The organism is Polaromonas sp. Polasp52 (assembly GCF_059491565.1).
On the sequence record NZ_CP168513.1, the window covers coordinates 668,707 to 723,016 of the forward strand.

58 protein-coding genes (2 of these 58 running past the window's edge) are annotated in these 54,310 nt (G+C 63.9%); 25 read left to right on the forward strand and 33 right to left on the reverse strand.

What is annotated here, in order from left to right:
• A protein-coding gene (locus ACEN9P_RS03270; RefSeq protein WP_477661924.1) for a heavy metal translocating P-type ATPase crosses the window boundary here: on the forward strand, positions 1-994 show its final stretch. Its footprint begins 1,325 nt before the window's first position; 994 of the gene's 2,319 nt are visible here — the last part of the coding sequence; its start codon lies off the left edge, out of view; it ends in the stop codon at positions 992-994.
• Positions 995-1,085: 91 nt separating this feature from the next.
• Entirely contained in the window at positions 1,086-1,487 is a 402-nt protein-coding gene (locus ACEN9P_RS03275) for an SRPBCC family protein (RefSeq protein WP_495621067.1), read from the forward strand.
• 12 nt (positions 1,488-1,499) lie between these two features.
• Here the strand turns inward: ACEN9P_RS03275 and ACEN9P_RS03280 are convergent, their stop codons facing one another.
• Complete coding sequence (locus ACEN9P_RS03280) at positions 1,500-2,126, reverse strand: LysE family translocator (RefSeq protein WP_495621068.1); 627 nt, start codon at positions 2,124-2,126, stop codon at positions 1,500-1,502.
• 84 nt (positions 2,127-2,210) lie between these two features.
• Here ACEN9P_RS03280 and ACEN9P_RS03285 point away from each other — a divergent pair, with 84 nt between their 5' ends.
• The gene (locus ACEN9P_RS03285) at positions 2,211-2,891 is read left to right on the forward strand and encodes a DNA-3-methyladenine glycosylase I (protein WP_495621069.1); all 681 of its coding nucleotides are present in this window, start codon (positions 2,211-2,213) and stop codon (positions 2,889-2,891) included.
• Positions 2,892-3,003: 112 nt separating this feature from the next.
• On the opposite strand, the gene ACEN9P_RS03290 is transcribed toward ACEN9P_RS03285, so the two are convergent.
• From ACEN9P_RS03290 to ACEN9P_RS03305, 4 genes are all read right to left on the reverse strand, one after another.
• On the reverse strand, positions 3,004-3,978 hold the full coding sequence (locus ACEN9P_RS03290; protein ID WP_495621070.1) for a magnesium and cobalt transport protein CorA: 975 nt from the start codon (positions 3,976-3,978) through the stop codon (positions 3,004-3,006).
• Positions 3,979-4,071: 93 nt separating this feature from the next.
• The gene (locus ACEN9P_RS03295) at positions 4,072-4,545 is read right to left on the reverse strand and encodes a MaoC family dehydratase (RefSeq protein WP_495621071.1); all 474 of its coding nucleotides are present in this window, start codon (positions 4,543-4,545) and stop codon (positions 4,072-4,074) included.
• Positions 4,546-4,571: 26 nt separating this feature from the next.
• Positions 4,572-5,852: an MFS transporter gene (locus ACEN9P_RS03300; RefSeq protein WP_495622130.1), complete on the reverse strand. Its 1,281-nt coding sequence runs from the start codon at positions 5,850-5,852 to the stop codon at positions 4,572-4,574.
• Positions 5,845-6,324 (reverse strand): MarR family winged helix-turn-helix transcriptional regulator, encoded by a 480-nt coding sequence (locus ACEN9P_RS03305; protein ID WP_495621072.1) that lies wholly within the window; start codon positions 6,322-6,324, stop codon positions 5,845-5,847. Before ACEN9P_RS03305 ends, ACEN9P_RS03300 begins: the two co-directional genes overlap by 8 nt.
• Before the next feature lie 48 nt (positions 6,325-6,372).
• Between ACEN9P_RS03305 and ACEN9P_RS03310 the strand changes: the two genes are divergently transcribed.
• Complete coding sequence (locus ACEN9P_RS03310; RefSeq protein WP_495621073.1) at positions 6,373-6,918, forward strand: PaaI family thioesterase; 546 nt, start codon at positions 6,373-6,375, stop codon at positions 6,916-6,918.
• A 67-nt stretch (positions 6,919-6,985) separates the two neighbouring features.
• On the opposite strand, the gene ACEN9P_RS03315 is transcribed toward ACEN9P_RS03310, so the two are convergent.
• The gene (locus tag ACEN9P_RS03315; protein WP_495622131.1) at positions 6,986-8,119 is read right to left on the reverse strand and encodes an MFS transporter; all 1,134 of its coding nucleotides are present in this window, start codon (positions 8,117-8,119) and stop codon (positions 6,986-6,988) included.
• 66 nt (positions 8,120-8,185) lie between these two features.
• Here ACEN9P_RS03315 and gcvA point away from each other — a divergent pair, with 66 nt between their 5' ends.
• Both gcvA and ACEN9P_RS03325 read left to right on the forward strand, forming a co-directional pair.
• Positions 8,186-9,073 carry a transcriptional regulator GcvA gene (gcvA, locus tag ACEN9P_RS03320; RefSeq protein ID WP_495622132.1) on the forward strand — a complete coding sequence of 296 codons (888 nt, stop codon included), beginning with the start codon at positions 8,186-8,188 and terminating at the stop codon, positions 9,071-9,073.
• Between the two features lie 209 nt (positions 9,074-9,282).
• The gene (locus ACEN9P_RS03325) at positions 9,283-9,801 is read left to right on the forward strand and encodes a GNAT family N-acetyltransferase (protein ID WP_495621074.1); all 519 of its coding nucleotides are present in this window, start codon (positions 9,283-9,285) and stop codon (positions 9,799-9,801) included.
• 59 nt (positions 9,802-9,860) lie between these two features.
• Here ACEN9P_RS03325 and ACEN9P_RS03330 read toward each other — a convergent pair whose 3' ends face one another.
• Positions 9,861-10,736 carry an MBL fold metallo-hydrolase gene (locus ACEN9P_RS03330; protein ID WP_495621075.1) on the reverse strand — a complete coding sequence of 292 codons (876 nt, stop codon included), beginning with the start codon at positions 10,734-10,736 and terminating at the stop codon, positions 9,861-9,863.
• An 81-nt stretch (positions 10,737-10,817) separates the two neighbouring features.
• Here ACEN9P_RS03330 and ACEN9P_RS03335 point away from each other — a divergent pair, with 81 nt between their 5' ends.
• The 7 genes from ACEN9P_RS03335 to gloA all read left to right on the forward strand — a co-directional run bounded on the left by ACEN9P_RS03335 (position 10,818) and on the right by gloA (position 15,258).
• Complete coding sequence (locus ACEN9P_RS03335) at positions 10,818-11,147, forward strand: ArsR/SmtB family transcription factor (RefSeq protein WP_495621076.1); 330 nt, start codon at positions 10,818-10,820, stop codon at positions 11,145-11,147.
• Complete coding sequence (locus ACEN9P_RS03340) at positions 11,144-11,578, forward strand: YeeE/YedE family protein (protein WP_477661858.1); 435 nt, start codon at positions 11,144-11,146, stop codon at positions 11,576-11,578. Before ACEN9P_RS03335 ends, ACEN9P_RS03340 begins: the two co-directional genes overlap by 4 nt.
• A 10-nt stretch (positions 11,579-11,588) precedes the next feature.
• Complete coding sequence (locus ACEN9P_RS03345; RefSeq protein WP_495621077.1) at positions 11,589-12,005, forward strand: DUF6691 family protein; 417 nt, start codon at positions 11,589-11,591, stop codon at positions 12,003-12,005.
• Between the two features lie 199 nt (positions 12,006-12,204).
• Positions 12,205-12,504 carry a hypothetical protein gene (locus ACEN9P_RS03350; RefSeq protein WP_477661860.1) on the forward strand — a complete coding sequence of 100 codons (300 nt, stop codon included), beginning with the start codon at positions 12,205-12,207 and terminating at the stop codon, positions 12,502-12,504.
• A 23-nt stretch (positions 12,505-12,527) separates the two neighbouring features.
• Entirely contained in the window at positions 12,528-12,872 is a 345-nt protein-coding gene (locus ACEN9P_RS03355; protein ID WP_477661861.1) for an N-acetyltransferase, read from the forward strand.
• Between the two features lie 111 nt (positions 12,873-12,983).
• A complete protein-coding gene (locus tag ACEN9P_RS03360; RefSeq protein WP_495621078.1) occupies positions 12,984-14,702 on the forward strand; it encodes a hybrid sensor histidine kinase/response regulator in 1,719 nt (572 codons plus the stop codon).
• Positions 14,703-14,847: 145 nt separating this feature from the next.
• Positions 14,848-15,258 carry a lactoylglutathione lyase gene (gene gloA, locus ACEN9P_RS03365; RefSeq protein WP_495621079.1) on the forward strand — a complete coding sequence of 137 codons (411 nt, stop codon included), beginning with the start codon at positions 14,848-14,850 and terminating at the stop codon, positions 15,256-15,258.
• 3 nt (positions 15,259-15,261) lie between these two features.
• Here gloA and eda read toward each other — a convergent pair whose 3' ends face one another.
• From eda to ACEN9P_RS03380, 3 genes are all read right to left on the reverse strand, one after another.
• Positions 15,262-15,870, reverse strand: a complete 609-nt coding sequence (eda, locus tag ACEN9P_RS03370; RefSeq protein ID WP_074577766.1) for a bifunctional 4-hydroxy-2-oxoglutarate aldolase/2-dehydro-3-deoxy-phosphogluconate aldolase — start codon at positions 15,868-15,870, stop codon at positions 15,262-15,264.
• A gap of 38 nt (positions 15,871-15,908) precedes the next feature.
• Positions 15,909-17,726: a phosphogluconate dehydratase gene (gene edd / locus ACEN9P_RS03375; RefSeq protein ID WP_495621080.1), complete on the reverse strand. Its 1,818-nt coding sequence runs from the start codon at positions 17,724-17,726 to the stop codon at positions 15,909-15,911.
• Positions 17,727-17,934: 208 nt separating this feature from the next.
• Entirely contained in the window at positions 17,935-18,513 is a 579-nt protein-coding gene (locus ACEN9P_RS03380; RefSeq protein ID WP_495621081.1) for an OmpA family protein, read from the reverse strand.
• A 76-nt stretch (positions 18,514-18,589) separates the two neighbouring features.
• On the opposite strand from ACEN9P_RS03380, the gene ACEN9P_RS03385 reads away from it, so the two are divergent.
• Complete coding sequence (locus ACEN9P_RS03385; protein WP_477661865.1) at positions 18,590-19,171, forward strand: gamma-glutamylcyclotransferase; 582 nt, start codon at positions 18,590-18,592, stop codon at positions 19,169-19,171.
• 95 nt (positions 19,172-19,266) lie between these two features.
• A complete protein-coding gene (locus ACEN9P_RS03390) occupies positions 19,267-19,782 on the forward strand; it encodes a superoxide dismutase family protein (protein WP_477661866.1) in 516 nt (171 codons plus the stop codon).
• Here ACEN9P_RS03390 and ACEN9P_RS03395 read toward each other — a convergent pair.
• The 4 genes from ACEN9P_RS03395 to ACEN9P_RS03410 form a co-directional block, all read right to left on the reverse strand.
• A complete protein-coding gene (locus ACEN9P_RS03395) occupies positions 19,779-20,330 on the reverse strand; it encodes a nucleotidyltransferase family protein (RefSeq protein ID WP_495621082.1) in 552 nt (183 codons plus the stop codon). The genes ACEN9P_RS03390 and ACEN9P_RS03395 overlap by 4 nt on opposite strands.
• A complete protein-coding gene (locus ACEN9P_RS03400) occupies positions 20,330-22,624 on the reverse strand; it encodes a xanthine dehydrogenase family protein molybdopterin-binding subunit (RefSeq protein ID WP_495621083.1) in 2,295 nt (764 codons plus the stop codon). Before ACEN9P_RS03400 ends, ACEN9P_RS03395 begins: the two co-directional genes overlap by 1 nt.
• A gap of 11 nt (positions 22,625-22,635) precedes the next feature.
• Positions 22,636-23,094, reverse strand: coding sequence for a (2Fe-2S)-binding protein (locus tag ACEN9P_RS03405; protein WP_495621084.1), 459 nt, complete (start codon positions 23,092-23,094; stop codon positions 22,636-22,638).
• A 180-nt stretch (positions 23,095-23,274) separates the two neighbouring features.
• A complete protein-coding gene (locus ACEN9P_RS03410) occupies positions 23,275-23,847 on the reverse strand; it encodes a TetR/AcrR family transcriptional regulator (RefSeq protein ID WP_413325987.1) in 573 nt (190 codons plus the stop codon).
• Between the two features lie 116 nt (positions 23,848-23,963).
• On the opposite strand from ACEN9P_RS03410, the gene pdxH reads away from it, so the two are divergent.
• On the forward strand, positions 23,964-24,614 hold the full coding sequence (gene pdxH / locus ACEN9P_RS03415; RefSeq protein ID WP_495621085.1) for a pyridoxamine 5'-phosphate oxidase: 651 nt from the start codon (positions 23,964-23,966) through the stop codon (positions 24,612-24,614).
• A gap of 33 nt (positions 24,615-24,647) precedes the next feature.
• On the opposite strand, the gene ACEN9P_RS03420 is transcribed toward pdxH, so the two are convergent.
• The 8 genes from ACEN9P_RS03420 to ACEN9P_RS03455 all read right to left on the reverse strand — a co-directional run bounded on the left by ACEN9P_RS03420 (position 24,648) and on the right by ACEN9P_RS03455 (position 32,499).
• Positions 24,648-24,998 carry a YcxB family protein gene (locus ACEN9P_RS03420; RefSeq protein WP_495621086.1) on the reverse strand — a complete coding sequence of 117 codons (351 nt, stop codon included), beginning with the start codon at positions 24,996-24,998 and terminating at the stop codon, positions 24,648-24,650.
• A 287-nt stretch (positions 24,999-25,285) separates the two neighbouring features.
• Entirely contained in the window at positions 25,286-25,819 is a 534-nt protein-coding gene (locus ACEN9P_RS03425) for a hypothetical protein (RefSeq protein ID WP_495621087.1), read from the reverse strand.
• A gap of 83 nt (positions 25,820-25,902) precedes the next feature.
• Complete coding sequence (locus tag ACEN9P_RS03430) at positions 25,903-27,351, reverse strand: hypothetical protein (protein WP_495621088.1); 1,449 nt, start codon at positions 27,349-27,351, stop codon at positions 25,903-25,905.
• 552 nt (positions 27,352-27,903) lie between these two features.
• The gene (gene folK, locus ACEN9P_RS03435) at positions 27,904-28,404 is read right to left on the reverse strand and encodes a 2-amino-4-hydroxy-6-hydroxymethyldihydropteridine diphosphokinase (RefSeq protein WP_495621089.1); all 501 of its coding nucleotides are present in this window, start codon (positions 28,402-28,404) and stop codon (positions 27,904-27,906) included.
• Between the two features lie 3 nt (positions 28,405-28,407).
• The gene (gene pcnB, locus ACEN9P_RS03440) at positions 28,408-30,039 is read right to left on the reverse strand and encodes a polynucleotide adenylyltransferase PcnB (RefSeq protein ID WP_477661872.1); all 1,632 of its coding nucleotides are present in this window, start codon (positions 30,037-30,039) and stop codon (positions 28,408-28,410) included.
• Between the two features lie 6 nt (positions 30,040-30,045).
• On the reverse strand, positions 30,046-30,723 hold the full coding sequence (locus ACEN9P_RS03445; protein WP_495621090.1) for a histidinol-phosphatase: 678 nt from the start codon (positions 30,721-30,723) through the stop codon (positions 30,046-30,048).
• Positions 30,720-31,406, reverse strand: a complete 687-nt coding sequence (hda, locus tag ACEN9P_RS03450; protein ID WP_477661874.1) for a DnaA regulatory inactivator Hda — start codon at positions 31,404-31,406, stop codon at positions 30,720-30,722. Before hda ends, ACEN9P_RS03445 begins: the two co-directional genes overlap by 4 nt.
• Before the next feature lie 13 nt (positions 31,407-31,419).
• Positions 31,420-32,499 (reverse strand): AI-2E family transporter, encoded by a 1,080-nt coding sequence (locus ACEN9P_RS03455; RefSeq protein ID WP_495621091.1) that lies wholly within the window; start codon positions 32,497-32,499, stop codon positions 31,420-31,422.
• Between the two features lie 189 nt (positions 32,500-32,688).
• Between ACEN9P_RS03455 and purM the strand changes: the two genes are divergently transcribed.
• Positions 32,689-33,729 (forward strand): phosphoribosylformylglycinamidine cyclo-ligase, encoded by a 1,041-nt coding sequence (gene purM / locus ACEN9P_RS03460; RefSeq protein ID WP_495621092.1) that lies wholly within the window; start codon positions 32,689-32,691, stop codon positions 33,727-33,729.
• Positions 33,730-33,738: 9 nt separating this feature from the next.
• Here purM and ACEN9P_RS03465 read toward each other — a convergent pair whose 3' ends face one another.
• Positions 33,739-34,608 (reverse strand): EamA family transporter, encoded by an 870-nt coding sequence (locus tag ACEN9P_RS03465; protein ID WP_495621093.1) that lies wholly within the window; start codon positions 34,606-34,608, stop codon positions 33,739-33,741.
• Positions 34,605-35,063, reverse strand: a complete 459-nt coding sequence (locus ACEN9P_RS03470; protein WP_477661878.1) for a hypothetical protein — start codon at positions 35,061-35,063, stop codon at positions 34,605-34,607. Before ACEN9P_RS03470 ends, ACEN9P_RS03465 begins: the two co-directional genes overlap by 4 nt.
• A 178-nt stretch (positions 35,064-35,241) precedes the next feature.
• Here ACEN9P_RS03470 and ACEN9P_RS03475 point away from each other — a divergent pair, with 178 nt between their 5' ends.
• Positions 35,242-36,168 (forward strand): LysR family transcriptional regulator, encoded by a 927-nt coding sequence (locus ACEN9P_RS03475; protein WP_495621094.1) that lies wholly within the window; start codon positions 35,242-35,244, stop codon positions 36,166-36,168.
• Positions 36,169-36,255: 87 nt separating this feature from the next.
• Complete coding sequence (locus tag ACEN9P_RS03480; protein ID WP_495621095.1) at positions 36,256-37,236, forward strand: ParA family protein; 981 nt, start codon at positions 36,256-36,258, stop codon at positions 37,234-37,236.
• Positions 37,237-37,257: 21 nt separating this feature from the next.
• Here the strand turns inward: ACEN9P_RS03480 and metE are convergent, their stop codons facing one another.
• Positions 37,258-39,594, reverse strand: coding sequence for a 5-methyltetrahydropteroyltriglutamate--homocysteine S-methyltransferase (metE, locus tag ACEN9P_RS03485; RefSeq protein WP_495621096.1), 2,337 nt, complete (start codon positions 39,592-39,594; stop codon positions 37,258-37,260).
• Positions 39,595-39,712: 118 nt separating this feature from the next.
• Between metE and ACEN9P_RS03490 the strand changes: the two genes are divergently transcribed.
• On the forward strand, positions 39,713-40,636 hold the full coding sequence (locus tag ACEN9P_RS03490; RefSeq protein ID WP_477701085.1) for a LysR family transcriptional regulator: 924 nt from the start codon (positions 39,713-39,715) through the stop codon (positions 40,634-40,636).
• Between the two features lie 8 nt (positions 40,637-40,644).
• Here ACEN9P_RS03490 and ACEN9P_RS03495 read toward each other — a convergent pair whose 3' ends face one another.
• On the reverse strand, positions 40,645-41,499 hold the full coding sequence (locus ACEN9P_RS03495) for a SirB1 family protein (RefSeq protein WP_477661883.1): 855 nt from the start codon (positions 41,497-41,499) through the stop codon (positions 40,645-40,647).
• 75 nt (positions 41,500-41,574) lie between these two features.
• Entirely contained in the window at positions 41,575-43,134 is a 1,560-nt protein-coding gene (gene murJ / locus ACEN9P_RS03500; protein ID WP_495621097.1) for a murein biosynthesis integral membrane protein MurJ, read from the reverse strand.
• 242 nt (positions 43,135-43,376) lie between these two features.
• Here murJ and rpsT point away from each other — a divergent pair, with 242 nt between their 5' ends.
• Positions 43,377-43,688, forward strand: coding sequence for a 30S ribosomal protein S20 (gene rpsT / locus ACEN9P_RS03505; RefSeq protein WP_007864125.1), 312 nt, complete (start codon positions 43,377-43,379; stop codon positions 43,686-43,688).
• 130 nt (positions 43,689-43,818) lie between these two features.
• On the opposite strand, the gene ACEN9P_RS03510 is transcribed toward rpsT, so the two are convergent.
• Positions 43,819-44,139, reverse strand: a complete 321-nt coding sequence (locus tag ACEN9P_RS03510; RefSeq protein ID WP_477661885.1) for a DUF3579 domain-containing protein — start codon at positions 44,137-44,139, stop codon at positions 43,819-43,821.
• A 284-nt stretch (positions 44,140-44,423) separates the two neighbouring features.
• Between ACEN9P_RS03510 and ACEN9P_RS03515 the strand changes: the two genes are divergently transcribed.
• Together ACEN9P_RS03515 and argF are read left to right on the forward strand one after the other, a co-directional pair.
• Positions 44,424-45,641 carry an aspartate aminotransferase family protein gene (locus ACEN9P_RS03515; protein ID WP_495621098.1) on the forward strand — a complete coding sequence of 406 codons (1,218 nt, stop codon included), beginning with the start codon at positions 44,424-44,426 and terminating at the stop codon, positions 45,639-45,641.
• An 8-nt stretch (positions 45,642-45,649) separates the two neighbouring features.
• A complete protein-coding gene (argF, locus tag ACEN9P_RS03520; RefSeq protein WP_495622133.1) occupies positions 45,650-46,582 on the forward strand; it encodes an ornithine carbamoyltransferase in 933 nt (310 codons plus the stop codon).
• Positions 46,583-46,976: 394 nt separating this feature from the next.
• On the opposite strand, the gene glk is transcribed toward argF, so the two are convergent.
• The 3 genes from glk to ACEN9P_RS03535 form a co-directional block, all read right to left on the reverse strand.
• Positions 46,977-47,972: a glucokinase gene (gene glk / locus ACEN9P_RS03525; protein ID WP_495621099.1), complete on the reverse strand. Its 996-nt coding sequence runs from the start codon at positions 47,970-47,972 to the stop codon at positions 46,977-46,979.
• Between the two features lie 92 nt (positions 47,973-48,064).
• Entirely contained in the window at positions 48,065-49,036 is a 972-nt protein-coding gene (locus ACEN9P_RS03530) for a Bug family tripartite tricarboxylate transporter substrate binding protein (protein WP_477661889.1), read from the reverse strand.
• 12 nt (positions 49,037-49,048) lie between these two features.
• Positions 49,049-50,032: a porin gene (locus ACEN9P_RS03535; RefSeq protein ID WP_495621100.1), complete on the reverse strand. Its 984-nt coding sequence runs from the start codon at positions 50,030-50,032 to the stop codon at positions 49,049-49,051.
• A gap of 319 nt (positions 50,033-50,351) precedes the next feature.
• On the opposite strand from ACEN9P_RS03535, the gene ACEN9P_RS03540 reads away from it, so the two are divergent.
• Positions 50,352-51,716, forward strand: a complete 1,365-nt coding sequence (locus ACEN9P_RS03540; protein ID WP_495621101.1) for a class-II fumarase/aspartase family protein — start codon at positions 50,352-50,354, stop codon at positions 51,714-51,716.
• Here the strand turns inward: ACEN9P_RS03540 and ACEN9P_RS03545 are convergent.
• Together ACEN9P_RS03545 and ACEN9P_RS03550 are read right to left on the reverse strand one after the other, a co-directional pair.
• Positions 51,641-52,777, reverse strand: a complete 1,137-nt coding sequence (locus tag ACEN9P_RS03545; protein WP_495621102.1) for a GntR family transcriptional regulator — start codon at positions 52,775-52,777, stop codon at positions 51,641-51,643. The two genes, ACEN9P_RS03540 and ACEN9P_RS03545, sit on opposite strands and share 76 nt — an antisense overlap.
• Before the next feature lie 79 nt (positions 52,778-52,856).
• Entirely contained in the window at positions 52,857-53,621 is a 765-nt protein-coding gene (locus ACEN9P_RS03550; protein ID WP_477661893.1) for an SDR family oxidoreductase, read from the reverse strand.
• Positions 53,622-53,839: 218 nt separating this feature from the next.
• On the opposite strand from ACEN9P_RS03550, the gene kynB reads away from it, so the two are divergent.
• Positions 53,840-54,310, forward strand: partial view of an arylformamidase gene (gene kynB, locus ACEN9P_RS03555; protein WP_495621103.1) — the 5' portion only. It continues 177 nt past the right edge of the window; the window shows 471 of its 648 coding nt (coding positions 1-471); its start codon is at positions 53,840-53,842; the stop codon falls past the right edge of the window.

Consider the following 54,310-nt stretch of genomic DNA (forward strand, 5'->3'; position numbering starts at 1 on the left):
TTTTCGCGACGCGGCGGCAATTGAACACCTGCGCACCGTCGACGTGCTGATCGTCGACAAGACCGGCACGCTGACGGCCGGCAAGCCGGCGTTCGACCGCGCGGTTCCCGCCGCCGGGTTCAGCGCCGACGAAGTGTTGCGGCTGGCCGCCAGCCTGGACCAGGGCAGCGAACACCCGCTGGCCGACGCCGTTGTGGCGGCGGCGCGCGAACGCGGTCTGCCCCTGGACCCGGCCGAGAACTTCGAGTCGGCCAGCGGCATAGGCGTCAGCGGGCGTGTGGCCGGCCGGCTGCTCGCGCTCGGCAATACCGCGTTGATGGCACAGGCCGGTGTGGCGGTGGATGCGCTGCTGCCCCAAGCGGAAGCCTTGCGTGCCGAGGGCGCCAGCGTGATGCACCTCGCGGTCGACGGCCGGCTTGCCGGCCTGCTCGCCGTGGCCGACCCGGTCAAAGCCAGTACGCCCGAAGCCCTGGCGGCGCTCAAAGCCGCCGGCCTGCGCGTGATCATGGCTACCGGCGACGGCCTGACCACCGCCAAGGCCATCGCCGGCCGGCTGGGCATTGACGAGGTGCATGGCGGCGTGCAGCCGGCCGACAAGCTGGCGCTGGTCAAGCGCCTGCAAGATGAAGGCCATACCGTCGCCATGGCCGGCGACGGCATCAACGACGCCCCGGCTCTGGCGCAGGCCAATGTGGGCATCGCCATGGGCACGGGCACCGACGTGGCCATGAACAGCGCCCAGATCACGCTGGTCAAGGGTGATTTGCGCGGCATCGCGCAGGCCCGGAGAATCTCGGAAGCGACGATCGCCAATATGAAGCAGAACCTCGGCTTTGCCTTTGTCTACAACGCGCTCGGTGTACCGCTGGCCGCGGGCCTGCTCTTTCCCCTCACCGGCTGGCTGCTGTCGCCCATGATCGCGGCTCTGGCGATGAGCCTGAGTTCGGTGTCGGTGATCAGCAATGCGTTGAGGCTGCGTGGAAAACGTTTGTAAACGCCGCCTAATCAGGGCTGTCTCCGTCCGGTTTGATGGCTATGCTGCGATGACAAGGCGCCCGCCCGGCGCCAGCCAGACTGGAGACACCATGGCCACGATCTACAAGGAATTCATCGTCGACGCCGGCATAGACAGTGTCTGGGATGCGCTGCGCGACTTCAACGCGGTGCACCGGCGCCTGGCGCCGGGCTTTGTGGTCGATTGCCAGCCCGGCGAAGGCAGCCGCACCGTGACCTTTGCCAATGGCATGGTCGCGCGTGAAGTACTGGTAGGCCTCCATGAGGCGGCGCATCGCCTCAGCTACACGGTGGTCGGCGGCAAGGCCAGCCACCACCATGCATCGGCGCAACTGTTTGCCGAGGGTGAAAACCGGACCCGTTTCGTCTGGATCACCGACGTGCTGCCGGATGCGCTGGGGAGCTACATCGACATGATGATGACCCAGGGCGGGGCGGTGATGCAGCGCACGCTCGGCACGCCGGCCACCTGAAGCCGGGCGAGCTCAGGCCGGCCGCTTGGCCAGCAAAGCCCAGACGCCGGCCGCGGACAGCAGCGAACCACCCGCGAAATTAAACCGCCGCTGCGCGCGCGGCGAAGCCAGCAGCGTGCGCGCCGAGGCGGCAAACACCGCATACAGCGTGGCATTGAGGCCGGCCATCACCACGAAGGTGGTGGCCAGTATCCAGAGCTGGCGCGCCACGTCGGCGCCCGGGTTGATGAACTGGGGCAAAAAGGCCACAAAAAACACAATGCCCTTGGGATTGAGCGCTGTGACCAGGTAGGTGTTGCCGAACAGCTTCCACAAGGAGCCCGGCGCCTCGGGTGCTGTCGCCTGCATGGGCGAGATGCCGGCACGCAACAGCTTGATGCCCAGGTACAGCAGGTAGAGGCCGCCCGCCAATTTGACCACGGTGAACCAGAAAGCCGAGGCCGCGAGCAAGGCGCCCAGGCCGAACAGCGAGACCACCAGTGCCGTGGAATCACCGAGCGCCACGGCGGCGACCAGTGGAATATTGGCCCGCCTGCCGTGCGCCATGGAGTAGCTGATGACGGTGAGAATGGTGGGGCCCGGGATGATGAGCAGGACGGCGGTTGCAGCGACGAATGCGAGCCAGAGCTGGAGGGACATGATGGGTGTTTCCGAAGTGGCGGGTCAATGAAGGGATTGGGTTTCATGATAGCGCCGCCCGCCCGCATCTGCCTAAAATCGCCCATGCCTTTAGCCACCCCACCCAAGCCCCCCGCGGTTGCCGCATCGCCCGCCGCGGGCCTTTTCACCGACGATAGCCGCACCACGCGTTGCGCCTGGTGCCAGGCAACGCCCCTCTACCGCAACTACCACGACAGCGAATGGGGTTTCCCGGTGGACGACGAACGCCGGCTGTTTGAAAAAATCTGCCTCGAGGGCTTCCAGGCCGGCCTGAGCTGGCTGACAATTTTGAACAAGCGCGAAGCCTTTCGCAGCGCATTCGCCAACTTCGACGCCGAGCAGGTGGCGCGCTTCGGCGCGCGCGATATCAAGCGCCTGCTCAACGACGCGGGCATAGTCCGCCATGCGGGCAAGATCGCCTCGACCATCAACAATGCGCAGCGTGTGATCGAGCTGCGAAAAGAGTTCGGTTCACTGGGCGCTTTTGTCTGGCGGCTGGAGCCCGAGGCCAAGAGCCGGCCCGCGCGCATCACGCATGAGGCCGTCAAGGCCATGCCGACCTCGCCGGCCTCCACCGCACTGTCCAAGGACCTCAAAAAACGCGGCTGGACTTTTGTGGGGCCGACCACCATGTATGCCTTTATGCAGGCCATGGGACTGGTCAACGATCACCTTGAGGGTTGCGCCAGCCGCAAGGCCGCGCTGGCGGCGCGCAAGGTTTTTACCCCGCCGCGCGTGTTGTAACTTAGAGCCGCTCACAAATCCAGCGAAGCGGTCCTGGCTAGGCGCGTCGCCGCAGACAGTGCACCAGCACGGCAAGGCGACGCAACAACGCCAGGAGGATTTTTGAGTGGCTCTACAGCCAGCGTGCGCGCTTGAAGCGCCAGTAGAGCAACGAGCAGGCCACCACAATCATGCTGATGGCCATGGGGTAGCCGTAGCGCCACTTGAGCTCGGGCATGGCTTCAAAGTTCATGCCCCAGATGCCGGCAAAGGCGGTGCAGACCGCAAAAATACTGGCCCAGGCCGCGAGCTTCTTGGTCACTTCGCTTTCCTCGATGGTGACCATCGCCAGATTGACCTGGATGGCGGTGCCTATCGTGTCGCGCATGTTTTCGATCAGCGCATTGATGCGCGACAAATGGTCGACCACATCGCGGAAATAATCCTGCACGCCGCTGCAGATCTGCGGCACCCGGCCGCCGTGGAGCTTGCTGGCGCCTTCGAGCAACGGCGCGACCGCATGCTTGAGGATCATCACGCTGCCTTTGAGTTCGTAGAGCCGCTCGATGTTCTTGCGCGCGGCGCCGGGCGTGAAGATTTCCTTCTCGATCAGCTCCAGCTCGGTCTCGAGGTCGTCGAGGATGGGAAAGTAGCGGTCAACCACCGCATCCATCAGGGCATACAGCACAAAACCCGAACCGTGGCGCAGCAGCTCGGGCTCGCGCTCGCAGCGTTCGCGCACGCCCAGGAAACCCTTGTTGCTGCGGTTGCGCACGGAGAGCACATAATTTTTTCCGGTGAACACGTCGACCTCGCCGACGTGAAGCTCGCCCGGCTTGTCGGTGGAGCGCTCCACCAGGTGCAGCACCGAAAACAGCGAGGCGCCGTACTCCTCTATCTTGGGTCTCTGGTGGCCGTGCCGGGCGTCCTCGACCGCCAGTTCATGCAGGCTGAACTCGTGCTGCATTTCCTCGAGCTCTTCCGGCGTCGCGTCCTGCAGCGCCACCCAGACAAAGGCATCGGGCCGGCAGATGTAGTCGCTGATCTCGCTGACCGGGATGTCGGCGAGCTTGGTGCCGTTCTGGTAGACCACACAATTGATAAGCATCTGATGTTTCCCGCAAGTTGGCTGCCTGCGTGGATTCTGGCACAGCGGCTCTGAAGCGCAACTGCGCCCTCGCCGCGGTATCCCCTTGCCCCGTCAGGCAGGCCGGCGCGGAACCACCAGGTTGTAGACGGATTGCTGCAGCACCTCGCCGTGCTGGTTGATCGTCTGGCTGCGCACCACGACCCGGCCACGGTCCGGCCGTGAGGCAGAGGGCGTCACGCTCACCACTTCGGTCTCGACATGCAGCACATTGCCGGGACGCGTAGGCTTGGGCCAGCTGATTTCGCCGCCCGCGCCAATGATGCCGCCGGCCAGCGGCAAACCACCGCCGACCAGAAGGCGCATCGTGACGGCCGCCGTGTGCCAGCCGCTGGCCGCCAGGCCGCCAAACAGCGTGGCCCTGGCGGCTTCATCACTGAGGTGAAACGGCTGGGGATCAAACTGCGCGGCGAACGAGGTGATCTGCGCCTCATCGAGAGCATGCTCGCCACTGACGAAACGGTCACCAGCCTTCAGGTCGTCGAGATAACGGAGTTCCGGAACGCCTGCTTCAGAAATATTGCCCATGCATTTCTCTCGTTTTGGGGAGGTACTCAGACCGCGGCCTTGGCCGCTATCTGCCGCGGCAGCAAGGCCTCGCGTATCGGCAGGTTCACCAGCGCGGCGCCCGCGGCCAGCACGATGTCCATGTACCAGACCCAATCGTAGCTGCCCGTGGCCTGGAACACATAACCTCCCAGGTAAGCCCCCAGGAAGCCGCCCACCTGGTGCGACAGCATGACCACGCCGAACAGCATGGCCATATTGGCCGTGCCGAACATCTTGGCGACCAGGCCCACCGTGGGCGGCACCGTCGAGAGAAAGGTCACGCCCATGACGGCGGCGAAGACCAGCATCACGGCCGGCGTCTTGGGCGCGAGCAGGAAGATGAGCACTGCCAGGCCACGCGTTGCGTACAGCAGGGCCAGCAAGGACTTCATGCGCCACTTCCCCACGGCCCAGCCCATGGCCAGGCTGCCGACGATGTTGAAGAGACCGATCATCGCCAGCGACCAGCCGCCGATTTCAGGCGGCAACCCGCAGGCTGCGACCACCCCTGGCAAATGCGTGGCAAGAAACGCCACATGAAAGCCGCACACCAGGAAACCCGCAGCCAGGTAACGATAACTGGGCGTGGCGATGGCCTGGCTGATGGCCTGGCGTGCGCTCAGCGCTTTTGTGCCCGACGCTGCCGCAGCTTGCGCCGCCAGTGCATTTGAGTTGCCCTTGAGTACCAGCACCGCCGGCACCGCCAGCAGCACCAACGCGCCCAGCCATTGCATGGCACTCGCCCAGCCGACAGCGGCGGTAAGGCCAATGGCAATCGGCGCCATCGCGAACTGGCCGAAAGAGCCTCCCGCATTGACGATACCGGTCGCCAGGCCGCGCTTTTCCGGCGGCACCAGGCGCGTGCTGGCGGCCATCAGCACCGAGGGCCCGGCCATGCCCGCACCGCCCGCGGCGAGCACGCCGATGGCAAAGATCAAGCCCGCTGTACTGGTCATGAGTGGCGTGATGATGGTGCCAATCGCCACCAGTACCACACCCAGAAAGATCACACGGCCCGTGCCGATGCGGTCGGCCACCGCGCCGGCAAAGGGCTGCGTCAACCCCCACCAGAGCTGGCCGAAGGCGAAGGCCAGGCTGATGCTGCCTATGCCCAGCGCGGTCGAGGTGTTGAGGGCCGAGAGGAACAAGCCCATGGTCTGGCGCACGCCCATGGTGAGGGCGAAGGTGCCGCCGGCGGCCAGCAGCACCAGCCACATCGCGATGCGGCGCGCGGCAGGTGGCAGAGCCGGTGTCGCGGCGGGATTGGAAGGCTCGGGATTACTCATCATCAGCTCCAGATTCGATGGGGGACAAAAGCTCTAAAGATTCATTGATCAGGTTGTGCAGGGCCAGCACGCGCCCGGTGCCCAGCAGCGCATTGAGCTGCTCCTGCGCGGCCCTCCAGTGCGTGCGGGCCTCCTCGCGCTTGGCGCGGCCCGCGTCGGTCAACACCACGGTGCGGCTGCGTGCATCGGTGCCTGCGGTGAGCTCAATCCAGCCCGCGTCGATCAAGGGCTTGAGATTGCGTGTAAGGGTCGATGCGCTGACCTTCATGCCGCGCGCCAGCTCACCGGGCCGCATGGGACCGAGTTTGAGCACATAGGTCAGCAGGGAATACTGTGTGGTCTTCAACCCCACCTTGGCCATTTCGAGGTCGTAGTGATGCGCCACGCGACGCATCAGCTGGCGCAGTTTTAAATTGGTGCAGCCCTGCACCTTGAGCTCGGCCTGGGTTGACAGGCGGGTTTTCTCGTTCATAATTTGATTGTAGCTACAACTATTGCATATGCAACACTTATGGACACCATGACCCCACAAGACACATTGACTCAATGGATGGAACAAAGCGCCGCGGTGCGCGCCCGCATGGAAGGCGGCGGCGGCAGGCCGGGCCTGGCACGGCCCGAAGAGGTGGCCGGCAAAACCGGCATGGAAGTCATGAGCGCCATGCTGGCCGGCAAGCTGCCCTACCCCCACATCGCCGACACGCTGGATTTCGCGCTCATCGAGGTCGAACCCGGCAAGGCCGTGTTCCAGGGTACGCCGCAGCTCAAGCACTACAACCCGCTGGGCACGGTGCACGGCGGCTGGTACGCCACGATGCTGGATTCCGCCGTGGGCTGCGCCGTGCACACCATGATGCCCGCGGGCCGGGCCTACACCACGGCCGAACTGAGCATCAACATCGTGCGCGCCGCCTCGCACAAGACCGGGCCGCTGCGCGCCATAGGCACGGTGATCCACTGCGGCCGCCAGCTGGCCACCGCCGAGGGCCGCATCGTGGGCCCGGACGGCAAGCTGTATGCGCATGCGACCACGACCTGCCTGGTGTTTGAGGTGACTCAGAAATAGCACCAGCGAAGTGCGCGCCGGGCCAGGCCGGGCGGATTGAAAACAGGGCGCGATATCCGACGTGCCTTCAGTCACGGCCCGGTCTCAGGCAGGCAATGGCCGCGCATGACAGAAGAAGTGCGCAGACACCGTAAATCCATTCAGCCGGCGCGACCGGTAACAACAGGCCGGCAAGCACGGGGCCAATGCCCGCGCCCATGTCGCGCCAGACCGAGCGTGTGGCGAGGGCTTGTATGCGTCCGGGTCCCGGTGTACGAAGAGCCACAAGCGCCGGCAATAGCGGCAACAGCAAGGCACGCAAAATCACGATAACCAGTGCACACGTCCACAGCCAGCCGAAGCCAAAACCCACAAAGGCCGCGGAGGTCAGCACGGAAAGCGCCACCAGCAGAACCTCGATGCCGTATTTCTCGGCCATGCGGCCGCCGGCAGAACCCAGGAGAATTTCCGCCAGGTAGCGCACCGACAGCAGCAGGCCTGCCACGATGACCGGATTGCCCGGCAAGAGGTCACGGCCCAGATAAGACAAACCGATGATGAACAGGCCGTCCAGCACCAGGCCTTCAATGAACGACCAGGTATCGAGGCTGCCCGGGAACCTGGCCCTTTTTGTTGCCGGCGGCTCGCCATGGGGGATGGTCGGGAGCTGCCGCGTGACCAGCAGCCCGGCCACCGCGACAGCCGCGAACACAAAAAATATGACTCTTGGGCCAAACCAGAGCGCACACGCACCGCCCAAAGGCAATGCAAGCATGGGCCCCAAGGCCGTAAACGCACGGGATCGCCCCGCCCGGCGCGCGGCACCCGCCGGTTCGGCGGTGGCCAAGGCCTGTGTGGCCAGGTTCAGCGCGGCAAAAGCCAGGCCCCACAGAAGCCGCAAGAGCAGCAAAGCGACAAATCCCGTGAATGTGGCGTAACCCAGCGCGCATACCGCGGCCGCCATCACCGCCAGGGAGCAGGTGAGCCTCTCGCCCTTACGGGCATAAAACTTCGCCACCATCCCGTAACCGGCAATGCGCACGAGGCGGTTCGCGGCCAGGAGAATGCCCGCTTCGGGCAAGGTGACGCCAAACGCGGGCGCGAACATCGGCAAGAGCAGGTAGAGCACCGTGTCTCCCGGAAGTGACAGCCCGAGCGCCATGGCGGCATGGCGTGAGTTGCGGTCCGGGTCAGAGGCAATGGGCTGTTTCATGGACCGCATGGTGCGCGACGCCACCGCTCCCGACAAACGATATTCGTGCGCAATACGTGTGAGAAAATGACACGCATGTCGCCCCGCTTACCTCCGTTGAATGCGGTCCGTGCTTTCGCGGCGGCGGCGCGGCATCTGAGCTTCACCCGTGCGGCCCTTGAATTGCACGTCACGCACGGCGCCATCAGTCGCCAGATCAAGACGCTGGAAGCTTTTCTGGGCGTGGACCTGTTCGAACGAAAAACCCGGCAAGTCCACCTCACGGCGGCCGGCCATCAGTTCCATGCGCAGGCCGGACCCGCGCTCGATCAAATTGGCGAAGCGGCCCAATCGCTCAGGGCGCGGGCACCATCGCGCGCAGTGAGGGTCAACGTCAGGCCTACTTTCGCCGTGCGCTGGCTGATTCCGAGGCTGCCGGGGTTCGTGGCAAAGCACCCGGACATCGAACTGCAGATGATGACCAGCACGCTGGCGCCGGATCAGGCGCCTGAGGCATTCGATCTTGCCATCCGGCGGAGCACCAAGGGATGGCCGCAGGCGATGCCGATTCGCCCATTCCTGGAGGACGAGGTCCTTGTCGTTGGATCTCCCGCATTGTTCGCCCATCGTCCCGTCACCGATCCGCAATCTTTGGCGTCCCATGTCTTGCTGCTGTCGAAATCGCGCGGCAACGATTGGAGCAACTGGAAAAAGCACGTGAATGCGCCTGGGCTGGAACCCGCCAGCTGCCTGCAGTTCGAGCACCTGCATTTTGTCCTTCAGGCAGCCGTCGACGGGCTGGGTTTCGCGCTGGCGCCGACCACCTTGATCGCCCATGACATCGCTTCGGGACGGTTGACCTGCCCTTTGCCCGAGTTGCGGATGGCGCTGAGCCGCCACTACTTTGGCCTCGCACCGGGTGCAACACCCGAGACGGAATGCTTTGTGCAATGGCTCATGGAAGAGATGAAAACCGCACGATAGGCCCAGCAAGCCCGCCGCTTGTTCCCTGCGTCTTTGACCTCAGGCTGCGAGCCACGACGTTCCAATGGCGCAGATCCGCGGGCTGCTGGAGATCGAACTGAGGCAAATGCCGGGGGAAACGGAGGTCCCAGCCTGCTCCAACCCAAGAACAACATCATTCTTCAGGTATGCCGCTTCCCAATTCACAACCCGGATCCCAACAACACCCCATGAATACACCTGCATTGAGCGCCGCCATTTACATTCGCCACCCCGCCCTTGCCGATGAGCGCGCATTTCTTTCCACGGTACGCGCCAGCCGCAGGCTTCATCATCCATGGACGGCTCCGCCCGACACACCGATCCTGTTTCGCGCCTACATCGAACGCATGGGCTTGCCGGCCAACTGCGCTTTCCTCATCTGCCGCCGCGACACCCACGCTTTGGTGGGTGTCATCAACATCACGAATGTCGTGCTGGGCCTGTTTCGCAGCGGCTACCTCGGCTACTACGCCTTCGCGGGGCATGAGCGCCAAGGCCTCATGCGCCAGGGGCTGCGGGCCGTCGTGGGCCACGCGTTCAAGTCACTCAAGCTCCACCGCCTGGAAGCGAATATCCAGCCGGCGAACACGGCCTCCATTGCCCTGGTCGCCTCCTGCGGGTTCACGCAAGAAGGGTACTCACCGCGCTACATGAAGATAGGCGGCCGCTGGCGAGACCACGAGCGCTGGGCCATCCTGGCCTCATAGGCGCTCTGGCATCCGCCGAAAAATAAAAGCCCAAAGCGTACCAGCGCATCGATGAGGAACTAGGCAACCCCCAACGCGTTGACCGGAATCTTGAGATAGCTGACACCGTTTTCCTCAGGCGGCGGCAAGCCGCCCGCGCGGATATTGACCTGGATGGAGGGAAGAATCAGCGTGGGCACGCCGAGCGTGGCATCCCTTGCCGCGCGCATGGCCGCAAAAGCATCCTCAGAAATACCGTCACGCACGTGGATGTTGGCCTTGCGCTGCTCACCCACGGTGCTTTCCCATTGCGGCATGCGCTCGCCGGGCGGGTAGTCGTGGCAGACAAAAATCCGGGTTTGCGCCGGCAACTGCAGCAGCTTGTGGATGGAGCGGTACAACTGGCGGGCATCGCCACCCGGGAAGTCCGCGCGTGCTGTTCCCACGTCGGGCATGAAAAGCGTGTCACCCACAAACACCGCGTCACCCGCCAGGTAGGCCATGTCCGCGGGCGTGTGCCCGGGCACGTGCAGCGCGCTCATCTCCACCTCGCCTATCGCGAATGTCTCGCCGTCCTTGAACAGGTGGTCGAACTGGCTGCCGTCCGGTGCGAATAGAGGCTCCAGGTTGAAGATTTTCTTGAACGTGGACTGCACGGCGCGTATGTGTTCGCCAATGGCAATCTTGCCGCCGGTGTGCGCCTTCAGGTAATGGGCTGCCGACAGATGGTCGGCGTGTGCATGGGTTTCCAGAATCCACTCAACGTGAAGGCCTTGTTGCTCCACATAGGCCAACACATGGTCAGCCAGCTCCGTGCTGGTGCGCCCCGACTTGAAGTCATAACCAAGCACCGGGTCGATGATGGCCGCCTGCCCCGCGCCGCGATCCGCCACGACATAGGTGACAGTCCCGGTCACGGTATCAAAAAAAGCCTGGGGATTGAGCGGGGTTTGCATGGACCGGGTTCTTTCATTCAAGGCGCGCACCCCTACATTATATGTTTTTATATAATATTGAACACATCCCTGCGCATGGCCATGAAATCATCCTCTCCAGTTTTAGACACCGGGCAACTTCGCAACGCTGCCGCGCAAGCCGTGGGCGCGCTGAAGGCGCTGGCCAATGAAGACCGGCTGCTGCTGCTCTGCCAGCTCTCGCAGGGCGCGCGCTGCGTGAGCGAGCTGGAGCAGGACCTGGGCATACGCCAGCCCACCCTGTCCCAGCAGCTCAGTGTGCTGCGCAATGAAGGCATGATCACTCCGCGCCGTGAAGGCAAGAACATCTACTACAGCGTGGCCGACACCGGGACGTTGGAAATCCTGGCGCTGCTCTACCGGCTCTACTGTCCCCAAGGAGGCAAGCCATGACTCTGGACTGGAACGCCTTCACACCCTGGCCCGCGCTGGCGGGCGGCCTGCTCATAGGCCTGGCCGCGGCAATGTTCGTGCTGCTCAACGGGCGCATCGCCGGCATCAGCGGAATTCTGGGCGGGCTGCTCAAACCGGTGCGCGGCGACGCCGGCTGGCGCGTGGCTTTTGTCGCCGGGCTCATAGGCGCGCCATGGGCCTACGCCGCGTTCTCGGCCTTGCCGCGTGTGCAGGTGGATGCCGGCTATGGCGTGCTCGTCGCCGCCGGATTGCTGGTGGGCATAGGCACACGCTACGGCGCGGGTTGCACCAGCGGCCATGGCGTGTGCGGGCTTTCAAGGCTGTCGCTGCGTTCGCTGGCGGCCACGGCGGCTTTCATGGCCGCCGGTTTTGCGGTGGTGTTCCTGGTGCGCCACCTGTTCAAGTTTTAGGAGAAAGACCATGCTGATGCTCTTTTCCCTGCTGGCCGGCCTGGTGTTTGGCCTGGGCCTGATCGTCTCGGGTATGGCCAATCCGGCCAAGGTGCTGGGCTTCCTGGACCTTGCCGGCCCCTGGGACCCCTCGCTGGCCTTTGTCATGGCCGGCGCCGTCGCCGTGGGTTTCTTCGCCTTCCTTCTGGCCAAAAAAAGGCGCCTGTCGCTGCTGGGTGCCGAGATGAAGCTGCCGGCCGCGGGCCGCATCGACCGCAGGCTGGTGGCCGGCAGCCTGCTGTTCGGCGCGGGCTGGGGGCTGGCCGGATTCTGCCCAGGCCCGGGCCTCGTGGCCCTGGGCATGGGCGAACCCAAAGCCGCGGTGTTTGTACTGGCCATGCTGGCCGGCATGGCGATCTTCGAGCTGATCGAAAGGCGACGGCCGTAGCCCGCGGTGTGCAGCTACACCGCCTGGGCCAGGCACCCGATTGACTGTCCGCATGCGGACAATTGAGCCTCTTTTTTTTGGCTCGACCCCTTATTCAAGCGAAATAGGTGGGGACCCCTGTCATATCTGGCAGGGTAAAGCTTGATTCAAGCTTGCACGGCGCATAGACTGCGCGAACATCAAAAAAAGAAGTGATGCAATGACGACCTCCATGAACCACCACGCACCGGCCGCCTTTCAAGCTCTGCGCCAGCCCCTGGATGCTCCGGGGGCCATTTTTCCCAACGGGGGATACCCCTTTGTGTCACCCCAGCAGGAAAATTTCATCGAGGAAATCACGCTGTCCCATCTGGACACCGCATCAAAACTGGAAAAAGTGCAGGGCCTTCGCGACCACATCAAGCTGCCGTCCGGATGCCGCAACGAGCAGTTCTTTGAACAAGAAAAAAAAGAGACGAATTGGGTTTGGTGTTTGCGTTCGAGGTCCGTCGGGCCGTAATCGGCACCTTAAGACTGGTTCCCATGCACAAGGGACTGACCTCACTTGAAAAGCTGCTGGCGCAGAGACAATTGATCGACCCGGCAACCTGCCAAAGCAGCTGGGAAATCGGGCGCCTTGTATTAAATCCCGACTACAGGGGTGGCCCCGATCTCGTGAAGAAATGCGTATTTCTAGGCGTTTCGTATTTCGCCCAGCATACCGATGGGCAATACCTCTTTGCCTCTTGCTCGCCCGTGCTGAGCCGCCTGTACAGGCGTTTCGGGCTTTCCACCATCGTCAACAATTTGCGGGTGGATGGAACGGACGGATCGTATGTTCTGATGCGTGGACGGGTCTCGGATGTTCTGAAAGCATCGGCATGCTGATACTCAAGCTCCGGGGGCTGCTGTTATAAGGAACGGCGCTCTTTCGCATGGCACCGAAAAAACCGGCACCTGGCTCAAAGGGCTTTGTGCACCTGGGGAGTTGGAAAAAACATGGGTTGGTTCAAAAAGCTCTTTGGCTACTACGAGGCCTACCATGCGCACGGCAGGCCGCTGCTCAAATACATCGGCATCATCGGTGCGCTGACCTATGTGGTGTTTTACCTGATACGGTTCACGAAACCGAATCCCCGCCCTTACGACGATCTTGCAATCCGGCTGCCGGTTGTTGTCCTGTTTACCGTGCTGGCCTTGAGAAGCCATTGGCCCGAAAAATTTAAAAAATACTACTTTGCCTACTCTTACTGGGCACTGATTTTTTGCCTGCCGTTTGCCAATGTATTTCTGTCGCTGATGCGGCACGGAGGCATCCCGTCAATCTCCAATTGTTTTATCGCGCTGAGTTTCCTGGTCATGCTGACCGACTGGCGCAATACGATTGTCATGCTCTTGATCGGGGGAGGCGCGGCAACGCTGCTTTACACCGCCATCACGCCTCATCCGGCGGTGCCCATGGACATGGTGGCTCAACTTCCCGCGTACCTGCTGATTCTCATAGGCGGCGCGGCATTCAAGCTCTCGGAAAGGCAGATCGATGCCGAAAAGCTGCGTATTGCGAACTCTCTTGCCGGCTCGATTGCCCACGAAATGCGCAATCCACTGGGACAAGCCAGGATGAGCCTGGAAAGCATCGGGGAGATGCTGCCTGCCGCGGACACAGCCATCCCCGCCGAGCACGTTTCCCGTATGCGCCAGTACGTCGACATGGGTGAAATTGCGGTGCACAGGGGCCACCAGGTGATTGACCTGATTCTTGGGTCGCTCAAGTCCAGCGCGGTGGACCGCAGCAAGTTTGAATACCTATCCGCCGCGAAGGCGACGCAAAAAGCGGTGGACGAATACAGTTTTATTGAGCGAAACGTCCGCGATGATTCTGGCAATCTGCGCGACAGAGTCACGGTGCGTGTCGTCAAGGATTTCGTTTTTTATGGCGATGAGACTCCCTACGTTTTTGTGCTCTTTAATCTGATCAAAAACGCGCTTTATTACCTCGAGCAAAGGCCGGACGGAATCATTGTGCTGACGGTGGCCGATCACAAGGTGATCGTCAGGGACACGGGGCCCGGTATCTCCAAGGAGGTTCTGGCTCACCTGTTCGAGTCCTTCATGACTTCGGGAAAAGCCGGAGGGACGGGCCTTGGGCTCTCTTATTGCAAACGGACCATGCAAAGCTTTGGGGGTGACATCCATTGCGAGTCCGTGCAGGGCGAATTCACACAATTCACGCTCAGCTTCCCAATGGCGCCGCAAGCCGGGATAAGCAAGGCGCCCGAAACCCTGCAGGCGCCCACGCCGCCCGCCGCCAAACCTGTCATCCCCAGCGATGTGCTGGAAGGCCGAACCGTGATACTGGCCGAAGACGACGAACTGAACCGTTTGATGGTCGGCGACTGCCTGAAAAGCTGGGGCTTGACAGTGCTGGAGGCCGAAGGAGGACGCCAGGTTCTGGCCCACTTGGACAACACCCCGGGCGTCGACCTGATCTTGATGGACATGAATATGCCCGGCTTGAATGGCGTGCAAACGACACAAGCAATCCGTTCGAGGGACTGGGAACATCAGGGCATTTTTATCCTTGCGCTCAGCGGAAACTCCAATGAGCTTGATGTCAAAACCGCCCTCGGCGCGGGCATGAACGGCTACGTCCTGAAAAATGGCGACATGAAGTTGCTGCAGGGGAAAATGCTGGAGGCGCTGGCCGCAGCACAGTAGCCGGCGAAATATTCGGCACGGTGAAGCCTCTTACAGCAGGATGCCCGAGGCATACGTCGCCGTAGCCCTTGCACAGGGAGCAGCCTGCAAGGGAATCCAGGATTGGCGACAATGGGCGAACCACGACTCACCAGGCCATCGTCTTATGCGACTCCTACACACCATGCTGCGCGTTGGCAATCTCCAGCGCTCCATTGATTTTTACACCCAGGTGCTCGGCATGAAGCTGCTGCGCACCTCGGAAAACCCCGAGTACAAATACAGCCTGGCTTTTGTCGGCTATGGCAACAACCCCGAGCATGCCGAGATCGAGCTGACCTACAACTGGGGCACCGACAGCTACGACATGGGCACGGCCTTCGGCCATATCGCGCTGGGCGTGCCGGATGCCTATGCGGCCTGCGAAAAAATCAAGGCCGCGGGCGGCAATGTCACGCGCGAGGCCGGCCCTGTGAAGGGCGGCACTACCGTGATTGCCTTCGTGACGGACCCGGACGGCTACAAGATCGAATTGATCCAGCGCACTGAATACGCAACCGGCGCAGGCCTGCGTTAGGCCTTACTCACGCTGCAAACGGCAAGCCTGCTGCGCCAGCGCCGTCACCTGCGCCCAGTCGCCGCGTGCCAGCACATCGGCCGGCGTGAGCCAGGAGCCGCCCACGCAAACCACATTGGGCAGGCTTAAAAATTCCGCGGCATTGGCCGTGGAGACGCCGCCCGTGGGGCAAAAGCGCACGTCGCCGAAGGGGCCGCTCCAGGCCTTGAGCATGGCCGGGCCGCCCGCCTGCATGGCCGGGAAAAACTTCAACTCGGTCAGGCCGTCTTCCTGGGCCATCATGATTTCGCTGCCGGTGGCCACGCCGGGTAGCAGGGGCAGGCCGGCATCGCGGCAGGCCTGGCCCACGGCATGGGTGTAACCCGGGCTCACGGCAAAACGCGCGCCGGCCATGGCGCAGGCCTGGGCGTCGGCGGCGCTGCGCACCGTGCCCGCGCCGGTGACGGCCTCGGGCACGTCGCGCGCGATGGCTTCGATGCAGGCCAGGGCCTGCGGCGTGCGCAGCGTGACTTCCAGCATGCGTATGCCGCCAGCCACCAGCGCGCGCGCCAGCAACACCGCCTGTTTCACGTCGGTCAACACGATGACGGGTATCACCGGCGCATCCTGCATCACCTGCAGGGCGGTCAGCTTGTCGCCGGGTTTGATGTTCACATCCACGATAAAGCTCCTTCTTCGGCCGTCAGCGCATGGCGGCGCATGCCGGTAAACAATTCACGGCCCATGCCGACGGCATTGCCTGCGCGCAATTCGGCGGGCATGGTGTCCACGGGCCTGGCGGCCCATTCCGCCTCCGCCACCAAAACCTTGAGTTCGCCGGTGACGGCGTCGACACGGATCAGGTCGCCGTCGCGTACCTTGGCCAGCGGGCCGCCGGCGGCCGCTTCTGGCGACACGTGGATGGCCGCCGGCACCTTGCCGGAGGCGCCGCTCATACGGCCGTCGGTGACCAGCGCGACCTTGAAGCCCTTGCCCTGCAGCACGGCCAGCGGCGGCGTGAGCTTGTGCAGCTCGGGCATGCCGTTGGCCTGCGGGCCCTGCCAGCGCACCACGCAGACCACGTCGCGGTTGAGTTCACCGGCGTTAAAAGCCAGGTGCAGGGCTTCCTGCGAATCAAATACCCGGGCGGGCGCCTCGATCACATGGCGGTCGTCGGGCACAGCCGAGACTTTGATCACACTGCGGCCCAGGTTGCCCTGCAGCAGCTTGAGGCCGCCGGTGGCGCTAAAGGGTTTGGCGGGAGAACGCACGATGGTCTCGTCCTTGGAGGCTCCCACCTCGTGCCAGGCCAGGGCCGCGCCGGCCAGGGCCGGCTCGCGCGTGTATTCGCGGATGCCGCCCGCGCGCACCGTGAGCACGTCTTCATGCATGAAGCCGGCGTCCAGCAGCTCGCGAATGATCAGCCCCGGGCCGCCCGCGGCCTGGAACTGGTTCACGTCGGCGCTGCCGTTGGGGTAGACATGGGCCAGGGTGGGCACCACGTCGGAGAGGTCGGAAAAATCATTCCAGTCGATCACGATGCCGGCCGAATGCGCCACCGCCACCCAATGGATCAAATGGTTGGTGGAGCCGCCTGTGGCCAGCAGCGCGACCATGGCGTTGACGATGGCCTTCTCGTCAACGATCAGGCCTATGGGTGCAAAACGTTTGGCCTTGGTGATGCCCAGCACGGTGCGTGCCGCTTCGCGCGTGAGTTCCTCGCGCAAGGCATTCCCGGGATTCACAAAGGCGGTGCCGGGCACATGCAGGCCCATGGCTTCGAGCAGCAGCTGGTTGCTGTTGGCCGTGCCGTAGAAGGTGCAGGTGCCGGGGCTGTGGTAGGACTTGAACTCGGAATCCAGCAAGGCGTCACGGCCAACCAGGCCCTGCGCGGCCTGCTCACGCACATGGGCTTTTTCCTTGTTGGGGATGCCGGAGGTCATGGGCCCGGCCGGCACAAAGACCGTGGGCAGGTGGCCGAACTGCAGCGCGCCTATCAAGAGGCCGGGAACAATCTTGTCGCACACGCCCAGCATCAGCGCCGCGTCGAACATGTCGTGCGAGAGCGCTATCGCCGTCCCCATGGCGATCACGTCGCGGCTGAAGAGGCTGAGTTCCATGCCGCTGGTGCCTTGGGTCACGCCGTCGCACATGGCGGGTACGCCGCCGGCCACCTGGGCCGTGGCGCCCAGCTTGCGGGCTTCGTCCTTGATGAAGGCCGGGTAGGCCTGCAAAGGCGTGTGCGCCGACAACATGTCGTTGTAGGCGGTGACGATGCCGATGTTGGGTGCGCGCTGCGTCACCACCTTGAAGCGGTCGTCCAGTGGCATGCCAGCGAAGGCATGGGCCACGTTGGCACAACCCATGCGTTCCATGCCGGGGTCGCGCGTGGAAGCCGCATGCAATTGCGCGAGGTAGGCCTCGCGCGTGGGGCGGCTGCGCGCGGTGATGCGGGCCGTGATGTCTGAGACTTTGGGATGAAGGACCATGGTGGGGGCTTTATGAAGTTTGGGTGGCGGGGCACCGGGTCGCCGTAACTTTATTACTGACTCTATGGTAACGGGTTACCGGCCATTTCACGCCAATGTGGTTACGGTACGGTTACCAAACACTCTGCCCGCGAGGCGGTGCGCCGGGCGTCAGCCCCGCGCCTTTGCGCTTGTCAGCGGCCCGCTACGCCGAAGAGCACCTGACAGCTTATTGCAGCGAAATCTCGACGCGGCGCGCCTCGGCGTCGTTCCCGCCGGCCAGCTGTTCGGGTTTCTTGAGCTCGATTTGCCGCTCGGGAACGCCCGCGGCCTTGAGCGCGTCACGCACGGCCAGGGCACGCTGCCTGGCCAGGGCCGCGTTTTTGACGGCGTCGCCCGTGGCGTCATGAAAGCCCGAGATGACCAGCGTGCGGCCGCCCTTGGCCGCCTTGACCAGGTCGGTCATGGCATCCACCGCGCCGGCGGCGAGCTCGGCCTGGCCGGAAGCGAAATAAAAGCGCACCACGCCCTGCTCGACTTTCACGCTGGCGGCATCGGCCGCGGCCTGCGAAGCCTGTATCGCCTGGCTGACATCGGGAAGGATTGCGGCTGGCGGCGGTGCGGAAGCGACCGGTGCCGGAGCTTGCGCGGCGGCCGCAAGGGCGGGAACTGCGGGCGGTCCGGCGGGCTCGCCGCGATGCAGCCGATACAGGCTGATGCCTATGACCAAGGTGGTGACAAAAACAATCAGGCCCAGAACGAGCGCCAACACCAGGCCCTGCTGGCCTTCATCGTCCTGAGAAAACATTGCCCGACTCCCGTCACAAAAACTCGGCCCATTGTAAAGTGCGGCTGTGGAAAATTCAGCCAAGCAAACAGCCGCAATGGGCCTTTCCGTTTCCCGCAACCCCGACCACATGCTGGAGACCGTCCTGCGCGAATGGGGCGGCAAGGACGACCTCTGGATATTTGCCTATGCCTCGCTGATCTGGCGGCCGGAGTTCGAGCATGCGGAAGAGCGCTTCGCCACCATCCACGGCTACCACCGCGCGCTCAAGATGTGGAGCCGCGTGAACCGCGGCACACCGGAATGCCCGGGCCTGGTTTTCGGCCTGCTGCACGGCGGCAGCTGCAAGGGCATGGCTTTTCGCATCCCGCGGGCGCAGGTGGAAGGCGCCCTGCCCGCCCTGTGGAAGCGCGAGATGCCCAACGGCGTGTACGACCCCAAGTGGCTGCGCTGCCAGACCGCTGGGGGCGACCTGCGGGCGCTGGCCTTCACCTTGTCCAAGCGCAGCCCCAGCCACACCGGCGTGCTCAGCGAGGATGTTTACCGGCGAATTTTTTCAGACTCCTGCGGGCGCTACGGCACCACGCGGGAATACGCGCAGCTCACCTATGACAAGCTGAAGACCCTGGGTATCCACGACCATGCGCTGGGCAAGCTGCTGGCGCTGGTCAACACCTGAGCGGCCGCGGCCCGAACTTGCCATCGCGGGCCATGCGGCCTACAGTGGGCTTTTTTCTCACTATCCCACCAACCAACCTGTCAGGAGACAGCTTCATGAACCAGCTTCTCGCGCCGCTTGCCGCGGCCCTTGTGCTCAGCGCCTGCGCATCGACCATGAGCGGCCCGCGCGCCGTGGCCCAGCTGCAAAGCACCACCGGCAATACCGCCGCCGGCACCGTGAACTTCAGCCAGAGCGGCGACAAGGTGCTGGTCTCGGGCGAGATCCGCGGCCTCAAGCCCAATGCCGAGCACGGCTTTCATGTGCATGAAAAAGGTGATTGCTCCAGCGGCGACGGCATGAGCGCCGGCGGCCACTTCAACCCAAGCGGCCAGCCGCACGGCAGCCACTCGGACATGGCCCACCATGCCGGCGACCTGCCCAGCCTCAAGGCCGATGCCAGTGGCGTCGCAAAGTTCAGCTTTGAATCCAAGACCATTGCCATCGGCAGCGGTATGAACAACATCGTGGGCAAGGGCCTGATCGTGCACCGCGACCCGGACGACTTCAAGACCCAGCCCACCGGCAATTCCGGCCCGCGGCTGGCCTGCGCCGTCATTGCGCTGAGCTAAAAGCGCTGGGCCAGCAAGGCTTCGGCGCGCTGCAGGTCCTGCAGCGTGTCGATGTCGGTGACCGTGCCCTCATCGGCAACCTCGAGAAAGCCGACGGCATTGAGCGCGGCTTGTGCCTGGACCACCGGGGACGCACCCCGGCTCCCCGTCAACGCCAGCAAGGCATCACGGCAGGCGGCCGAAAACCCGACCGGATGGCCGCGCGCGCCCTTGAACATGGGCACCACCACCGCATGCCGAGCCAGCGCATCGGCCACCGCCAGCAGCGTGGCGGCCTGCACCAGCGGCAAATCACCCGGCAACACCAGCCAGCCCGAGGCTTCAGGTGCGGCCCGCACGGCGGCCGCGATGCTGTCGCCCATGCCGGGGTGGCCCGCGTCTTCAAGGTGCCAGGGCAGGCCGCTGGCGGCCACGGCCCCCAGCGTGCGCGCCAGCACCGGCTTGCCGGCCAGCAAGGCCTGCAGCTTGTGCGTGCCGCCGCCGGAGGCGGCAAAGCGCTCGCCCCGGCCCGAGGCCAGCACCAGCACCGTGGGCACGCCCTTTTCCATCACGCCAGTTTAAAAGGCAGCTCGCGTGGCGCCGGCTTGCCCGTGAGCTTGGCGATGGCATTGGCAAAAGCCGGAGCCAGCGGCGGCAGGCCGGGCTCGCCCAGGCCGGTGGGCGCATCGGCGCTGGGCACGATGAACACCGCCACCGTGGGCATGTCGGTGATGCGCGGCACCGGGAAGTCGCCAAAGTTGCTTTGCTCCACCACGCCGTCTTTCAGCGTGATGGCAGCGCCCGGCAGGCACATCGAAAGCCCCATGAGCGCCGCGCCCTGGATCTGCGCCTCCACGCTGGTCGGGTTGATCGCCAGGTTGCAGTGCACACCCGCGGTGATGGCGTGCAGCACCGGCGTGTTGTCCTTGACCGAGGCTTCGACCACATAGGCCACCACGGTGTTGAAGGACTCATGCACCGCCACGCCCCAGGCACGGCCGGCGGCCAGCGTGCGCTTGCCGTAGCCGGACTTGTCGACCGCCAGCTGCAGCGCAGCCGTGTGGCGCGGGTGCTTGCTGCCGAATTGCTTGAGGCGGTAAGCCACCGGGTCCTGCCCGCTGCCGCGCGCGACCTCGTCAATCAAGGTTTCCATCACGTAGGCGGTGTGCGTAGAGCCCACGCTGCGCCACCACAGCACCGGCACATTGAGCTTGGGGTGGTGCACCGACAGGCGCATCGGGATCTCGTAAGGCTCTTTCATGCCTTCGACCATGGTGCCGTCCACGCCGTCCTTGACCATGAAGGCTTCAAACGGCGAGCCGGCGAGAATGGACTGGCCGACGATGACGTGGTCCCAGCCCAGGATTTCGCCCTTTTCGTCAAAGCCGATTTCGGCGCGGTGCACATGCATGGGACGGTAGTAGCCGCCCTTGATGTCGTCCTCGCGGCTCCACAGCGTGCGCACCGCAGCCGTCAGGCCGGCGCTGCGCGCAGCTTTTGCGACGTTGCAGGCTTCGACCACGTAGTCGCTGGTCGGAATCGCGCGGCGGCCGAAACCGCCGCCGGCCATCTGCACATTCATCTTGACGTTTTGTGGCGCCACGCCGAGGGCCTTGGAAGCCGCCAAGGTGTCCAGGCCCGGCATCTGCGTGCCCAGCCAGAGCTCGGCCTTGGCGTCCGCGCCCTGGCCGCTCAGTTGCACCGTGCAATTGAGGGGTTCCATGGGCGCATGGGCCAGGTAGGGGAAGGCAAACTCGGCGCTGATCTTTTTGGGTGCCGTTGCCAGCTTGCTGATGTCGCCGTTGTACTTGAGCGCACCGGTTTTCTGCGCCAGTGAGCGGTAGCTCGCGAGCTGCTGGGCGCTGTCGACTTTCTCGACGCCGCTGCTGTCCCACTCGACCTTGAGCGCATCGCGGCCCTGCTTGGCGGCCCAATAGCCCTCAGCCACCACCGCAACGCCTTCGCCGCCGCGATCCAGCGGCATGCGCAGCACTGCCTTCACGCCGGGAACGGCCTTGGCCGCCGCGTCATCCAGCGTTTTGACCTTGCCGGCAAACACCGGCGGGTGCGCCACCACCGCCGTCAGCATGCCGGGCAGGCGCACGTCGATGCCATAGCTCTGGCCGCCGCTGGATTTGGCGCGCGCGTCCAGCCGGCCCGTGGGCTTGCCGATGATGCGGAACTGTTTCGGGTCTTTCAGCGTGACCGCCTCGGGCACCGGCTGCTTCATGGCGGCTTCGGCGAGTTCGCCATAGCTCAGGCGCTTGCCGCCGGGGCCAATCACCACACCCTGCTGGGTGCGCAGGCTGCCGGCGTCCACGCCCCATTGCGCGGCGGCAGCCGACACCAGCATGGCGCGGGTGCGCGCGCCGAGTTCGCGGTACTGCGTGTAGGAATTCTTGATCGAGCCCGAACCGCCCGTGAGGTGCATGCCGAAGGCCGGGTCCACATAGGCCGGGTCGGCATTGCCGTGCTGGCTTTTGACCAGGGCCCAGTCGGCGTCCAGCTCCTCGGCCAGGATCATGGGCAGGCCGGTCTGCACGCCCTGGCCGAAGTCGAGCCGGTTGATGGTGACGGTCACCGTGCCGTCCTTGTCGATGCGCACAAAGGCCGAGGGCTGCTGGGTCGGCTTGAGGCTGGACGCGGCGGGCGCGCCGGCCGTCGCCATGGTCTGCGCCTGCGAGAGCAGGGGAAAGGCCCCCAGCGCAAAACCGCCGGCGGTCGTGACCTTGAGGAAGCTGCGGCGCTGCAGGGCGGCGTCGGCGATGCTTTGCGCGGCGTCCTGCGCCTTGTGCATCAGGGCCTGCAGGCCTTTGGGCAACTGGCTGGCGATATCGAGGGTGTCTGTGGAATTGGAATACATGGTGTTCTCCTTCAAGCCAGGGTTTGGGCGGCGTCTTTGATGGCGGCGCGTATGCGCACATAGGTGCCGCAGCGGCAGATGTTGCCGGCCATGGCGCCGTCGATGTCGGCATCGCTGGGTTTTGCGTTGGCCTTGAGCAAGGCGGTGGCGCTCATCACCTGGCCGCTCTGGCAATAGCCGCACTGCGCCACGTCATGCTTGACCCAGGCGTCCTGCACCGCCTTGCCGACGCGGTCGCTGGCCACGGCCTCAATGGTGGTGATTTTCTGGCCGGCGGCGGCCGAGATGGGCGTGATGCACGAGCGTATGGGCGCGCCGTTGAGGTGCACGGTGCAGGCGCCACACAGCGCCGCGCCGCAGCCGAACTTGGTGCCGGTCATGCCCAGCGTGTCGCGCAGGGCCCAGAGTATGGGCGTGGACTCATCGGTGTTGACGGCGGTGTCCTTGCCGTTGATGTTGAGGGTGGGCATCGTGGAACTCCTTGAGGTTGTTGTTGGGGGGAAAGAAGCAGGAAAAACGGTCAGCGGAGAAGTGAGAAAACTACTTGTCGAATATATATTCGCTTAAAAAAGGGTTTTTATCAAAATAACTTGGCCTACTGATATCAGGGGGTATTGCCTTTTCGGGGCGGGTTCAGGCGATTCGGGCGATCAAGCCTTGATGGCGTCCCAGCACAGGCTGAAGGCCGCCTGGTGCACGGCCTCATCGTCGGGCAGCACCTGGGTGCGTATCAGGTTGGCGGTTTCCCGCACCGAACCCACGACGCTGGCCGTCAGCAAGGGCAGCGGTACGGGTTTAAAAATCTCCTGCTGCTGGCCCTCTTCCATCAGTGCCAGAAAGCTCGCCGCCAGGCGGGTCGACAGCTCGCGGTTGCCCTGCGTGAACCAGGGGGAGTTGTAGTACTGCTCCTGGAACACCACCTCGGCGTAGCGCTCCAGCCGGTGCCGCAGCAGGTTGCCCCAGATGCGGCGCACCCGGCTGCGCAAGGGGGTGCCGGGGACCACGCCGTCCATCAGGCGCAGCATGGTCGCGGTCTTGGCCTCTTCATAGAGCTGGCTGATCAGCTCATCCTTGGACGGGTAGTAAACATACAGCGTGCTGGTGGCGATGCCGGCCGTGCGGGCGATGTCGGCCATGGTCAGGCCGCTCAGGCCGGTCTGGGCCACCAGGTTGAAGGTGGCCTCGGCGATCGCGCGCTGCTTTTCGTCGTCTTTGGGCTTCATGGGGAAGCTGGGAATATAAGCGAATATTAATTCGGCAGCAAGCGCGCCCTTGGAAACGCGCCTGGCAAGGACCGGCGGCAGGCAGGGACATGGCGCCAGCGGGCACAATCAAGGGCATGAGCCAGCCCACCACCTCCATTGCCGACCTGCGCAAAAGCTATGAACGCGCCGAACTCAACGAAGACGCCTCGCAGGCGGACCCGCTCAAACAATTCGAGCAATGGCTGCAGGAAGCCATCGCCGCCGAGGTACCCGAGCCCAATGCCATGACGCTGGCCACCGTGGCCAGCAACCTGCGCCCCTCCACCCGCATCGTGCTGATCAAGGGCTATGACGAGCGCGGCATCACCTGGTTCACCAACTACGACAGCCGCAAGGGCCAGGAACTGGCCGGCAACCCCTACGCCGCGCTGCAGTTCCACTGGGTGGAGCTTGAGCGCGTGGTGCGCATAGAGGGCGTGGTCGAAAAAGTCTCCGCCGAGGAAAGCGACGCCTACTTCAACACCCGGCCGCTGGATTCACGCATAGGCGCCTGGGCCAGCCCGCAAAGCGAAGTGATTGCCGGGCGCGGCGTGCTGGTGGCCAACGCGGCCAAATACGGCGCGAAATTCTTGCTGCAACCCCCGCGCCCGCCGCACTGGGGCGGCTACCGCCTCAAGCCCGACAACTGGCAGTTCTGGCAGGGCCGCAAAAGCCGGCTGCATGACCGGCTGCGGTATACCTTGCAAGGTGATGGGGGGTGGTTGCGGGAGCGCCTGGCGCCTTAACAATGCCGCTGCGTGTCCGTGTCGAACGACCTGTTAGCCAGCATCGCGGGCCTCAACGGGAGGAGTTGATCGCGCATTCGCGAGGAGCTCTCGAGCTCTCGCCTCAAATTCCTTGAACTCACCCGGAGCGGCAAACCCGCGGTCAGGGATGTAGAGGCAGGCAACGCTCCGGTAGACGACGTAGAGGTACTCCTTTTCTCGGACGATTTCCTGAACGAGGGTCCAAGGTATACGCATCAACCCCATTCCGCCTTCGATCGAGATGCCGGCGGCGTCGAGGCGAACGATATCTGGTGAAGTATTGGATCCCCAAAGGCGCTCGACACCGCGCGCCCAGATTCGTCGGCCGGCGATGTTTACCAGAAAACTGAGCAGGAAAGCCATGCCGAAGATGCCGACGAACCATCGACCGTACGGAACGTGTCTGGCTTCGATAGCCCTCCACAAGGTGAATATCCCCAGTATGAACAACAGGGAATACGCCCCTCCCAGAACGGAGAGCGCCCACCTATGTGGCATGCGGCTCCATAGACTTCGCGTCAAGAACTGAGTGCCGGCGCTGAAGTCCGTCGCGCTATATTGAACTCGCCAAGTATCGGTCATGTGCTGGCTAACGTTTGACATGAGAGGCCCGACCCGGCTTGCCGGGGCGGGTCCTCTCGATGGAAGGGTTAGGCGTCGCTTTGCGTGCGCAGAAGGTGCCATGCATTCTGGAACTTCTCCATCTCCGCAAAGGGAACGTGTACGGCCATGTTGCTAAGCTTTCTTTGATCTCCGTCTCGCTTGGGTTTGGCATGCCAGTGTCGGAGCCAGTGCAGATATAGATGGTTGGCTGCATCGCGGGGAACGACGTAGTACGAGAGGTGCTCAAAGCCAAGCTCTCCGCCATGGGAATGCTTCAGTCCAACCCTGGTTTCTATGTTCACAAACACAACAAAGTCAGCGTCAAACTTTTCCAGTTCGAGATCGTTGTCGCCTTTGCACTGCGTGAAGTAGACGTGGTTCTTGAGGATTGGGGCGCCTGTCTTGACCTGCACCCAAAGCTTTCTTCGCGCATCGTTGGTTTCGACGATGAGATCGCTACCGGCAAAGTTGGATCGGAGACCGCCGGTGAAGTATGCAGGGATGCCATGCATCCAGCACTTGGCATAGACCGCAGCCTCACCAATCTTCCCGTGTGACTGCGACTTACGAAGATCAGGCATTTGCGACGCCTAACGTTCGAGCTGAGCCGCGCGCGAAGGCTGCCAAGGCTTGGCCGCCGTAGCGCGTCGGCTCGAGCGAGGGGTTATGCGTCACTCTTCGGCTGGCCCGAATCGGGTTCCGATGTAGGAGGTGCCGCCTCTGACATGGGAGGAAACCTAACGCGACCTGTAGTCTGAGTGATTGCGCGCCGACAGTCGCGCGCGTAGATGGGGTCGGGTTGCGCCAAGAGCGACTGGACCACGACAAACAGGTCGGGCGTGTGCACCAGGGCTGTTGATGATGTTGCCGCCGCACTGTGGCACTTCTCTGAGAACGGATCGGGTCGCTCTGATATCGGTTGGAGTCGAAATCCATTCCCGAAGAGAACAGGCTTTGCCGGAGTCGATACTGCCTCTCGCTGCAGATCCTCATGAATGTTCATAGAGAGCTGCCGCAGCTTGTCGATACTGACTGCCTTATTGTCCTTGCCTTCCGCTTCTCCAAGGAGGCGACCGTCGTCAGACTCGAACACCACATCAAACTCGGAGTCCGACTCCTTGTAGGGCGCGGCAGTGAACCCGAGCAGGCGGAGTGCTTCAATGATCGCGTTTTCGAGGGGCTTGCCCTTTTCGTACAGCAGGCCGCGATGCCGACCGGCGGCCGAAAGGCGATCCGCCGTGTCCTCCTTCTGACGCTGAGCTTCCTCGACACGCTGCTCTGCCGCAAGCAACTGAACTCGAAGTTCGGCCTCTGGGCCAAGTGTGTATGCGGGAGCCGCCGCCCACGACGGCTCAGGGGTCACCTCGGAACTTGAGCGAAGTGCCTTGTCAAGGGAAACGATTGCCGACACAAGCTGACCTGCGAACTGGCCGGCGGCAGGAGTCCAAGTCTGCTTTGCACCCTTCTCCTTCACAAAAGCCGCGTCATAGAAGTCAATGTCCGGTAGCAGAACAAGGGAGCCCGCCGACGCCTTGCTGCGGTACATCGCTCCGACGGGCTTTTCCCCTGTACGTGTGACCAAGCACGCCGGAATCTTCTCGGCGGTGAGAAGAACCTGATAGTGTGACCGCGACTCGAGCTCAGACCAGTAGGACGCCAAGACCTCGGCTCCTTTGTCAACAAGCTTCATGGAAGACCCGGTTGCCACGACCGGGGTCAAGGTCGCCGGGATGGCTTGGTAGTTAGTGTAGAGGGAAACGTGACGAGTCGTTTGGCGATTGCGGCCAGTTCCCGAGTAGGAGCGCTGCCCGGTGTCAACGAAGACCTCACGGAGTTGTGAGAGGTAGACGATCACGGTCTTCCCGGTCTCCACTGCCTGTTTGAGTTCGCGGCGCCAGTGCTCGCAACACTCTTTCAGGCTGAATGAAGTGCTGTCGTCAAGACTCGGCTTACCTTGGTAGTAGTCGGTGACGTAAGACAGAAAGTCACCAATCTCTGGCTTAAACAGAACGATGTCCCAGTCCAGAAGCGAGAGCTTCGATCGGAAGCTTGCGTACTGAGTGTCGCCTGAGGCAAGTTCAAGGCCGACGGTGACGATTCGCTTAGCGCTCATTGGGTGGACGGCGTCTCCTGTGACGCATAACTTTGATATATCCCGCAAAACTGCGAAATAACATGGCCTACAGTCAGATAACACCGCCGAGTTTTGCTGAAAAAATGTTTGAAAGCACTAGGCTTAACTCGATATTCTGTATAAATGAACAGGGATATTCAACTTGGCAAAGTCGCCGCACCTGCATTGCAGCTCACCCCCGTTGCTTGATCAGGTGCGTGAGCGCATTCGGTACATGCACTATAGCCTTCAAACCGAGAAAGCTTATTTGTATGGGTTCGCTTCTTCATACATTGGCACGGCCGAAGCGGCCAAATGCGGCATCCACACGACATGGGCACGAAGGAGATAGCTCGCGTGCGGCGGTCCTCAATCCTTTATGAGAAGTAAAAGACCTTTTGCCACATGTTGAGAACCGAGCACGGAAAGATGAGGTCAAGCGCGTTGAGGCTGCTGGGACTAGCCTCACTTATCCTGGCATTCCATAGAGTTCAGGCGTCACCTTGAAAATCCGACAAGCGGTGCGTATTTGCTTTCCGCTATCAGGTGTGATCAATTCAATTGCTCAATGCGCTGATGCTCCACTGCTTCCAGATGCTCTGGACTGACCAAGCCCGGTGCGATTTCCGCAAGCGGCACCAGTACAAACGCCCGCTGCATCATGCGCGGGTGCGGCACCGTGAGGCGGGCTGAGTCAATGCGGGCGCTGCCGTACAGCAGCAAGTCAAGATCCAGTGTGCGTGGTGCATTCGGGTACGGCCTTTCGCGGCCCGCAGCTTGCTCTATGTGTTGCAGGCTTTGCAGCAATGCGGGAGCGCTCAGGCCAGTTTCAACTTCCACCACCGCGTTGAGGTAGTCGCCGCCGAGCGGGGCGGAGTCAATCGCTGAAGGCTGATCGCCGCCTGACACGAGCGGCGCGGTTTTGTAGATGCTCGAGGCCTTCACCAATTGGGTCTGCGGCAACTGTGCAATCGCTTTGGCAGCCAGCCGCAAGGCGGCCGCCGCATCCCCCAGATTGGCGCCCAGCGCGATGTAGGCGCTGACGGTCGCCATGGCTCAGGACTGTGCGTCGCCGCCGGGGGCGCCACCATCGGCGGCCGCGGCCCCGGCACCGCCCGCGCGGGGCTTGCGGCGGCGGCGGCGCTTTTTGGCGGGAGGCATGTCGCCCTGCGCGTCTGTGCCCATGCGCTCTTCATCATCCGCGCCTTGGTCATCTGGATCGCGGTCTTCCTGGTTGCGCGGGGCGAGAGGGGCTGGGGCATCGGGGCGTTTCACGCGAACCCGCGGCGCCTGCGGCTTGCTTTGCAGCTCGCGGCGCGCTTCCTCGATCATGGCGTGGCGTTCGTCGTCGTAGGCGGTGCTGAATTTTTCCCACCACTCGGCCAGCTCCATGTCGATCTCGCCGGTCTGCGCGCGCAGGCGCAGGAAGTCGAAGCCGGCGCGGAAACGCGGCTGGTCCAGCAGCGAATAGGGGGCGCTGCCCGTGCGCTTTTCAAAACGCGGCTGCATGGTCCAGATCTCGCGCATGTCGGTGCCCAGCTTGCCGCGGCCCGAGACGTCGCCGATCTTGGCGTTGAAGGCATCGTCGATCGCATCCTGCAGCGCGGGCATGAGGTGTTCGCCGCGCTTTTTGCGCTGCTCCCAGCCCTCGCGCACGTCGGACCACAGCACGCAGGACAGCAGGAAGCTGGGCGCCACCGGCTTGCCTTCGCCGACGCGGCGGTCGGTGTCCTGCAAAGCGAGCTTCAGGAAGGGTTCGTCGGCGTTTTCGACCACCACGTCGAGCAGCGGGTAGATGCCGGTGCCCAGGCCCAGGAACTTGAGCTGCGCGATGCTGGCCAGCGCGTGGCCGGTCTGCAGCAGCTTGAGCATTTCGTCGAAGAGGCGCGACTGCGGCACGTCGGCCAGCAGGCCCTTCATCTCGCGCAGCGGGGCCACGGTCTTGTCTTCAAACTTGAAGCCCAGCGCGCTGAGCTTGGCCGCAAAACGCACGGCGCGGATGATGCGCACCGGGTCTTCGCGGTAGCGCACGGCCGGGTTGCCTATCATGCGGATGATCTTCTTCTTGGCGTCCTTGATGCCGTTGTGGTAATCGACCACCACCTGCGTTTCAGGGTCGTAGTACATCGCGTTGATGGTGAAGTCGCGGCGCGCGGCGTCCTGCTCGATAGGGCCCCAGACGTTGTCGCGCAGCACCCGGCCGGAGGCATCGACCGCGTGCTTCATGCCGGCGAGTTCGCTCTTGCTGGTGCGCTCGTTGCCGCCGACCTGTTCGGCCAGGCTGCTGTCCAGGTGGGCGCGGAAGGTCGATACCTCGATGACTTCATGCTCGCGCCCGCGGCCGTAGATGACGTGCACGATGCGAAAGCGCCGGCCTATGATGAAAGCGCGGCGGAACAGCGACTTGACCTGCTCGGGCGTGGCGTCGGTGGCGACGTCGAAGTCCTTGGGGCGCAGGCCCACCAGCAGGTCGCGCACCGCGCCGCCGACGATGTAGGCCTCATAGCCGGCATCCTTGAGGGTGCGCACCACGTCCATGGCGCGGTCGTCCACCAGCTTGACGTCGATGCCGTGTTCCTTGACGCCTACATCCTGGCGCTGGCCGAAGGGGGATTTTTTGACCCGCTTGGCACCGGGCTCCGCGCTGTCCGATTTGCCGAACAGCTTGTCGATAAATTTTTTGATCATGGATAACTAGATAAACAGCTCAAGTATGCGCCATCCGCGCTCCACCGCGAGCGCCCGCAGGCGCGCGTCGGGATTGGTGGCGACGGGGTGGGTCGCCTTCTCCATCAGGGCCAGGTCGTTCAGGGAATCGGTGTAAAACGTGGTTTCCACGTCGTCCCAGCCGAGCTTGCGGGCCGCCAGCCATTGTTCCACGCGGGTGACCTTGCCTTCACGGGCCGAGGGCGTGCCCAGGATTTCACCGGTCAGCCAGCCCTGGGCGTCGCGTTCCAGCTCCACGGCGATCAGTTCCTTGACGCCGAAAGCCTCGGCAATCGGCCGCGTCACAAATTCATTGGTGGCAGTGACGATGACCAGTTCATCGCCGGCTGCGCGGTGCCTGTCCACCAGCGCCTGCGCCTGGGGGGTGATGGCTTTTTGCACAACTTCCCGCATGAAGCGGGCATGGGCGGCGGCCGAATTGGCGGCGCCCTGCTCGCGGATCGCCTGGGTGGCGAAACGCACGTAGTCGTGGATGTCCAGCGTGCCGGCGCGGTAGTGCTCGAAGAATTCCGCATTGCGCCGCTTGAACTCGGTGCTGTCGCACCAGCCCAGCGCAATCGTGAATTCGCCCCACTCGTAGTCGGAATCGATAGGAATCAGCGTGTGATCCAGGTCAAACAGCGCAATCTTTTTCGGGCCCGTCATTCACTCTCCAGCATGGACTTGATCAGGGGGATGGTGATGGCGCGCTTGGTTTGCAGGGCGTAGCCGTCGAGCTGGTCCAGCAGCTGCATCAGGCTGCCGAGGTCGCGCGAAAAGCGGGTCAGCATGAAGTCCATGGCTTCGTCGCTCAGGAACACGCCGCGCGCGTCGGCCTCGCGCCGCAGCACGGCGCGCCGCTCGGGTTCGGTCAGGGCCTGCAGGGCGAACACATGGCCCCAGCCCAGGCGGGTGCGCAAATCCTCGCGCAGCGCCAGGTCAGCGGGCGGCACGTTGCCGGCGGCCAGCACCCAGCGCGGCCGGCCGTCGGACGCGCTGAGCGCATTGACAAACCAGTTGAAGGCCGCCTGCTGCTGCACCGCGGTGTAGAGGTGGCATTCGTCAAGGATGACGGCGGACCAGGATTCATTGAACTCGGGCGGCTCCAGCAGAGAGGCATCCATCCAGCCGCTGGAGGCGCCCTGCTCGCGCAGTGCCTCGCGCACGGCCTTGAGCAAATGGGTCTTGCCGCTGGCGGCCTCACCCCAGAGGTAGGTGGGCACGGGCGAGCGCAGCGTGTTGCCGGCCCACAGCTCCAAGTGCTTGAGCGCGGCCTCGTTCGGCCCGCCGAAAAAATTGGCGAACGAAGGGGCCGAAGCCAGCCCGATGTCCAGCGCAATCTGTTTCATGCCCGCCATGTGTTTATCCCGGACCGGCCTTGTAAAGCCGGCTGCCCATATAGCTGGCCTTGAGGCGGCGTATGCCCACCAGCAGAACGGCGCTGGCCGGCAACGCCACCAGCACGCCAACAAAGCCGAATATCTGGCCGAAAGCCAGCAGGGCAAAAATCACCGCCAGCGGATGCAGGCCTATGCGCTCGCCCACCAGGCGCGGCGTAAGGTACAGGCTTTCCAGCAACTGCCCCACGCCATACACCACGGCCACCATGACCAGCGCCTTGAGCGAGGCGAATTCCAGCAGGCCTGCCAGCACGGCCAGCAACAGGCCCAGGCCGAAGCCGAGGTAGGGGATGAACATCGCCAGGCCGGTGAAGACGCCGATAGGCACGGCCAGGTCCAGGCCGAACAGGGCCAGGCCCACGGCATAAAACACCGCCATGATCAGCATGACCAGCAACTGGCCGCGCAGGTACTGGCCCAGCACGGCGTCGGCCTCTTCGGTAAAGCTGTCGAAGCCGCCGCGCAGGTGGGGCGGCACCAGTTCGAGCACGCGGGCGACAAACTTGTCCCAGTCCATCAGCAGGTAAAACAGCGCCACCGGGATCAGCACGGCGTTGCCGACCACGGCCAGCGCCACGCTGCCGCCCAGCTTGAGCGAGGACATCAGCGAACCGAACAGGTCCTCGAAGTTGGCATTGAGGTACTTGAGCACAAAGGCCTTGATGCTGCCCACGTCCAGCGCCACGTGGATGCCGAACTGCGCCAGCCAGGGGGAAAGGCTGCTGTTGAGCCTGTCCGCCAGCAGCGGCACTTGCTCGCGCAGCACCGGCAGTTCCTTGGCCATGATGGGCACGATCAGCAAAAACAGGCTCAGCAGCACCACGATGAAAAGGAATTCGACCAGCACCACCGCCACCACGCGCGGCAACCGGCCCTTGCCCATGTCGTCCAGCCGGTTGACCAGGGGCGTCAGCGCATAGGCCAGCACGGCGGCCACCACAAAGGGCGTGAGCACCGGCCCCAGCAGCCACAGCGCGAGGACGACCAGGGCAGCGATCAGGCACCAGGCGGCGGCGCGTTTTTGGGCGGTGGTGAATTGCATAAAGCCTTGGGTTGAGCTTGCCGGAACAAGGCCGGATGGGGCCTGAAAGCGGCCGGATGGGTAGCCTTTAGAATCTCAGGCTGAATTCTATCGGGCTTGCAGGCCCCTCCAGCGCCACAAACCCGGCTTCCAGCCCCTCATTCGCCCCCATACCGCCCTACCGCCCTTACCCGTAGCAAAGCCGACACCATGACCACCTCCTCCTCTTCCCCCCTGAGCTACAAAGACGCGGGCGTTGACATCGACGCGGGCGACGCGCTGGTCGAGCGCATCAAGCCCCTGGCCAAAAAAACCATGCGCGAAGGCGTGCTGGCCGGCATAGGCGGCTTCGGCGCGCTGTTCGAAGTGCCCAAGCGCTACAAGGAGCCCGTGCTGGTCAGCGGCACCGACGGCGTGGGCACCAAGCTCAAGCTGGCCTTTGAATGGAATATGCACGACACCGTGGGCATAGACCTGGTGGCCATGAGCGTCAACGACGTGCTGGTGCAGGGTGCCGAGCCGCTGTTTTTCCTTGACTACTTCGCCTGCGGCAAGCTCGACGTCGACACGGCGGCAAGCGTGGTCGGCGGCATCGCCAAGGGCTGCGAGCTCAGCGGCTGCGCATTGATAGGCGGCGAAACCGCCGAAATGCCCGGCATGTACCCCGCTGGCGAATACGACCTGGCCGGTTTTGCCGTCGGTGCGGTCGAAAAATCGAAAATCCTGACCGGCAAGGACGTCAAACCCGGCGACGTGGTGCTGGGCCTGGCCAGCAGCGGCGTTCACTCCAACGGTTTCAGCCTGGTGCGCAAATGCATTGAACGCGCGGCCGGCAATACGCCCGCCACCTTGGACGGCAAGCCCTTCAGGCAGGCCCTGATGGAGCCCACCCGCCTTTACGTCAAGAACGTGCTGGCCGCCCTGGCCGCCCACCCGATCAAGGCGCTGGCCCACATCACCGGCGGCGGCCTGCTGGAGAACATTCCCCGCGTGCTGCCCGAAGGCACGGCCGCCCACCTCAAAAAGGGCAGCTGGCCGCGGACCGAGCTGTTCGCCTGGCTGCAAAAAACCGCGGGCATTGACGACTTCGAGATGAACCGCACCTTCAACAACGGCATCGGCATGGTGGTGGTGGTGGACGCCGCCAATGCCCAGGCCACGGCCAAGACCCTGCGCGAGGCGGGCGAGCAGGTGTATGAGATCGGCGTGATCGCCGCCAAGGGCGACGGCGCCGCCGTCACGGTCAACTAAGCAGGCAGATCAAGCCAGCGCCAGCCCCGCCACGCCCAGCAGCATCAGCGCCGCACCCAGCACCTGCGAAGGCTTGAGGGATTCCTTGAGCAGCCGGGCGCCCACCAGCGTGCCTATCAGCATGGACATCTCGCGCACCGGGGCCACGTAGCTGAGCGGTGCGGACTGCACGGCGAACAACACCAGGCAGTAGGCCAGCGGCGACAGCAGGCCTATCAGCATGATGGCCGTGCGGTGCTGCCGCCATTGCGCGGACAGCAAGGCGCGCCGCGGGATCACCCAGGGTGCAAGCAGCACCGTGCGAAAACCCAGGCCCGCGGCGTAAAACAGCACCGGCGCCATGCCCAGGGACTTCACCGCCCAGCCGTCGACCACGGTGTAGCCGGCAATGCAAAGGCCGGTCAGCCCGCCCCAGAGCACTCCGCGCCGCCGCCGCGCATCCCCGCTGCCGGCAATGCCCGCGGCACCACCGGATGTCATGAAAACGCCCGCCAGCACCAGGGCCACACCCAGCCAGCCCAGCACACTGGGCAGCTCGCCGAGCAAGGCCACGGCTCCCAGCACCGCGAGCAGTGGCCCGGTGCCCCTGGCCATGGGATAGACCACGGCGAAATCGGCCACGCGGTAGCCTTTTTGCAGCACCAGCGAATACACCAGGTGCAGCAGCGCGCTGGCCAATGCCGCCAGCCACATCCAGCCATTGAAGGCCTGGGGGTGTTGGTGCCAGGCGAGCAAGGCCACCGGCGCAGCGGCCGCCATGCTGACGCAACCGAACAGCCAGATAAAGAGCAGGCCGCCGGCCGCGCGCTTGGCCACGATATTCCAGAGCGCGTGGCACACCGCCCCCGCGAGCACCAGCGCCAGCGTCTGGGCGCTCATGCCGGCGTGCCAATTCCGGGCAAGCGAAAACGGCTGTCCAGCAAGGTTTTGACGCGCGCCGCCACGGCCTCGCATTCCTGCGCGCTGAGCGGCGCGAACCCCGATGCCCAGGCCGCCATGTCTTCCCAGCGCGGGAATTTGGGTGACTCGCCCCAGCGCCAGTCGGGATGCGCCGCCTGCCGGTTGCGCCCCAGCACATGCAGGTGCACCCGGCGGTTCGCCTGCACGTTCTTGGGCCCGGCGGGCGGGGCCTGGTCGTTGAGCGCCCAGTTTCCCGCCTCCCAGTAATTGAGGCAGCCCTCACGCAGGGCGGGCAGCACGTCCAGCATGGCGCGGCCGGTGGCGGCCACCAGGCAGGACCAATGGGCCAGTTCCAGCGGCGCCAGTTCGCTGCGCTCCCAGACCGGCCGCGGCGGATTGACCACCAGGTGGCCGCCGTCACGGCGGTCGCACAAAAGGGCATCAGGCAAAAGCAGGGTACCGCCGGGGCAGCTGTGCAAAACAAGAGGCATGGAGGGAAAACCTTTGACAGTGAATAATGAGTAAATATGATCAAGCAATGAACGGGTCAATCGCCATAATCCTTGAATTTCTTCTGTATTGCACTCAAAACCATGAGAAAAGCGGCCTCCAATGATGAGTAAAACAGATGAATCAATCCTCCAGACACTGCCGCTCAACGCGGTGCGGGTGTTTGTGGAAGCCGCGCGCCAGCTCAATTTCAGCCGCGCCGGCCGCGTGCTGGGCATGAGCCAGGGCGGCGTCAGCCGCCATGTCGCCACACTGGAGCGCTACTTCGGACAGCCCCTGTTCACGCGCAGCGGCACTTCGGTGCGCCTGACCGATGCCGGGCGCCTGTACTTCGACACGGTGCAGGAAGCCCTGTCGACCATAGAACTGGCCACCCGCCAGCTGGCGCAAAGCCAGGCCGGCGCTCGCCTCATCGTGCGCACCTCGCTGCCCACTTTTGCGATGACCACGCTGATTCCTGCCCTGCCCGGCTTCCAGCCCGCGGCTCCGGTGGCGGTGGACCTGGTGACCTCGCTTTCCCCGCCGGATCCTGGCGACAGCTACGACGTGCTGATCACGCGCGACCTGGCCATCGCCGGCGCCGAGCACTGGCTGCTGGCTGCCGAAAACATCGTGTGCGTGGCTTCCCCGGCGCGTTGCCGCGAGTTCGCAGACCAGCCCGTCAGCCAATGGCAGTTTCTCGCGGCGCAGTCGCGGCCCGATGTGCTGGCCGCCTGGTCAGCGCAACTGGGCGTTCAGGCGGCCGGCATCCATGTCAGTGCCAGCTTCGACCACTACTTCCTGGCGATCGCCGCGGCGACGGGCGGCATGGGCCACCTGGTGGTGCCCGAACTGCTGGTGGCCGAGCCGCTGCGCCGCGGCCACCTGCTGCGGGCATCCCCCGTGGTGGTGCGCGGCGACGCCAGCTATTCGGCCTATATCAACCCGCGCAGCATGGCCCCGGAAACCGCCCGGGTGTTCTGCCGCTGGCTCAAGGGATGGTTCAGGCAGGCACAGGACGGCCCGGTGGCCGCGCTACAAAAACACTAGCTGCGGGGACCGATGCCGACTGGCTTGCGCTGGACTTTTTGTTATTTCTGTATCAAACTGTTCTACTGGTCCGTCTTTGGAGCACACATGCCGGTCATCGCAGTCGTCAACCGCAAGGGAGGCAGTGGCAAAAGCACACTGGCCGCGCACATCGCCGCCTGGTGCGCGCGCAATGGCAGCTCTGTCATGCTGGGCGACGTGGACCGCCAGCAGTCGGCACGCAGCTGGCTCAAGCGCCGCGGCGCCGACCTCCCCGCCATTGCTCCCTGGGCTGTGGACCAGAAAAACATGCTGCGCGTGCCCACGGGCATCACGCACGTGGTGCTGGACACGCCGGGCGGCATGCACGGCTTTGAACTCGCTCGCGTCGTGATGTTTGCCGACGCCATCATCATGCCGGTGTGCAATTCCATGTTCGACCGCGAGTCGGCCGCGCAATGCCATGCCGACCTGATGGCCCTGCCGCGTGTGGCCAGCGGCCGCTGCCGCCTCGCCACCGTGGGCATGCGCATTGACGGGCGCACCAGCGCGGCAAAGGTCCTGGAGGAATGGTCGGAAGGCCTGGGCATGCCTTTCCTGGGCGCGCTGCGCGAAACCCAGCTCTATGTGCGCAGCCTGGAGCGCGGCATGACGATGTTCGACTTGCCGGCCAGCGCCGCCGCGCCGGACCTCGCGCAGTGGCAGCCCATACTGAACTGGCTCAGGCCCACGCTGTACCCGCCGCAGGCGGCCAACGACGCCCCCGAGCACGCGCAGGCCAGGACAGTGGCCAAGGCCCCGGCCCGGGTGATTGCGCCCCGGCCTTCGGTCGCCGCGACACTGGGCGCCAGGCCGCTCAATCCGGCGCCCGCGCAAAACGCGGCGGCGGCGCCGCGCCTGGGCAGTTCCCTGCCCGGCAGCCTGATGCCGGCGCAGGAATCGCTGCTGCACGGCGCCCGGATGTCCGCCCAGAGCACAGCCCGCGCCGTGGTCCGGCCCGTCCAGGCCGCCGGCACACCGGCCATGTCGCGCAACATGAATTCGCCCGACGGCCTGCAGATCCCGCAGTTCCTCAAACGCGCCACCTGAGGCGCCGCGCCGGCCCCGCCGTCAGGCTGCGGCGAGTTCTTCGCGGACTTCGCGCGCTGCCCGCACCATATTGCCCAGCGCCGCCTCGGTCTCGGGCCAGCCACGGGTTTTAAGGCCGCAGTCGGGGTTGATCCAGAGGTTTTCCGCCGGGATCACCGCGGCCGCTTTACGCAGCAGCCGTACCATCTCGTCCACCGTGGGCACGCGCGGCGAATGGATGTCGTAGACGCCCGGGCCTATCTCGTTGGGGTACTTGAAGTCGCCGAAGCCGCGCAGCAGCTCCATGTCGGAGCGGCTGGTTTCAATCGTGATCACGTCGGCGTCCATGGCCGCGATTTCCGGCAGGATGTCGTTGAACTCCGAATAGCACATATGGGTGTGGATCTGGGTTTCATCGGCCACGCCGCTGGCGCTGATGCGGAAGGCGCGCGTGGCCCATTCCAGGTAGGGCTTCCAGCCGGCGCGGCGCAGCGGCAGGCCTTCGCGTATCGCCGGCTCGTCGATCTGGATGATGCCTATGCCCGCGCCCTCCAGGTCCGCCACCTCGTCGCGTATCGCCCAGGCGATCTGCCCGGCGGTCAGGCTGCGCGGCTGGTCGTCGCGCACAAAAGACCATTGCAGGATGGTGATGGGGCCGGTCAGCATGCCTTTCATGGGCCGCTTGGTGAGGCTTTGCGCATACACCGTCCAGGCCACCGTCATCGCCGCGGGGCGCGCCACATCGCCGTAAATCACCGGCGGCTTCACGCAGCGCGAGCCGTAGGACTGTACCCAGCCGTTTGCCGTAAAGGCAAAACCGTCGAGCTGCTCGCCGAAATGCTCGACCATGTCGTTGCGCTCGGCCTCGCCGTGCACCAGCACATCCAGGCCCAGTTCTTCCTGCTTGCGCACGGCGAGGCGGATCTCGGCCTGCATTTTTTCGGCGTACTGCGATTTGCCGATCTCGCCGCGCTTGAAGGCCGCGCGCGCGGCGCGTATCTCGGCGGTTTGCGGGAACGAGCCTATCGAGGTGGTCGGAAACAAGGGCAGCGCAAAACGCTGGCGCTGCACCTGCTGGCGCCGGCTGAAGGGCGAAAGCCGCTGATCGGCGCCCGCCGCGGCCCGGGCCAGCCGCGCCGCCACGGTGGCGCGGTGCACGCGCGGGCTGTTGCGGCGCGCCTGGGCGGCCAGGCGGGCGGCGGCCAGCTCAGCTTCCACGGATTTTTCGCGGCCTTCCAGCGCGGCTTTGAGCATGCGCAGCTCAAGCAGTTTTTCCACCGCGAAGGCCAGCCAGGACTTGAGTTCGGCATCCAGCGTGTCCTCGGCCTGCAGGCTGTAAGGCACGTGCAGCAGCGAACACGAAGGCGCCAGCCAGAGCTCGCCCCGGTGCTTTTCGGCCACCGGCCGCAGCCTTGCCAGGGCGGCATCAGGGTCGGTGCGCCAGATGTTGCGGCCGTCGACGATGCCCACCGACAGCACCTTGTGGCTGGGCAGCCAGTCGGCCACACCGACGAGCTCTTCGGGTGCACGCACCGCATCCACATGCAGGCCCGCCACCGGCAGTTGGCAGGCCATGCGCAGGTTCTCCTGCAAGGGTGAAAAATAAGTAGCGAGCAATAGCTTGGGGCCGCCGCGCGCCAGCCGCCAGTAACTGGATTCATAAGCCTGGCTCCAGGCGGGCGGCAAGTCCAGGCCCAGGATGGGTTCGTCCATCTGCACCCATTCCACGCCCTGGGCCTTGAGGCGGGCCAGGATTTTTTCGTACACCGGCAGCAGCTTGCCCAGCAAGCTGAAGCGGTCGAAACCCGGCGTCTTTTCCTTGCCCAGCCAGAGGAAACTCAGTGGCCCCAGCAGCACCACCTTGACGGCATGGCCGGCCTCCTGGGCCTGCGCGACTTCGTCAAACAGGCGTTCGCAGGCCAGGCTGAACTCGGTGTTCGGACTGAACTCCGGCACCAGGTAGTGGTAATTGGTATCAAACCACTTGGTCATCTCCAGCGCGAAGCTGCCGCCGCCGGCGCCGCCTTCAGCGCAGCCGCAGTCCGCGCTGTGGCTGTGGCCGGCTTCGGCATTCACACCGCGCGCCATCGCGAAGTAACGGCCGAGCGCGGGCTCCTGCCCTGTGAACCCAAAGCGCGCCGGCTCGCAGCCCAGCATCTGGATGTGGTTGGCCACGTGATCATAAAAAGCGAAGTCACCCACCGTCACAAAATCCAGGCCCGCTTCTTTTTGCACCGCCCAATGGCGCTCGCGCAGCTCGGCGCCGGCGGCTTGCAGCGCGGCCAGGTCTATCTCGCCGCGCCAGTGTTTTTCAAGCGCGAATTTCAGTTCCCGGTGCGCGCCCATGCGCGGAAAACCCAGGGTGTGTGTATGGACCATGCAGGCTATCTCCCGTTTGCGAATCAACAAAGAACGCCATGGTCGGCCAGATTCAACTATTATTCAAACGAAAGATATTGTCTTTCAACATGAAAATTATTGATTCACACAATTCAGTATGACGCCATCGATTCTTGAACTGCGCCACCTGCGCACACTGACGGCCCTGCGCGACAGTGGCAGCCTGGTACGTGCGGCGCAGCTGCTCAATCTGACGCAGTCGGCACTGTCGCACCAGGTCAAACTGCTTGAAGACCGCTATGCCGCGCCGCTGTTCGAGCGCAAATCCGTGCCGCCGCAGTTCAGCACCACGGGCCTGCGCCTGCTGGCGCTGGCCGATGCGGTGCTGCCGCAGGTCGAGGAGGCCGAACGCGACGTGGCGCGCCTGGCGACGGGGCGCTCCGGCCAGTTGCGCATCGCGGTTGAATGCCACACCTGTTTTGACTGGCTGATGCCGGCCATGGACGCCTTCCGCACGCGCTGGCCCGAGGTGGAACTGGACATCGTCTCGGGCTTTCATCCCGACCCGATCGCGCTGGTGCTGCAGGACCGCGCCGACATCGCCATCGTGTCGGAGGCCGACGCCGATGAAACCGTGGACTTCCACCCGCTGTTCCGCTTTGAAATCGTGGCACTGCTGGCCAACCACCATGCGCTGGCGGCCAAGACGCACCTCACGGCCAAGGATTTCGCGGGCGAAACCCTGATCACCTACCCGGTGCCCGACGAAATGCTGGACGTGGTGCGCCAGGTGCTGGAGCCGGCCGGCGTCAAGCCCGCGCGCCGCACCACCGAACTGACGATTGCCATGCTGCAGCTGGTGGCCAGCGGCCGCGGAGTCGCCGCGCTGCCCAAGTGGGCGGTGCAAAGCTACCTGGACCGCGGTTATGTGAGCGCCAGGCCCATAGGCAAGAAGGGCTTGACCGGGCGGCTTTATGTGGCGTGCACAGAAGCCACCTCAGGCCGGCCCTGGCTGGCCGACTTTGTGGCGATCACGCGCGAGAGCTGCTTTCTCACGCTCAGCGAGATCGAGCTGCTTTAAGGCAAAGCTCAGTGCCGGCCCTGGCGCAGCTGGGCCAGGCGCTCGGCCATGGCGTCGATGTCGAGCGCGTCCTCGGCGTTGGCCAGGTAGATTTCCAGGTCGGCCATTGCGCGGTCCGGCTCGCCATGGGCGGCCCAGGCCAGGCCGCGGTCGCGGTATTCGGTCCAGGCTTCGGGCTGCAGCACGATGAGCCGATCCTGCACCGGGATCAGGCGCTGCCAGTCTTCCTGGGTCTTGTGGATTTCCTTGAGATTGCGCAGCATGCGGCTGATGATCTCGCGCGGCGGCGCCGACTGCAGGTACAGGCCCATGGGCACCTCGAACTCATCGCCCGGGCTGCCGCCGTGCTGGCGGAAAGGCTCCAGCCGCTCGGACAGCTCTTCGCGGCTCAGCGACTGGCCGCTGAACGGGTCTATCACCACCTGGCCCTTGGGCAGGTTGACCTTGACCATGAAGTGCCCCGGAAAGGCCACGCCGCGCGCATTGAGGCCCAGGCCCAGGGCCAATTCCAGCCAGAGCACGGCCAGCGTGATGGGAATACCGCGGCGCGTGCGCAACACCGCATTCAGGTAGCTATTGTCGGGGTCGTAGTAGTCGTTGACGTTGCCGCCGAAGTTCAGGTCGTGGAAAAAGAACTGGTTCAGCGCGCGCAGCCGCTGCAGCGCCGGCGCGTCGGCCGGCAGGCGGCGCTTGAGCCGGGCCAGCAGCTGGTCGACGTCGCCCAATACCTGCTGCACGTCCAGGTCGGGGTATTCGTCCTGCGCCAGGCTGATGGCGGCTTCCAGAAGGGGGAAATGCTCGTCGCTTTCCACTAGGCTGGAGAAATATTGCAATGGTGACGGTACAGCCAGATTTAATTGCATGGCCCCTACTTTCTCATAAACCGGCGCAAAAAGGCATGCGGAAAATGCCGCTCGGGGCCTGGAGCATGCCGCCCGTCAATGTCTCAGCAGCTTTGTCACCTTGAGGCCGGACACCCACAACGCCGTGAAATACAGCAGCGCCGAGGCCAGCAACACCAGCGCCAGCCAGCCGATGCGCTCTAGGGAATGGCTTTTCAGCGCGACCCAGCTCACCGCCCCGGCGGCCCACAGCAAAAAGGCCGCGAGCAAGGCGCTGGCGCCGCCCACCTGCAGCGCGAACTTGCCCCAGCCCGGCATCGGTTTGTAACTTCCGCGCTTCAAAAGCCCCAGCAACAGCCACAGGGCGTTGACCAGGGCGCCAATGGCGATCGACAGGGTCAGGGCCGCATGCTGCAGCAAGGGCACCAGGAAATAATTCAGTACCTGGGTGAACACCAGCACGCAGACGGCGATACGCATGGGTGTGCGCATGTCGTGCCGGGCATAAAAGCCCGGGGCCAGCACCTTGACGGCCACGATGCCCATCAGCCCCACGCCATAGCTGGTCAAGGCGGCTGTTGTGCGCTGGACGTCGAGGTCGCTGAACGCGCCATAGTGGTACAGCACCGCGACCAGCGGCTGCGAGAACACCAGCAGGGCCACGGCACAGGGAACCGACAGCAGCACCACCAGGCGCAGGCCCCAGTCGAGCATGGAGGAATAGCGCTCTTCGTCCTGGCTGCCGCGCGCCGCGGCCAGTTGCGGCATCAGCACCACGCCCAGGGCGACGCCCAGCATGGCGGTGGGAAACTCCATCAGGCGGTCGGCATAGGTGATCCAGCTCACGCTGCCGGTGGCCAGGTGCGAGGCGATCTGGGTGTTGATGAGCAGCGATATCTGCGCCACGCTGACACCCAGCAGGGCCGGCAGCATCAGGGACAGCACCTTGCGTGTGCCCGGGTCGTTCCAGGACTGGCGCAGGGCCGCGAAGCTGGCGCCTATGCGCGGCAGCAAGCCCAGGCGCCGCAGCGCCGGCAGTTGCAGGCCCAGTTGCAAAATGCCGCCCACCATCACCCCCACGCATTGGGCATAGATCGGCTCGATGCCGTGCCTGGCAAACCAGGGAGCCCCCAGGGTGATGGAGCCTATCAGCGCCAGATTCAGCAGCACGGGCGAGGCGGCGGGCACGGCAAAGCGGCGCCAGGTGTTGAGGATGCCGCCGGCCAGCGCGACCAACGACATAAAGCCGATGTAAGGGAACATCCAGCGGGTCATCACCACGGCGGCGTTGTAGCCCTGCGGTTTCAGGCCGCTGGCCATGGCCCAGACCATCAGCGGCGCGGCCAGCACGCCCGCCACACACAGCAGGACCAGCGTCCAGGTCAGCAGGGTCGCGACATGGTCAATCAGCTGTTTGGCGCCCTCTTCCCCCTGCTCCGCCTTGCAGGCCGCCAGCACCGGCACAAAAGCCTGGCTGAAAGCGCCCTCGCCGAGCACCCGCCGGAACAGGTTGGGGATGCGAAAGGCGACGTTAAAGGCGTCGGTCATGGCGCTGACGCCAAACACCGAGGCCATCAGCAGGTCCCGGACCAGGCCCGTGACGCGCGAGGCCAGGGTCAGCAGGGAAACGGTGGAGGCGGCTTTAAAAAGTGACACCGAGCGAGTTTAGCTGTCACGACGGCGCGCGACCGGTGTTTCATACGGCCGTATTTGGGGCTCTTCTTCACACCAGCAGGGGCCGCGGAACCGGCTTTGCCGGGCCGCAGGCGGGCGGCCCCTTCCTCAGTGCAAGGGGCAGGGAGCCGCCGCAGGCTCGCAGTGAGCGACCGTGGGGGTATATAATGCTAGGTTTGCTGCAACATCCACAGACTCCTCCCCAGGATTAAAGGAATACATATATGGCTACCGCCAAACCCAAGAAAAAGAACCCGCGCCTTGCGTCGGGCCGCAAACGCGTCCGCCAGGACGTCAAACTCAACGCCGCGAACACCTCGCTGCGCTCCAAATACCGCACCGCTGTGAAAAACGTCGAAAAAGCCGTTGCAGCCGGTGACAAAGACAAAGCCAAGGACCTGTTCGCCAAGGCCCAGAGCATTGTGGACACGGTTGCCGACAAGGGCATCTTCCACAAGAACAAGGCAGCGCGCGACAAGAGCCGCCTGTCCGCCAAGGTGAAAGCCCTGGCACTGGCCCCCGCAAAGGCCGCCTAAGCAATTAGGCAAATCGCCCGGACGGCATCTTCTTAACGAAAATACCGTCCGCCGTTTTGTAGGGTGCGCTGCAGCAAAGCAAAAAAGCCGTCGAAAGACGGCTTTTTTGTTGGCGCTTCAAAAACCTCAGTCAGCCCTTGGGCGGCTGGTCGGGGAGTAAACAGGCTTCGGCCATCTGCAAGTCGTTGTCTTTCGCGAAATTGATGGCGAAATCCCAGGCCATGGGCTCGGCCTCGCGCAGCTCCGCGTTGACGACCACACACTTCACGCCGTTGATGACCGTGGGCACACACCAGGGGGAGTAGGTCAGGTGGCTGCCGGGCTGGGGGCCGCCCGGGCGGAAATGGCTCATCACACCGCACAGCCTGTCGGCCCAGTCGCTGGGCCGGAAGGTTTTGCCGTCGCGGGTAATACCCTGGATAAAGACTTCTTTGGCGGTGTTGGAGACCATCGGGTGGAGGGTTTTTTGCGCTGCCCGGCATGGGAAAAGGATGGGATTTCGGCCCATGCTGCAGCGCACAACAATTCTAGCGTAACTCTGACTCTTATATAAGACCTGGAAGACAAATTTTCAATGGCAACGATAGTGGGCGGCGCCCGGGCGCTTGCATCGCAGTGATGCAGGAACGTCACAAAAGGCCGCAAAGTCTGCGCCTAAAATCAGCCCAGGCCCGCATCAACTGCTGCGGGCCTCGAATTTTCCGCACTGTCACAGCCCTTGTTCCGGAGTTTTCCATGACCGCAGCCCTGCCCAAGCACATCGAAGCCGCCTCCCCCCACGTGATGAACACCTACGGCCGCCTGCCCATCGCGCTGGACCACGGCCAGGGCTGCCGCGTCTGGGACGTCAACGGCAAGGCCTACCTCGATGCGCTGGGCGGCATCGCCGTCAACACCCTGGGCCACAACCACCCCAAGCTGGTGCCGGCCCTGCAGGAGCAGATCGCCAAGCTGATCCACACCTCCAACTACTACCATGTGCCGCTGCAGGAAGCCCTGGCGGCCAAGCTGGTGGAGCTGTCGGGCCTGGAAAACGTGTTTTTCTGCTCCACCGGCCTGGAAGCCAACGAGGCCGCGCTCAAGCTGGCGCGCAAGTTCGGCCACGACAAAGGCATTGAACGCCCGGAAATCGTGGTTTATGAAAAAGCCTTCCACGGCCGCAGCATCGCCACCCTGAGCGCCACCGGCAACCCCAAGGTGCAGGCCGGCTTCGGCCCGCTGGTCGAGGGTTTTATCCGCGTGCCGCTCAACAATATGGACGCGCTCAAAGCCGCCACCGCCAACAACCCCAATGTGGTCGCCGTGTTCTTTGAGGCCATCCAGGGCGAAGGCGGCATCAACAGCATGAAGGACGAGTACCTGCGCGAGGTGCGGGCGCTCTGCGACGAACGCGACTGGCTGCTGATGATCGACGAAGTGCAGTGCGGCATGGGCCGCACCGGCAAGTGGTTTGCCCACCAGTGGGCCGGTATCAAGCCCGACGTGATGCCGCTGGCCAAGGGCCTGGGCTCGGGCGTGCCGGTTGGCGCCGTCGTCACCGGCCCCAAGGCCGCCCACATCTTCAGCCCCGGCAACCACGGCAGCACCTTCGGCGGCAACCCGCTGGCCATGCGGGCCGGTGTGGAAACCCTGCGCATCATGGAAGAAGAAGGCCTGCTGGCCAATGCCGTGAAGGTGGGTGAGCACCTGCGCGCGGTACTGGCGCGCGAATTGGCTGGCGAAAAAGGCGTGAAGGAAATCCGCGGCCGCGGCCTGATGCTGGGCATTGAGCTGGCCGTGCCCTGCGGTGAACTGCTGGGCCGCGCCGCCGAAAACGGCCTGCTGCTGAGCGTGACCGCCGACACCGTGATCCGCATGGTGCCCTCGCTCATCATGACCACGGCCGAGGCCGACGAGGCGGTGGCCATCCTGGTTCCGCTGATCAAGCAGCTGTTGAAAGAGAAAAACGCGTGACCTCTGCGATCCCCTCCAAGCCCGCCCCCGTGCGGCATTACCTGCAGTTCAGCGACCTGAATGCGGCGGAATACACCTACCTGTTCGAGCGCGCCGCCATCATCAAGAAGAAGTTCAAGACCTACGAAAAACACCAGCCGCTGGTCGACCGCACGCTGGCCATGATTTTCGAGAAAGCCTCGACCCGCACCCGCGTGAGCTTCGAGGCCGGCATGTACCAGCTGGGCGGCAGCGTGGTGCACCTGACCACCGGCGACAGCCAGCTGGGCCGGGCCGAACCCATCGAGGACAGCGCCAAGGTCATCAGCCGCATGGTCGACCTGGTGATGATCCGCACCTTCGAGCAGACCAAGATAGACCGCTTCGCCGAGCATTCGCGCGTGCCCGTCATCAACGGCCTGACCAACGAATTCCATCCCTGCCAGATCCTGGCCGACATCTTCACCTACATCGAGCACCGCGGCTCCATCAAGGGCAAGACGGTGGCCTGGGTGGGTGACGGCAACAACATGGCCAACACCTGGCTGCAGGCCAGTGAAATCCTGGGCTTCAAGGTGCACGTCAGCACGCCGGGCGGCTACGAGGTGGACCAGTCCATCGCCGGCATACGCTCGGCCGAAAGCTACAAGGTCTTCAAGGACCCGATGCAGGCCTGCGCCGGCGCCGACTTGGTCACCACCGACGTCTGGACCAGCATGGGCTACGAAGCCGAAAACGAAGCACGCAAAAAGGCTTTTGCCGACTGGTGCGTGGACACCGAGATGATGCGCGCCGCCAAGCCCGATGCACTCTTCATGCACTGCCTGCCCGCCCACCGCGGCGAGGAAGTCGAAGCCGAAGTCATAGACGGCCCGCAGTCGGTCGTCTGGGACGAGGCGGAAAACAGGATGCACGCGCAGAAGGCGCTCATGGAGTTCCTTCTGCTCGGGCAGCTCGCGTAACACGCGAGCTGAAGGCGCGCAGCGCCGGCATGCTGTTTCGGCGCAGGCTCATGTGCGCAAAGCGCACGTGAAGCGGCCACAGGCCGCGTGCCGAAGCCAAAACAGGATGCACGCGCAGAAGGCACTCATGGAGTTCCTTCTGCTCGGGCAGCTCGCGTAACACGCGAGCTGAAGGCGCGCAGCGCCGGCATGCTGTTTCGGCGCAGGCTCATGTGCGCAAAGCGCACGTGAAGCGGCCACAGGCCGCGTGCCGAAGCCAAAACAGGATGCACGCGCAGAAGGCGCTCATGGAGTTCCTTTTGCTCGGGCAGCTTAGCTAAGACCCTGGGCAACTTGCTCATCAGGGCGAGAAGGTCGAACCGGCATAGCCAGCAGCCTTTCCAGAAAGCATGGATCACTGCGGACGGTCAATTTCCAGCGCCGCCGCAGCGCCAAGAAGCGCCGGTGACTGCCCTGCCTGAATCACATAAACAGGTATTTCCGACAGCTGTCGCGCGAAACGGCCTTTCGCCTCGAAGCGCTGCCTGAATGCGGAGCGATTGAACACCTCACCCAGACGCGGAACAATGCCGCCGCCTATGTATACCCCGCCACGCGCACCCAGCGTAAGCGCCAGATTGCCGGCAACCGTTCCGAGAAACGCGCAGAAAAGTTCGAGCGCCTCAAGCGCCTGCGAATCGCCGTGCTCCATGGCCGCCGCCACCACACCCGCGGCACCGAATTCGGCAACAACCTTCGCCCCGTCGATCTCCTGCACAGCGCGGTGAAGATCGGCCAGCCCCTGGCCGCACACAGCGCGCTCGGCCGAAGGGTGGCCATACCGGGAGGCGAACCACTGAAGCAGCTGCTGCTCTCGCGCCGTGCAGGCCGCCAGAGTGACGTGGCCGCCCTCGCCCTCGATCGCTACCCATCCACCGCGGCCGTCAGGCAACAATCCGGACACACCCAAGCCGGTACCGGGGCCGATCAAAGCCTTTGCGGCGAGAGGAGCCGCTTGCCCACCCAGCACCTGACGCAGTTCCGCGGGACCGAGGGCCGGCAAGGCCAGTGCCAGGGCGGTGAAGTCATTCAGCACACGCAAGGTCGTGAAACCGAACTGCACTTTTAACGCGCGAATGGAAAAAGCCCAGTGATGGTTGGTCATCTGTACCTGGTCGCCAAACACGGGATTGGCGATGGCGATTGCGCAATTCGCGGGCGCGTTACGTCCCAGGATCGACAGGTAATGCCGAATCGCATCCGCAAGTTCCGGGTATCCGGCACAGGGCAAGATCACAAGGCGATTGATGGGCTCCCCGGCACCGTTCTGCCACGCGAAACGTGCGTTGGTCCCGCCAATGTCGGCCAAAAGCCGTGCATTGCCGTGAGGACTGGTGGGAACTGCAGCCATCAATTCCTCGGAGTTGATCGCGGCCGGAGCCGGAGAATGCCACCCGGCGACCGGCTCACGACGGTCGGCCCTGGCAGAAAACGCCGCCCCCATCACTCCATCGTGATTTTTGCGGTCTTCACGATATCGCGGTACAGCGCGGCCTGGGGACCGATGAACGCGCGCATCTCGCGCCCGGGCATTGGGGCGACCGTGATGCCGGCCTCCGCCAACTTGCTGCGCACCTCAGGCTGAGCAAGGGCTTCGAGCAAGGCCTTCTCATAAGCGACCACGATGGCGGGAGGCGTTCCGGCCTTCAGGAACAAGCCTTGCCACAGCGGCAGCGAAATGCCGTTAAACCCCTCTTCCTCGCCAATGCGCCTGACATTCGGCAACTGGGCGACACGCGCGCCATCCGACACCGACAAAGCCTTGATCTTGCCGTCCTTGAGAAAAGGCATGGCCGTCGACAGCACCAGCATCGCGCTGTCCACCTGGCCGCCGACGAGGTCATTCACGATCTGGGCACCGCCGCGGTAGGGGATGTGCAGCATTTCCACCTTCGCCTGCTTGTTGATGAGCGCACCATAGATATGCTGCATCGTCCCAATGCCGGGGGTGGCGTAATTGAAGCCAGCCTTGCCGCTTTTGCGCTGCGCAACGAGCAGGTCGGACAGCGTTGCATAAGGGGAGCCCGCGGGAACGGCAAAAATCATCGGCACGGTGGTCATGCGCCCCACGGGCAAAAGATCTTTATCCCAGTCAAGGCGGGTCTTGGGATTGACCATGGGCACAAGCACCGTGTCGGTGCCACCCATATAGACGAGGTTGCCATCGGCCGGCGCATTGAGCACTTTCTGCGCGGCGATCATGCCGCTGGCGCCAGCCACGTTCTCGACAATGACCTGTCGCCCCAGGCGCTTGGACAGCTCGGTGCCGACAACACGCGCGACCAGGTCGGCACTGCCACCCGCGGAGTAGCCGACCACCAGCGAGATGGGTTTGTCGGATTGCGCATGGACAACACCCGACAACAACGCGCCGGCGCCCAACAAGGCAAGTTGATTCAACAGTCTGCGTTTCATGCCGGGCTCCTTTCAGAAGGTGTGCTTGATGCCAAGATCGAACGCCGTCGTGCGGCTCTGGCCGACCTGCTTGGCGGAGCCTACATTCGTATACAGCAAGGTGCGCTTGCTCAGGTCGTACTGAACCCCCGCCCCCACCATTTTCGAATTGAGATGGGTTGCCGGGCGCAGGTTGCCGTAAGAGACATAGGTGCGCCCAAAACTCAGGGGCACCAGCGCAGACACGGTGAACGAAGTGGCGTCACCGTTGAGGCCGCCCTTGGCGCGTGAATAACTGGCGGTGGGGCGGACCACACCAAAGTCATAGCCCCCCGCAATGAGCTTGAGGTTGGTCCTGTTGTCCAGGCCATCGTAGGCTGCGCCGAGCCAGACCGGGCCGTCTTTGTACTGGATGTTGGCGGAGGTGCTCCGCTGGCGCGTGCCTTCACCCAGGCCGGTTGCCAGCTCGAAGCTCACGGCGCCCAGCGCCGGGGATTTGTAGCCTATGGTGTTGCTCCAGCGAATGTTGGAAGCCTCGACCGTCGCAGCGACCGGGAGGTAGTTTGCGTAGGTGTAAGTGGAGCCGGTCTGGCTGACATAGCTCCAGAGCGTGGGATCGGTATTGAGCGCAACCGTGTACGCTGCCGAGTATTCACGGCCGGAATAAATCTCGCCCCAGTCCTTGCTGCCTATGGCAAGCACCGAACGGCCCAGCCAGAAAACATTGGCGTTGCTCAGCGCCCCCGTGTCGGTGGCAAAGCGGGTCTCGATCTGAAAGCGCGTGTACATGCCGCCGCCCATGTCTTCCTCGCCACGAAAACCCAGGCGGGAGGTGTTGCCGGCTTTCACGTTCCAGTCATCATTGGGAGCCCTACCGGGCAGCATCCCGGCTGGCGTGGTGCCGCTGGTCGCTTTTGTCAGCCCTTGGTCAACGATGCCGTAAATCGTCAGTGATGACTGGGCGTGTACTGAAAAAGCCGGGGCCAGTGCGCTTGCGGCCAGCAATGCGCTGCGCATGGCAGCGTTTCGGGCGCTGCATGGGCCCGAAGGTGGAAAGAGGAATGTCTTCAAGCTTGTCTCCTTGTTATGCGCCAGCCCAATTAGCCGGCGGAGGCAGTATATATGTATTTATTGTATTGCCGTACAATTAATATTGTATCGGACCAAATTCCTGCTGCCACCAGAGGCCTCATACCCTTATCTACAGCCTCCAAATTCGTCACAAGCCTTCCAAATCAATGCAATTCATACAATATGCAATAGCAAACCCGCCTACCGCGGATTTCCCTGCCACCGCCAGCCCCCGTGCAAACCGTTTCGACCTGACTGGAACCCCATGAACATCGGAATGTTCGAATCCTTCATCACCGGCCATTGGTTCAGCGCTGAAGCCAAATGCATCTGGAGCGATGTCGCCACGCTGCAGGCCTGGCTCACCGTCGAAGCCGCCCTGGCCAGTGCCCAGGCTGAACTCGGTGTCATTCCTGCCGAAGCCGCCGCCACCATTGCGGAGAAAGCCGATGCCCGGCTGTTCAACCTGGAGCGCCTTTCGAGCGACATTGCCTTCGCCCAGCACCCGCTCGTTCCCGTGCTTTACCAGTTCGAAGAGCTGTGCGGCGAGCCTGCCGCCGGTTTCATCCATTGGGGTGCGACAACGCAGAACATCTTCGATACCGCGAGCTCATTGCAGATGTTTGAAACGCATCAGTTGCTGGCGAACCATCTGGATGCGGCCATCGCCGCCTTCGGCCAACTTGCGCTGGCGCACCAAGCCACCGTGATGCCCGGCCGCACGCACGGCCAGCACGCCTTGCCCATGACTTTTGGCTTCAAGCTCGCCGGCTGGCTGGACGAACTCGACCGGGACCGCGATCGGCTCAAGCAGCGATTGCCATCGTCATTCGTGGCGAGCCTGGGCGGGGCCATAGGCACTTTCGCGGCCATGGGCAGCGCGGGGCGCGAGGTCGAGGTGCGGATGGCCGCGCAGTTGGGACTTGAGCCGGCGGGGCTGCCCATGCGTTCGTCCTACGACCGTGTCTGCGACTACATCTCTGCGCTGGGGCTGCTGGCCGGCACTGCGCAAAAAATCGCGCAGGATGTCGTGTTCATGCAGCGCACCGAGATCGGCGAGGTTGCAGAGGCATTTCACATGGGGAAGGTGGGCAGCTCGACCATGGCGCAAAAGCGCAACCCGTCGACCGCGCTATTGCTGGCCAGCCTGGCGCGCATGATGCGAGCCCGGGTGCCGGTGGCGCTCGAAGCGATGGTTCGCATGGATGAGGGCGACGCGTCCGCGACCAATGTGACCGATACGCTGTTGCCGGAAATTGCCATCATTGCGGCGTCGATTGCCGAAACCCTCGCGACCCTGGCCCAGGGCCTCGTCGTACACCCCGAGGCGATGCGCCGCAACCTCGAGTTATCAAACGGCCTGATCGCGTCGGAAGCCGTGATGATGCGGCTGACCAGGCTGATGGGGCGGCATGAAGCGCATCAATTGCTCTATGAAGCGGCGCAGCGGTCCCAGTCCGAGGGCGTGCCTTTCATGACGACGATCGGCGAGCATCCCCTGTTTGCAAAACGCGAGCTTCCGCCCGACCTGGTGCAGGCGCTCGTCGCCAGCAGCTATGTCGGCGAATCGGTGGTGCTCACGCGCGAAACTGTGGAACGCGTGGCCGGCAGCGGCGCCGCAATCGATTGACCCGCCTTGCTCGTCACCGGGATCAGGCGCACGCCGTAGGGCAAGGAAGGGTCGGCCCAGCGCATATTGATCGCCTGGTACAGCGACTCGATCTGGTCGGCAACGCTGCACCCCATGGTGTCAAAGAAGTTGGCGTGTTCGTTCGCCAGATCCGTACGCCCCAGCAACACCACGCTCAGCGCCGATGGGATGCCGACGCCGGCATCCGACAGCAGTTGCCGGAATTTGGCGCCATCTTCAACGCCCCATGCCACCAGGGCAGTGAACGGCAGCCGCCCTGAGGCATCAAGGCTGGCCTTGATCAGGTCTGCAAGCGCCGCTTCGTAATTGTCGTCAGGCAGGTGCGGCACAGTGATCTCGTGGAACTCGGTGTCCGCCAGGGTGCTCTGCAGGTATTCAAACCGCCGGCGGCCCATCTGCGTTGCCAGAACGGGGGACGACGTTGCCGCGTACGCGATGTGGCCATGGCCTTGCTGCCGTAAAAGGGCAATCGCCTTGGCCAGGGGTTCGCCCCACTCCATGCCGACCGCCTCGACGTCCGTGCCGGCGAGCGTCGCGCCATCCACCGCCAGCACATCACATTTATCCCTCAGCGCGGCGAGCAAATCGATGGTGATGGTCTTGTAAGTCGACTGGACCACGCAGGCGTCAAAACGGGGCGAGCCTTTCAATACGGTGCGCGCATGGGCCGGGTCGGTGTATGAAACTTCCAGCACCCGATGCCCGTCGGCGGTGAACCGGCGCTGCAGGCCTTCCACCAAAACGCGGCCGCGGGTGATGCTGATGGAGCGCCGCAGCAGAAGCACCGACCTCGTTGCCTGCAACCGGGAGCCGGTGTTAGCCAGCGCAGGCTCGCCATCCCCCCGAAAGTAGGTCCCACGCCCCACCTGTGAATCGATCAGTCCTTTGGTTTTGAGGCCTTGAAAGGCGCGCTGGACCAGCATTTGCGATACACCGAAGCGGCGCATCAAATCACGTATCGGTGGCAGGCGATCGCCGGGACGGGCATTGTTCGCAAGCTCGTCCAGGTACTGTTCCAGGTCGGAGGCCGTATTGTTCATATACATACAATACAACACATTTTGCTGGTGCCGCCCACGCTGATCCGCAGCTCAAGTGGCAGCGTCAATCAGGGCCGCATCAACCGCGCCCCACAAACGGCATCTTCGTGGCCATGATGGTCATGAACTGCACATTGGTCGACAGCGGCAGCGACGCCATGTGCACCACCGCCTCGGCCACTTCCTTCGCATCCATCATCGGTTCAATGGCGATTTCGCCATTGGCCTGGGGCACGCCCTTGGCCATGCGCGCGGCAAGCTCCGTCATCGCATTGCCGATGTCGATCTGGCCGCAGGCGATGTTGTACTTGCGGCCGTCCAGCGAGATCGATTTGGTCAGGCCTGTGATCGCATGTTTGGTGGAGGTATAGGGCGCCGAGTTGGGACGCGGCGCATGGGCCGAGATCGAGCCGTTGTTGATGATGCGGCCGCCCTGGGGCGATTGGTCTTTCATCAGCCTGATGGCGCCCTGCGCGCAAAGGAAAGAACCCGTGAGATTGATGTCGACCACATTGGTCCATTGCTCAAACGTGATGTCCTCGATGTTCACCGGCGGCGCGCCCACGCCGGCGTTGTTGAACAGCAGGTCGAGGCGGCCGAATTTTTCCTTGACCTTGGCAAAGGCCGCCGCCACGGACTCGGGCTTGCTCACGTCGGTGGGCAGCGCCAGCGCGCGGTCCGTGCCGGACTCCTTGGCGACTTCGTTGAGCGGCTCCACACGGCGCCCCACCAGCGCCACGCTGTAGCCTTCACGCAGCAGGGCCAGGGCCACGGCCTTGCCGATGCCTGTGCCCGCGCCGGTGACGAGTGCGACTTTGCCGTTGGACTTGTTCTCGGAATTCATGGTCTGCCTTGTCTCTCTTGAAAGGTTAGAGGGAGGTATTGCTGATTGGTAAATCGATGCAGCGATGGGCCACAGGTCTGGATTGTGCCCCAGCCTCGCCAAGGCCGCATGCGGCCTGGGCGGGCCATCATCGCCAGATACTTTAAGTCTCAAGTATTTTTGAGATTGTTGGAAATAACCGACACCACGGCTTTTTTGCCGGTGCTACCTTTGGATCCATGCCTGCCTCTACCCCATCAGCACCGCGCAAACTCTGGGACATCTCACCGCCGGTCGATGAGAACGCCGCCGTGTTCCCCGGTGACACGGCCTACTCCCAGACACTGCATTTCTCCCTGGCACCGGGCTGCCCGGTCAACGTCAACAGCATCACGCTGTCGCCGCACACCGGCGCCCACGCCGATGCGCCGCTGCACTATGCCAACGGCGCGGCCAGCGCCGGCGAGCTGGACCTTGCCCCCTACCTCGGGCCCTGCCGCGTGATCCATTGCCTGGACTGCGGCCCACTGGTCTTGCCCGAACACGTCGCCCACGCGCTGGACGGCCTGCCACCGCGCGTGCTGCTGCGCACTTCGCACAGCGCCAGCCAGGCCTGGCAAGCTTTCACCGCCATCGCGCCTGAAACGCTGGCATTGCTGGCACGCAAAAACATCTGCCTGATCGGCATAGACACGCCCAGCGTGGACCCG

Bases quoted from the DNA above. Each gene is read 5' to 3' on its own strand.
- ACEN9P_RS03275 (WP_495621067.1), top strand. From the start codon at position 1,086: ATGGCCACGATCTACAAGGAATTCATCGTCGACGCCGGCATAGACAGT.
- ACEN9P_RS03280 (WP_495621068.1), bottom strand. From the start codon at position 2,126: ATGTCCCTCCAGCTCTGGCTCGCATTCGTCGCTGCAACCGCCGTCCTG.
- ACEN9P_RS03285 (WP_495621069.1), top strand. From the start codon at position 2,211: ATGCCTTTAGCCACCCCACCCAAGCCCCCCGCGGTTGCCGCATCGCCC.
- ACEN9P_RS03290 (WP_495621070.1), bottom strand. From the start codon at position 3,978: ATGCTTATCAATTGTGTGGTCTACCAGAACGGCACCAAGCTCGCCGAC.
- ACEN9P_RS03295 (WP_495621071.1), bottom strand. From the start codon at position 4,545: ATGGGCAATATTTCTGAAGCAGGCGTTCCGGAACTCCGTTATCTCGAC.
- ACEN9P_RS03300 (WP_495622130.1), bottom strand. From the start codon at position 5,852: ATGAGTAATCCCGAGCCTTCCAATCCCGCCGCGACACCGGCTCTGCCA.
- ACEN9P_RS03305 (WP_495621072.1), bottom strand. From the start codon at position 6,324: ATGAACGAGAAAACCCGCCTGTCAACCCAGGCCGAGCTCAAGGTGCAG.
- ACEN9P_RS03310 (WP_495621073.1), top strand. From the start codon at position 6,373: ATGACCCCACAAGACACATTGACTCAATGGATGGAACAAAGCGCCGCG.
- ACEN9P_RS03315 (WP_495622131.1), bottom strand. From the start codon at position 8,119: ATGCGGTCCATGAAACAGCCCATTGCCTCTGACCCGGACCGCAACTCA.
- gcvA (WP_495622132.1), top strand. From the start codon at position 8,186: ATGTCGCCCCGCTTACCTCCGTTGAATGCGGTCCGTGCTTTCGCGGCG.
- ACEN9P_RS03325 (WP_495621074.1), top strand. From the start codon at position 9,283: ATGAATACACCTGCATTGAGCGCCGCCATTTACATTCGCCACCCCGCC.
- ACEN9P_RS03330 (WP_495621075.1), bottom strand. From the start codon at position 10,736: ATGCAAACCCCGCTCAATCCCCAGGCTTTTTTTGATACCGTGACCGGG.
- ACEN9P_RS03335 (WP_495621076.1), top strand. From the start codon at position 10,818: ATGAAATCATCCTCTCCAGTTTTAGACACCGGGCAACTTCGCAACGCT.
- ACEN9P_RS03340 (WP_477661858.1), top strand. From the start codon at position 11,144: ATGACTCTGGACTGGAACGCCTTCACACCCTGGCCCGCGCTGGCGGGC.
- ACEN9P_RS03345 (WP_495621077.1), top strand. From the start codon at position 11,589: ATGCTGATGCTCTTTTCCCTGCTGGCCGGCCTGGTGTTTGGCCTGGGC.
- ACEN9P_RS03350 (WP_477661860.1), top strand. From the start codon at position 12,205: ATGACGACCTCCATGAACCACCACGCACCGGCCGCCTTTCAAGCTCTG.
- ACEN9P_RS03355 (WP_477661861.1), top strand. From the start codon at position 12,528: ATGCACAAGGGACTGACCTCACTTGAAAAGCTGCTGGCGCAGAGACAA.
- ACEN9P_RS03360 (WP_495621078.1), top strand. From the start codon at position 12,984: ATGGGTTGGTTCAAAAAGCTCTTTGGCTACTACGAGGCCTACCATGCG.
- gloA (WP_495621079.1), top strand. From the start codon at position 14,848: ATGCGACTCCTACACACCATGCTGCGCGTTGGCAATCTCCAGCGCTCC.
- eda (WP_074577766.1), bottom strand. From the start codon at position 15,870: ATGCAGGATGCGCCGGTGATACCCGTCATCGTGTTGACCGACGTGAAA.
- edd (WP_495621080.1), bottom strand. From the start codon at position 17,726: ATGGTCCTTCATCCCAAAGTCTCAGACATCACGGCCCGCATCACCGCG.
- ACEN9P_RS03380 (WP_495621081.1), bottom strand. From the start codon at position 18,513: ATGTTTTCTCAGGACGATGAAGGCCAGCAGGGCCTGGTGTTGGCGCTC.
- ACEN9P_RS03385 (WP_477661865.1), top strand. From the start codon at position 18,590: ATGGGCCTTTCCGTTTCCCGCAACCCCGACCACATGCTGGAGACCGTC.
- ACEN9P_RS03390 (WP_477661866.1), top strand. From the start codon at position 19,267: ATGAACCAGCTTCTCGCGCCGCTTGCCGCGGCCCTTGTGCTCAGCGCC.
- ACEN9P_RS03395 (WP_495621082.1), bottom strand. From the start codon at position 20,330: ATGGAAAAGGGCGTGCCCACGGTGCTGGTGCTGGCCTCGGGCCGGGGC.
- ACEN9P_RS03400 (WP_495621083.1), bottom strand. From the start codon at position 22,624: ATGTATTCCAATTCCACAGACACCCTCGATATCGCCAGCCAGTTGCCC.
- ACEN9P_RS03405 (WP_495621084.1), bottom strand. From the start codon at position 23,094: ATGCCCACCCTCAACATCAACGGCAAGGACACCGCCGTCAACACCGAT.
- ACEN9P_RS03410 (WP_413325987.1), bottom strand. From the start codon at position 23,847: ATGAAGCCCAAAGACGACGAAAAGCAGCGCGCGATCGCCGAGGCCACC.
- pdxH (WP_495621085.1), top strand. From the start codon at position 23,964: ATGAGCCAGCCCACCACCTCCATTGCCGACCTGCGCAAAAGCTATGAA.
- ACEN9P_RS03420 (WP_495621086.1), bottom strand. From the start codon at position 24,998: ATGGCTTTCCTGCTCAGTTTTCTGGTAAACATCGCCGGCCGACGAATC.
- ACEN9P_RS03425 (WP_495621087.1), bottom strand. From the start codon at position 25,819: ATGCCTGATCTTCGTAAGTCGCAGTCACACGGGAAGATTGGTGAGGCT.
- ACEN9P_RS03430 (WP_495621088.1), bottom strand. From the start codon at position 27,351: ATGAGCGCTAAGCGAATCGTCACCGTCGGCCTTGAACTTGCCTCAGGC.
- folK (WP_495621089.1), bottom strand. From the start codon at position 28,404: ATGGCGACCGTCAGCGCCTACATCGCGCTGGGCGCCAATCTGGGGGAT.
- pcnB (WP_477661872.1), bottom strand. From the start codon at position 30,039: ATGATCAAAAAATTTATCGACAAGCTGTTCGGCAAATCGGACAGCGCG.
- ACEN9P_RS03445 (WP_495621090.1), bottom strand. From the start codon at position 30,723: ATGACGGGCCCGAAAAAGATTGCGCTGTTTGACCTGGATCACACGCTG.
- hda (WP_477661874.1), bottom strand. From the start codon at position 31,406: ATGAAACAGATTGCGCTGGACATCGGGCTGGCTTCGGCCCCTTCGTTC.
- ACEN9P_RS03455 (WP_495621091.1), bottom strand. From the start codon at position 32,499: ATGCAATTCACCACCGCCCAAAAACGCGCCGCCGCCTGGTGCCTGATC.
- purM (WP_495621092.1), top strand. From the start codon at position 32,689: ATGACCACCTCCTCCTCTTCCCCCCTGAGCTACAAAGACGCGGGCGTT.
- ACEN9P_RS03465 (WP_495621093.1), bottom strand. From the start codon at position 34,608: ATGAGCGCCCAGACGCTGGCGCTGGTGCTCGCGGGGGCGGTGTGCCAC.
- ACEN9P_RS03475 (WP_495621094.1), top strand. From the start codon at position 35,242: ATGATGAGTAAAACAGATGAATCAATCCTCCAGACACTGCCGCTCAAC.
- ACEN9P_RS03480 (WP_495621095.1), top strand. From the start codon at position 36,256: ATGCCGGTCATCGCAGTCGTCAACCGCAAGGGAGGCAGTGGCAAAAGC.
- metE (WP_495621096.1), bottom strand. From the start codon at position 39,594: ATGGTCCATACACACACCCTGGGTTTTCCGCGCATGGGCGCGCACCGG.
- ACEN9P_RS03490 (WP_477701085.1), top strand. From the start codon at position 39,713: ATGACGCCATCGATTCTTGAACTGCGCCACCTGCGCACACTGACGGCC.
- ACEN9P_RS03495 (WP_477661883.1), bottom strand. From the start codon at position 41,499: ATGCAATTAAATCTGGCTGTACCGTCACCATTGCAATATTTCTCCAGC.
- rpsT (WP_007864125.1), top strand. From the start codon at position 43,377: ATGGCTACCGCCAAACCCAAGAAAAAGAACCCGCGCCTTGCGTCGGGC.
- ACEN9P_RS03510 (WP_477661885.1), bottom strand. From the start codon at position 44,139: ATGGTCTCCAACACCGCCAAAGAAGTCTTTATCCAGGGTATTACCCGC.
- ACEN9P_RS03515 (WP_495621098.1), top strand. From the start codon at position 44,424: ATGACCGCAGCCCTGCCCAAGCACATCGAAGCCGCCTCCCCCCACGTG.
- glk (WP_495621099.1), bottom strand. From the start codon at position 47,972: ATGGCTGCAGTTCCCACCAGTCCTCACGGCAATGCACGGCTTTTGGCC.
- ACEN9P_RS03530 (WP_477661889.1), bottom strand. From the start codon at position 49,036: ATGAAACGCAGACTGTTGAATCAACTTGCCTTGTTGGGCGCCGGCGCG.
- ACEN9P_RS03535 (WP_495621100.1), bottom strand. From the start codon at position 50,032: ATGCGCAGCGCATTGCTGGCCGCAAGCGCACTGGCCCCGGCTTTTTCA.
- ACEN9P_RS03540 (WP_495621101.1), top strand. From the start codon at position 50,352: ATGAACATCGGAATGTTCGAATCCTTCATCACCGGCCATTGGTTCAGC.
- ACEN9P_RS03545 (WP_495621102.1), bottom strand. From the start codon at position 52,777: ATGAACAATACGGCCTCCGACCTGGAACAGTACCTGGACGAGCTTGCG.
- ACEN9P_RS03550 (WP_477661893.1), bottom strand. From the start codon at position 53,621: ATGAATTCCGAGAACAAGTCCAACGGCAAAGTCGCACTCGTCACCGGC.